Below are 55,492 nucleotides of genomic sequence, written 5' to 3'. Positions count from 1 at the left end.
TGGGGAGTACGGCGATTACCCGGGCCAGTAATTCGAGTACGGCCGGCGGATATGTGCGGGGTGTGTCGTACCGGTTCACGGTACCGGCCGGTCCGCCGAATGTGCCCTACACCATGACCTATGCGTATGCGATGGTGCTGGAGAACGGTACGCATAATTCCAACGACCAACCCCTTTTTGAGGCCACCCTGACCATCGGGGACAGCGTGGTGCAGTGTGCTTCGCCGCGCTATTTCCTGCCGACCTTCAACGATGCGACGCCACAGAATCAGCGGGCCACGCTGGATTCCGCGCTTGCCAAGAGCCAGGGGTTCAAATGGAGCTCCAGGGCCTCGCCCAATGCCAATCCGAACGGGCAGGGCGCCGGAGCGGGGCAACATCTTTATGATGTATGGTACAAGGACTGGACGGAGGTGACCTTCGATCTCGGGAAATTCCGCGGGCAGCAGGTCGTGCTGACGTTCGAGACGGACAACTGCGTGCCGGGCGGACACTTTGCTTATTCGTATATCGCTCTTCGCAATACCTGCGGCGGGTTGCAGATCAGCGGTCCCCAGTCGGCCTGTATCGGCAATACGCTGACCTATTCGATCCCGGCCCTGACGGGGGCGAATTATAGCTGGCAGGTACCCAGCGGTTGGACGATCATGGCGGGTTCCGACAGCAACCTCCTCAAGGTGCAGGTGGTAGACAACCCCACTCACACGGGCACGATCTCCGTGTCGGAGCAGAACAGCTGCGCATTGCTCAATACGAGCCTCAATGTCACCATGGTGCCCCCGACGATCGCGGGAACGGTGAATAAGGATGCGGAGATATGTTCGGGGGACAACGCGAGCCTGGTGCTGACCGGCAACCGGGGCAGCGTCCTGAACTGGCTCTCGACCACGGATGGAAGGAACTACACGACGATCAGCGATACGACGCCGACCTACAACGCCGTCAGCCTGACCTCTACCACGAGCTTTGTGGCGGTGGTGCAGAATGGGGAGTCGTGTACGATCGATACGGCGGCGGCGGCGAAGATCCTCGTCGATCCGCAAACGGTAGGCGGCGCGCTTAGCCCCAGTAATTTCCAGTTCTGTCTGAACCAGGATAAGGATGCGTTGCTGAGGCTGACGGGACAGGTGGGGGTGCCGGTGAACTGGCGGTCCTCGCCGGATGGAACGAACTGGACGGATTTTGCCCCGCCTGATACGGACAGCGCGTATGAGATACCTTCCAGCCTGAATCAAAATACCTTTTACCAGGTGATCGTGCAGAGCGGCGTATGTCCACCCAAGATCAGCGGGCCGGCGGCGATAGATATTGTGCCGGTCGCTTTTCCGCAAGCGACGATCGACCCGGCGGATACCCTCATCTGTTATAACACCAAGGCCACGCTGAATGCGAAGATCACCATGGGAACGAACTATAGCTGGACCAATGCCAATACGCTCAGCGGCCAGGGGGATGGAACGGTCCCTTCGCTGCCGACGAGTCTGCAGGCGACGGCCAGTCCCCTGTCGACCACCAACTATGTCCTGAATGTGGAGAATGCGGGATGTCCCAATCCGCGGAAGGATACTTTCCATGTTCGGGTGTATATGCCTATTCTCGTCAATCCGGGGAAGGATACTTCGGTGGTGATCAATCAGCCGTTGCAGCTGAATGCGTCGTCCAACGATACGGCGGCGCTTGGGGATGATTTCACCTGGACGCCGTCGATCGGGCTCGACAACCCCGATATTGCCAATCCAATCGGAATCTATACCGCCGAAACCGATTCGGTGCGTTACCTGGTGACGGCCACTTCCAAGGCGTATGGTTGCCAGGGAACGGCGGAGGTGCTGGTGAAGGTGTTCAAGACGGGGCCGGATATCTTTGTGCCGAATGCCTTTACTCCGGGGGGGCCGACGAACAATATCTTCCGGCCGATCGCCGTGGGCATCTCGCGGCTACAGTACTTCCGGGTGTATAACCGGTGGGGGCAGCTGGTGTTCAGTACCTCGCAGATCGGGCAAGGATGGGATGGCCGGTTGAATGGCCAGCCCTTGCCGTCGGGGGGCTATGTGTGGGTGGTTCAGGGGATCAGCTACAGCAACCATGTGGTTTTCCATAAGGGGGTAATGGTGCTGGTGCGCTGATGATCGTCCTTCGGACTGGACGCGGTCTGCGTCTCAAAATTCGGTATCTTTTGGGCCACAACTCCCCTGCATGAGAAACATTTATTTTGGCCTGTCCCTGCTTGCTTTTCTTCCGCGGATCAGTTATGGCGCCGATACGGCCGGGATGCGCCGGGAGATACTGACCGTGTTTGCACAACAGCCGCAGGCGCGGTTTGCGGTTGCCTTTCGCGATCTGTCCACCGGCGTTTCTTTTTTCATCAACGAACACGAAAGCTTTCATGCGGCCAGCACGATGAAGACCCCGGTGCTTATCGAGGCTTTTAAGCTCGCCGCGGAGCACCAGCTATCGCTCGATGAGCCGGTGTTGATCCATCTTGATTTTGTCAGCATTGCCGACAGCAGCCGGTATATCCTCGATTCGGCCAGCGACAGCGAGAAGGGGCTTTATGGACTTGCGGGACAGAAGCTGCCGATGAGGCAGTTGCTTTATAAGATGATCACGGAGAGCAGTAACCTGGCTACCAACCTTGTCATCGAGCGGGTCGGGGCGCCGCGGGTCATGGCCACGATGCGGGAGATGGGGGCCAAAGACATCCGGGTGTTGCGTGGCGTAGAGGATAACAGGGCCTTTGAAAAGGGAATGAACAATACGACGACGGCGTATGACCTGATGCTGTTGTTCGATGCGCTTGGTTCAGGGCGGGTGGTGGATTCCGCGTCCTGTTCGGCGATGATCGCGATCCTGAAGGATCAGCATTTCAAGGAATCCATTGGCGGGCGATTGCCGATGGATGTGGTGGTGGCCAGTAAGAGTGGATGGATCACGGGGGTGTGTCATGATTCGGGGATCGTCTTTTTGCCGGATGGGCGGAAATATGTGGTGGTGTTGTTGTCGAAGGGGGTTGAGGACGAGGTTGTGGCGAATGATGTGCTGGCGAGTGTGTCGAGGATCATCTATGATCATGTGATGGGTTCCGGCGGGGCTGCGGGCCGGGGGGCTGGTCTTTCGGCGGGGGGAGCGCGGGGTGCCGGCATATCGGCGGGGTCCTGGCGGGGGCCTGATCTGTCGGCGGCGATCCCTGTGGTGAACAGGATGTACCGGGCCTTTGCGGATCGGAATCATTTTCCGGGGATGGTGTATGGTATTGTGGCCGGAGGCGAACTGGTGTACAGCAATGCGGTGGGCTTTTGTAACGTAGAGAAAAAGATCCCGGCCGGGGCTGCTTCCGACTTCCGGATCGCATCGATGAGCAAGAGCTTTACGACGGTGGCGATACTCCAACTGCGGGACGCGGGAAAGTTGCGGTTGGATGATCCGGCTTCGATGTATATCCCCGAGCTGAAAGGACAACATGGACCGGCATCGGATGCGCCGGAGATGACTATACGGAATCTCTTGACACATTCCGCCGGGTTTCCTGAAGACAATCCCTGGGGGGATCGCCAGCTGGAGGCTACGGACGAGCAACTGATGGCGCTGGTGCGGGAGGGTATCTCTTTCTCGAACAGCCCTTCGATGTATTATGAATACAGCAATCTTGGGTTTACTTTGTTGGGGCATATCGTCACCAAATTGAGCGGCATGCCTTATGAGCAATATATCACCGACCATGTGTTGAAGCCGTTGGGTATGTCGCACACGTACTGGGAGTATACGGCGGCGCCGGCGGACAAGCTGGCGCATGGGTACCGGTGGTTGAACGGGCAGTGGGTGGAGCAGCCGATGCTGCATGACGGCGCCTATGGTGCGATGGGCGGGCTGATCACGACGATGGACGACTTCGGGCGGTACGCCGCCTGGCAACTGGCCGCCTGGCCTTCGAGGAGCGGCGGCGATGAAAGCGTTTTGAAGCGGAGCTCCAGGCGGGAGATGCAGCAGCCCTGGATGTTCAACAACCTGAACTCCTCGTACAGCTATAATGGATCGGATGTCTGCCCGGTGGTGTCGATGTATGGTTATGGCCTGCGTTGGTCGAAAGACTGCAAGGGACAAACGATGGTGGGTCATACGGGCGGGTTGCCGGGTTTTGGAAGCAACTGGATGATCCTGCCGGATTATGGAGTTGGGGTGATCTGCTTTGCGAATTTGACCTATGCTTCGACGGCGACCATCAATGCCCGGGTTTTGGATACGCTTGTCACGTTGGCGCATCTGAAGCCGCGCGAGGTTCCGGCATCGGCTATCCTTGTGCAGCGGCAGAAGGAGCTGGCTGCCTTGTTGCCGGACTTTACCCGTGCGCGGGAGAGCGGCATCTTTGCGGTGAATTTCTGGCAGGATTATTTTGTGGATTCGCTGCGGAAGGATGCGGAGGGTTTATATGCGCGGGTCGGGAAGATCACCCGGGTGGGTGAGATGCATGCGGAGAACGGGTTGCGGGGATGGTTTTTGCTGGAGGGCGAGAAGGGGAATCTCGAGGTGCGGTTCACGCTGACGCCGGAGCATTCGCCGAAGGTGCAGGAGTATCATCTCAGGCTTAGCGGGCGATGAATTGGTGTGTCGCCGGGGTGGCTAATTTTGATGCAATATCTTTTCGGCGTTGGACTGGTAGAGTTTATGCAATACTTCCTTTGGCAAGTCCAGGCCATACAGGGCCCAGTGATAGTTGTCGAGTGCCGAACCCGGTGTAGTCGAATCCGCAAAAGAAGAGAAACCGGCCGGGATAGCGGCTGTAGCGGTCGACGATGGAATCGAAGCGCGTCCCGGCAGAGTAGGTGAGGATCACGGTGCGTGCGATGCCTGCCGAATCCATCGTCTTTACCCATTGATCGATCTCTGCGTCAGACTTCGCGTAGGGATGGCTGTGGAAATCGGTCACCGGCCAGGCGGCATGGGGCTGGCGCCTCACGCAATCATGGAGGCGGCCAGGACAAGCAGGTGTTTCATAGGCTCTAAGATAAACAAAATGAAATTTTGTAGATTCGCTGTGGATGAATTTTAGAAAGACGAGAATAGCGCCCACGCCCAGTGGGTTTCTGCATATCGGCAATGTGCTTTCGTTTTCGTTGACGGCATCGATGGCCAGGGATACCGGTGCGTCCGTTCTGTTGCGGGTGGATGACCTGGACCGGGACCGGGTGGAACCGGCTTTCCTGGAAGATATCTTCGAGACGTTGCGGTTTCTTGACATCCCCTGGGATGAGGGTCCCGTGGATACCGGCGACTTTGAGCAAAACTGGTCGCAGGTGCGCAGGATGGAGCTGTATACCCGGGCATTGGGGGTGTTGCGAGCCAGTGGGATGGTGTATGCCTGTTCGTGTAGCCGGGCGCAGCTGGCGAATGCGAGTGGAGATGGGGGATATCCGGGGACCTGCAGGGAGAAGGGACTTTCACTGGACGGACCGGACGTGAATTGGCGTTTACGGACCGAAGGACGTGATCTGCCGGTGGAGATGCGGGACTTTGTGGTGCGGAAGAAGAACGGGTTCCCGGCGTACCAATTGACATCGGTGATGGATGACATTCATTTTGGGGTAGACCTTATCGCCAGGGGAGAGGATCTGCTCCCTTCGACGCTGGCGCAGCTGTACCTCGCGGATGTGCTGCTGGTGGCGGGAATGACGGAGGCGGCAGCGTTCAAGACGACGGCCTTCTTTCATCATGCCTTGCTGGCAGAGAACGGAGAAAAATTATCCAAGTCGGCGGGTTCGACGTCGATACAATACCTACGACGGCAGGGGGCTTCGCCTACCGATATCTTCTCGCTTATTGCGCGGTCTGTGGAATGGGAGGAGCCGGTTCCGGACTGGTACCAGCTAGCGACACTACTTTTTGCCCGGGGGTATGGACCTGTCCAATGATATCCTTGTACAATTCGGGGCGGCGGGCGTGGCGATGGCGCCGGGGCCCGCGACGCCGGCCGTTGCTTTTGCGATGAGATGGTGGATGATCGACCTGTTATGTGGACTATGCGGTGAGGGCCGATCTTTTCGATCTGAGGTTGTCCAGGCTCCAGCGGTAGCCGGGTTGCGCTGCGAGCAGGAGGCTGGCGGCGCTGACGGTGAAGACGGAATAGCCGAGGGGAGAGGTGATGCCGTTGGCGAGCGACATACAGATAGCGAAGCTGAGAGCGAGGCCGAAGCTGGCGTAGGCGGCCGATCGGGTGAAGAGGCCGAGGATCAGCAGGATGCCGCAGGATATTTCGGCGATGGTGGCGATGACGGCAAAGATCTCGGCGAGGCCATAGGGTAGAAAGAACATCAGCTGATGGGCGTATTTGGTGAAATGGGCCCAGTCGCCCCAGCTGATATAGGGTTTGCCGAAGGGGCCCCAGGCGCCGATGCGGTCAAGACCGAACCAGGTGAATGCGGAGCCGATGGAGAGGCGGAGGTAGAGTTGGGCGATGGAGGGGAGCATGGGTTATTTTGTTTATGCGAATTTCGCGGATTTTGGGATGGGTTTTATGGGCCAGATGGGAGAAAGGGGGTAGGCCAGAATCTGTCTTCTGTTTGGGTAGTTTTTTGATCGTATTATTATTCAAAAGAGATCTTATTTGTTGGTTCGCGATCTCGTTTAGTTGCTGCAGCCTTTTGGGTTGCGGTGTTCCCTTTCGAGTTTAAGTCGCTCCCAGATTCAAAAAAGCAAGGAAGCTAGTATTTGTAACACAGGAAGACCGATTCGGTGGGTTGGGTGGCGAAGATGCGGAATTTGGCGAGGTCTTCGGGGGTGAGGACGCGGACGGTGAAGCCGGCGGCTTTGAGGCGGCGGAGATAGTCGTCGAAAGCGTAGATGCGGACGTGGTCGCGCTGGCCGAAGAGTGCGGCCTGGCGTTTGGGGTCGTTGATGGCGGGTTCTTCGAGGGTGTTGCGCAGGGTTTGGGAGTAGGGGACCTGGAGGATGGCGACGCCGTTTGGCGTGAGGACCCGATGCATCTCGCGCATTGCCTGTTGATCGTCGGGGATGTGTTCGAGGATATGGTTGGCGATGAGGAGATCGAAGCTGTTGTCGTCGAAGGGGAGGCGGGTGGCGTCGGCGTAGCGGATGTGGGGATCGATGGAGGTGTAAAAGCGTGGGGCGGTGTCGACGGTGGTGATGTTGGCGCCGGCTGCGGGCGGGGCTTTTGCTGCGGTGTTGCTTAGCCAGCGAAAGAGGTTCTTTTCGGGTGAGAAATGGAGGATTTTTTGGGTGCCGGGCTTTGCTTCGACGCGCTTTACTGCGACATACCTTTCGATGACGGCTTTTATGAGGCGCTCGCGGTTTTTGCTTCCGCATTGCGGGCAGTAGACGTTATCGCCGAAGCCGGCGATGACGTGGTTGTTGTTGAGCGCCGGGGCGATGTCGGGGCCCGGATGATCGGGGACGAATTTTTGGTAGATGGCGCCGCAGAAATTACAGGTGAAACCTGTGCCTTTGTAGCGGCGATAAGTGAGCTTATAATATTGATTTGTGAGGCGGGTGCGGATGGAGCGGTAACGGCTTTGGAGGGGGTGATAGATATTTAATTTTTGTAAAAGCGATTTGACGCGCGGGTTCATGCGCTCAAGGTACGGATTTTTGGGGCTCGGCTCGCGGGGCGGGGTCAGAGGCCGTACTGTTTGCGCACTTCTGCGGGTACGCCTTCCCAATGGTGTGACGCGAGGGTAAGGCACCTATGCTTTGCTGCCGGCGGCTTCTACGAGCTGCTTTGTGGCGGTGGTGCCGGCGTAGTCGTCGAGGTATTTGCTGTCTTTCGTATACATTTTAAAGAGGCCGCCTTCATATTCGATGCTGACCCAGCCGGAGAAACCGGAGTCTTTTATTATTTTGAACATGCGGTTGAAGTCGGTCTCCTGGTCGGTGCCGTCGGGGTTGAAGAGATGGGTTTTGGCGTGGACGCCTTTTGCATAGGGCATGAGTTCGGTGATGCCTTTGTAGCGATCGTATTCTTCGAGGCATTTTGTCTTCATGTACCCGGCGATGTCCATGGTCTCGGGTTTTGTGCGGTTGACGCAGAAGTTACCGAAGTCGGCGAGGGTGCCGCAGTGGGGGCTGTTGACCTGTTTCATGACGCCGGCCAGCCAGGCGGCGTTGCAGGAGATGCCGACATGGTTCTCGACGATGACGTCGACGTTGCTTTTACGGCCATACTCGATGAGGCGGCCGAGGCTGTCAACGGCGGCGGTAGCAACGTCTTCGGGCTTACCCTCGCCTTCGACGTTGACGCGGATCATGGGGCATCCGAGGGTCGAGGCGGCGTCGATCCATTTATAATGGTTTTCGATGGCTTTTGAGCGGATGGTGTTATTGAGATCGCCGAGGACGCCTTCGCCGTCGACCATGATGCGGAGGTTGTAACAACCGGCATCGGCGGAGCGTTTCTTTAATTCGTTGAGGAAGGTTTGGTCATTTGCTTTGTCGGCGAAGAACATGGAGCAATAGTCGAGGCCGGGGATGCCGAGCTCTTTTGATTTTGCGGGGAAGTCGAGGGGTTTGAGCTGTTGGGTCCAAAACTGGCTGGCGAAGGAGAATTGGGAGACGGCGAGTTTGAAGAAGAGGGGTGTGGGGGTGTTAGTGCGTGGTTTGTTTGCGGCGGCCTGCAAGAATTGGGGCAGGGAAGAGGAGAGGGTGAGGCCGGCGGCGCCGAGAGCGGCCCGGCGCAGGAAGTTTCGTCTATTCTTTTTCATATTGTAAAGTTTACGAAATGAAGATAGGGGAAAGGTTTTATTATTTAGTAAAATCGACTAAATAAAATTAATTTTGAGCAATGGACAGGGAGCAGGAAATAAAGGAGTTCGTCTTACATGGATACAAACATTATATACCCCATGTGTCGATCGACTGTGCGATCTTCGGTTATCATGAGCGGCAATTGAAAGTATTGCTGATGAAACACAAGGTACTGAATGGGTGGTGTCTGCCGGGTGGATATATCAAGCGGACGGAGAACCTGGTGGAGGCGGCTAACCGGAATGTGAAGGAGCGGACGGGGATCGACGGGCTGTTCCTGCAGCAGTTCAAGACGTTTGGCGATCCGAACCGGGTGAAGTTGGATGAGTTTGACGAGGAGAAGTGGTTTGCTGCGACGGGGATTCGGGTCGCGCGGGACAATTGGCTGCTCGACCAGACGATCTCGGTCGGTTTTTATGCGATAACGGATTTTTCATCCACGGTCCCGCAACCGGACATCCTTGCCGATGCGTGTGCGTGGTTTGATATCCATGAGATCCCGCCGCTGGAGTTCGATCATGACGAGATGGTGAAGGAGGCGTTGCATACGATGCGGGTGCAGCTGTATCATTACCCGATCGGGTACAATATGCTGCCCCCGACCTTCACGCTGGCGGAGATCCATTCCTTGTACGAAACGCTGCTTGGGAAGAAGCTGGACATCAGCAATTTTCCGAAGAAGCTGATCGGGCTTGGGTTGTTGAAGAAAACGAGCGAGAAGCGGAGCATCGGGGCGCACCGGTCGCCTTATCTTTATATGTTCGATAAGGCGTGTTATGATAATGCGTTGAGGGAGGGGTTGGTGTTGAGTTAACGGGTTACTGCATAGGTTATATGTGTGGTCAGGACTAGTTGTTACGTTGAGACATAAGCGATTATCTTTTCCGGACGTCCGGCCTTTTGGCCGGCGTCTTTTTTTTGTTATTTCCGGTTAAAAAAATATGGCGAAGCTAAAGGGAAGGCCGCCGAAGGAGCGAAAGCAGGAGAAGTTTGTCGGGTTCTTTGTAACGAAGGTGCAATATTTCGTGATCCAGCAGAAGGCGGCGAAGGCGGGGGTAAATATTTCCGACTATATGCGGCAGGCGGCGGTGAATGCCCAGGTAAAGATGAAATGGACGGAGGAGGAACGGGGGATGGTAAAGCAATTGATCGGGATGGCTGGGGATATTCATCGGATGGTGGAGGTAGCGGAACGGGAGGGGGCGACACAAGCGGCGTTGCTGTTTGTGTCGCACAGGGGAGTAATGGATTCCATTATCAATACGTTATGTCATGATCGCTAAGACTTTTATTACGGCCAAGGGGTTTGGAGAGACCTGTTCGTATCTCTGCGAGGACCTTACGCGAGCGCAGGTGCTGGCGGCGGAGGGGGTTCGCGCGCATGACGTGAAGCTTATGGCGGCCGATTTCCAATGGCAGCATGCGTTGATGCCGGAGAAAGAGAAGCCGGTCTATCATTCCGTGCTGAGTTTTCCGATGGGAGAAAAAGTGGATGACAAGCGGTTAGTGGAGCTGGGAAGGCGATACCTCGAGAAGATCGGGATGGAGAATACGCAATATGCGCTTGTAAAGCATACCGATACGGAACATTTGCATGTTCACGTTCTTGCCAACCGGGTTGATAACGACGGGCAGCCGACGGGAAAGGGGTTGATCATCGAGCGGGGGATCAAGGCGGCGCGTGAACTAACTGATGAATATGGATTGACGCCCGACGGAGGGAAACGGCTTGACCGGACCCACCGGGAGGCATTGCACGAGCCGGATGCCAAGCGGTACCGGATCTATGAGGCGATCCGGGAGGTGTTGCCGCGGTGCCGGGAGTTGGAAGACCTGGAGAAGGAACTAATGCAAAAGGGTATTGCAGTGCGTTACCGGTATGCGGAGAGTGGGGAGAGACAGGGCATCAGTTTTAGAACAGAAAATTGCAGCTTCAAGGGGAGCCGGGTGGATAAAGAGTATTCGCTTAAAGGGCTCGAGCGGACGTTGGATCTGCAGGAGGCATTGCGACAGCAGCCGGAGCTGTTTGAAGGAAGAGCGCTTGATGAGCGGTTGCGGCTGATGCGAGATCCTTCTTTGCGAGCGAAGGAGGAGGAACGGGTGGTGGAAATGAAGCGGCAGGAAGAATTGCGACAGGAGCGGGCGTTCCAGCTGCGGTCGGGCGCATTGGAAGACGAAGAACGGCACCTGACCCAGCGGATGAGTAGAGGATTAAGATTGTAAATTCAAATATTTTATTTTATGGCAGAAGAATTGTTGAAGGTATTGATCGACAAGGTCGTGGATAACGGTAAGGCGATACACGAAACACAGGATCAGATCCGCCAGCTTCCGGGGCAGGAAGAACTGACGGCGGGATGGGGACAGCGGATGGACAAATTGGAGGAGCAGGTGGGATCGATGGATAAGGGGCTGACTGTGCAGGTGTCCGAGGTTCAGAAAGAAGTTGGAAAGATGAGACGTGATGTCGCGGGCTTGTGGGAGCAGGTAGGGACGCCGGCGTCGGGACTGGTTATCGGTCTTGCCGAGATGAGACGGCAAATGAGGGAGTTTACGGAATTTTTTAACCAGCCGAAGCGAAAGGAGGTTCATTATCGTCATCATCTCGGCCGGGCGTTCTGGGTGTTAATTGCGGTTGTGTTGATTGCGGTTTCGGAGGCGGGGGCACTGGTCTATTCCGCGCACCGGGAGGCGGATTATGAAGAGCATGATTGGGTTTGGCGGGCGGCGAGGTTGTCCGAGGACTCGGTTGTCACGAAGGTGCTGGATACGTTACAGCGAAACTGGCAGCGGGATGCGGATGGGTTCCGCAAGGATGTGGTGGCCGAGGAGGAGCGGCGGGTGGAGCTTATGGAGCGGGTGATCCAGGAGCGGGAGACGAATAACCGGATCCGTGAGTTGCAAGGCCAGAAGAAAAAGGTGGGTTTCCGGGGCGGTGGGAACTAAAGGAGGGGCTGTCGTTCGATCTGGACGATCTTTTTATCGACGATCCCGGCGAGTTTTCGGAAGCCCGCATTGCGGGTGATGGTGGCGAGGGTCTCGAGGGTGTTGAGCAGATTTTTTCGTTCGGCTTCAGTATGGAAGGCGTAGAGGTCCTTACTGCGGTAGTTCTGCAGTGTTTCGAGCCAGGTGTCGATGCCTTTGCCGGTGAGGGCCATGAGAAATCTGGCAAAGGATTCGGTCTTGGCGGGTTTGTCCAGGGGAAGTTTGTCGATGCTGCCTTCACGGGCGAGGAGGTCGAGCAGGATGAGCACCTGTCTTTTCGCGAAGACGCCTTTCTCTTTTCCGGAAAGGTCTTTTGCCACCTGTTCTTTGATGATTATTTCTTTGAGCTGGGTTTGTTTTTCGACGATCGGGTGGATGTTGAGCTCGTTGTGGGCGTGGGTGAAGGAGTTGTGTTGTTCGAGGTTGACGGTGACGTTGGCTTTTGGGCTTTTGGTGGCGGGGGACGCCGTAATGAAATCCGGGTCGTTGATCTGTTGAAGAGCTTTTTTGAATGCTTTTTCGAAGTCGATGTCGGCGTTGGTTAGGAATTCGACGAGGACGTCTGAGCGTTGATAGATGATGATCTTGTTGATCCAATACATTTCCATTTGGGGATCGGGATAAAACATGGATGGTAGGCGGGAAATGAGCAGATACCAATAGTACTTTATTCCATACGAGGAACGGTACTGGAGGATGTATCCCTGGACGGGGGGGAGGGCGGAGGGGGAGTTGCCGCGACGGCGTTTATAGATCTGGTATAGGCGATAGTGACCCAGGAGACGGTGTTTGGCGTCGGACGTGTACCAACCGATCCATTCGAGGATGCGGCAGGCAAAAAGTCCGGTCCGGGAGTTGTGGTAATCGAGGCCTTTGTACTTGATCGTCGGGTTGTCGGTAGGGTGGAAGAGACGGAGGTCCATCGGGATAAGGTTTGCTTCTAAGATAAGCATTTTTATCGGGTCCTGAATGATCGAAGTGTCTGATCGATCAGCGGGCTGATGGTGTGGAATTGACGGATCAATTGCATTGCCTCTTTTTCGAGAGTTGCGGGGTCGAGCTTCGTCCAGCCCTGCAAGAGAGTCAAGGGGCCGTAGTCGAGGCTGAGGTTGGGCCATTCGTGGGCATGGGGCTGGAATTTTGTCCTGAACTGCATGGCGAAATCGCGGCTGGCGATGTGGTGGGTTTTGAATTGACGGAGCTTGAGTGCGTGGATATTGTAGAGGAGCCGGTTTTGTTGAACGGGTTTATCGGCGACCCAAACGGAGAAGAATATGCGGCCGGGCGAGGTGAGCGGATTTTGGGGATCGCTTGCCCATTCCGGTTTATAGACTTTGAGGGCGATGGAGCCGAGGACGGTGCCGGCGAAATAGAGGAGGCCGGGGTCGTGGGGAGGCTGTTCGCGGGGTTGCTGACCGCGGTATTTGGCGATGGCGGACTCGAAGGCGCTAAGATAAAAATGAGTATCCATGGCGGGCTTTTGGGAAGATAGGACATTGTCACGCGAATCGGTAAATTTGTGAAAAATATATTTTATGGAATACAGAAGACTGGGGCATTCGGGGATCCGGGTGCCGGTATTAAGCTTTGGGACGGGTACGTTTGGTGGGGGTAATGAATTTTTCAAGGCCTGGGGTAGTACGGACGTAAAGGAGGCCACGCGGCTGGTGGATGTTTGCCTGGAGGCGGGGGTGAATCTTTTCGACACGGCGAATGTGTACAGTGGCGGGGCCGCGGAGGAGATACTGGGGAAGGCGATCAAGGGGCGGCACAACCAGGTGCTGGTCTCGTCGAAGGCCACCTTTCCAATGGGAGATGGAGTGAACAATTATGGATCGTCGCGGCTTTTCCTGCTTCAGGCCTGCGAGGACAGTCTGAAGCGGCTGGGGGTAGACCATATCGATATCTATCATATGCACGGCTTTGACGCGAACACGCCCATGGAAGAAGTGTTGAGAGCGTTGGAGACGTTGGTGCAGAGCGGGAAGGTGCGATATATTGCCTGTTCGAACTTCTCGGGCTGGCACCTGATGAAATCCCTATCGATCTCGGAGCGGTACGGCTGGTCGAAATATGTGGCCCATCAGGCCTATTATTCCCTCCTTCACCGGGACTTTGAATGGGAACTGATGCCGCTGGCGATCGACCAGGATGTGGCGACCATCGTCTGGAGCCCGCTGTCGAGCGGCAAGCTGAGCGGGAAATACCGCCGGGGCAAGCCGATGCCGGCCGATGCGCGGGTGGCGCAGGGAGGGAACCCGGTGCTGGGGGTGGATGCTGATGACGAGCGGTTATACCGGATCGTGGACATATTGGACGAATTAAGCCAGGAGACGGGTAAGAGTGTTGCGCAGGTGGCGTTGAACTGGCTGTTGCAGCGGCCCACCGTTGCCAATATCATCATCGGCGCCCGTAACGAAGAGCAGTTGAAGCAGAACCTTGGGGCTGTGGGTTGGAATCTTACTATTGATCAGGTGAAGCGACTCGATACGGTGAGTGAGGTATTGCCGGCATATCCTTACTGGCATCAGCGGCAGTTTCCCATGCTGAATACGGCACCGGAGTTGTATCCGCGTTGGTAGGTTGTTTTATAAGCCGAATTGTCCTGGATGGTGATGGCCGTGTTGGCAGGAGGGAAAGCCCGGCAAGTTGCCATGGGGGGTTACATTTTTTGCGGACGTTGTTTGTTGTTGATTACCGGTTAGATAAACGGCTATCGCTTTAGCATTCGTTCTTCGATGATCCGCATCAGCGGCTCGCGGTAATTGCGGCTTACCGGGAGGTATTGATCCTGGATGAGGACCTGGTTGCCTTCCATGGCCGTTATTTTTGAGAAGTTGATGAGATAGGACTGGTGGACCTTGATAAAGCTTGTTGCGGGCAGCTGGCTTTCGATGCTTTTTAGTGTCAGGTAGGCCAGGAGCTGGCGGCCGGGGAGATGGATGCGGACATAGTTCCCGAGGCTTTCGATGTAGTTGATGTCCTTTAGCTCCAGTTTTTCGATGCGCTTTTCGCAACGGACGAAAATAAAATCTGTGTGGCGGTGTTGTTTCAGCTCGGCAAAATCGCGGGCCTTTTGAAGGGCTTTGAGGAAGCGGTCGAAGGCGACGGGCTTGAGCAGGTAGTCGATGATGTCCAGTTCATATCCTTCGAGTGCATATTTCGGAAAGGCGGTACAGAGGATGACCATCGGTTTGGCCTTCAGGCTTTTCAGCCAATCGAGGCCGGAGACCTTGGGCATTTCGATGTCGAGAAGGATCAGATGGACCGGGGCTGTTTCGAGGTAGAGCTCTGCGCGGGCCGTGTTCTCGAACTGGCCGGCGACGGTGACGAAGGGTAGCTGACCGGCAAATTCATACAGCACCTTACGGGCTACAGGTTCGTCATCGACGATGATGCAGTTGAGCTTTTTCATAAATGGAGGGTTAGCGTGACGGAATAGATGCCCTCTTGCCGGCTGATGTCCAGGGTGTGGCGTCCGGGGTAGAGCAGCTCGAGGCGGCGGCGAACGTTGGCCAGGCCGATGCCCGACTGTCCGGGTGCGGTATCATAGGAATTGGTGCAGGTGAAGATGAGTTTGCCGGCGGTCTCGCTCAGGGTGATCCGGACGTTGTTCGTCTGCCGGTCATCGCGGCTAGTATATTTAAATGCGTTCTCTACGAAAGCTACGAAGAGCAGTGGGGCGATGGCAAGGTTGCCATTGCTGACGGCCGTCTGGAGCTGGATCGAGAGATTAGCGTCACTGCGTGCCCGTTGCAAGGCCACGTAATTTTGGAGATAGGCTACTTCCTGCTGGAGTTCGACCTGGTCTGTTTCGGCTTCATAGAGATTATACCTTAAAAGATCGGAGAACTGCACCACCATATTGCGGGCCTGGCTGTTCCGGAGGTCGATGGTGCCATAGATGGTATTGAGGCCGTTGAATAAGAAATGCGGGTTGAGCTGGGCGCGAAGATATTTCAGTTCGGTCTGGAGCTGGGTGATCTGGATGTTCCGAACCTGTTCGCGTTGTTCGGCCCAGCGCTGGGCATAGTACAGCATCGAGGAAATGACGATGAACCAGAGTGAGTAAAAGACGTTCCATTTAAAATAATCTTCGATGTTCATGGGGTCGTTAGGCCAGACGACGGCGTCGAAATGGAGCTGACTTCGGCTGCGCGCCAGCGTGTTCAGGGTCATGAGAAGCAGGATGCCGATGGCGTAGGGCAGGTACTTCTTTCGTTCGAGGAACCGGGGGATAAGCAGGAGGGTGTTGCCATATACCAGGACGATCATCAGCAGGAAGGAGATGAGGAAGGGGTTGAAGATGAACAGCCAGCCGCGTTTACGGATGTAACCCTGCATGTCGATGAGCATGAGCAGGGCATACATTACCCAGACGAGCAGGTGGAAAAGATAGCGGCGCTGGAAAATGTACGATATCACCCCCTTGATACTGGTCATCCTTTTTTTTCAAAGCTAAGGTTTTCGGCCGCATATTTTATTGCCTGCGGGCGGCCGGCTTGGGTTGCTTACGGGTGTTTGTTGCTGGATTTGGGGTCTTTTCTGCACGATATCACGAAATACGTGCCGGATGGCCCGGTTCATCAGGGGATGATCAAATAACTTTTTTTGCCTGATGGGCCTTTGGTATATTCAGACTATGAGCGCCCTAACTCGAATTCGTAGCATCGACCTCCTCCGGGGGGCGGTGATGGTCCTGATGGCCATCGACCATGTCAGGGTCTATTCCGGCATCCCTGCCGGAGGTCCTGATCCCGCTGTCTTTTTTACCCGGTGGGTGACCCATTTTTGTGTATCCGGATTTGTTTTTTTTGCGGGGACCTCGGCTTACCTGTATGGACAGAAGCTGGGGGATCGGGGGGCTCTTTCGCGGTTCTTGTTGGCGCGGGGGCTTTGGCTCGTGATATTGGAGCTGACCGTTCTACGCATCTTTTGGGCCTTCAATCTCCGTCTTACTGAGTTTATGCTGGCCGGTGTGATCTGGATGCTGGGCTGGTGTATGGTGCTGCTGGCTGTGATTATCCGGTTGCCCTTTCGTGCGATCTGGGTGGCAGGATTGGTGGTGATGGCGGTGCATCCTGTATTCGGGCTCGTTCCGGCCGGCTGGACCTGGTGGAACTTTCTTTACCCGGTGAGCGAGGATGCGCCTTTGGGGATCAATGTGCTGTATGTGCTCGTCCCATGGATCGGGGTGATGATGGCGGGTTATGGTTTTGGGGCTTTGCTACGGATGGAGCCCGGGCGGCGGGACAGGCTTTGTTGGTGGATCGGCGGCGTGGCGATCGGGTTGTTCTTTGTTATCGGCACCATCGTGGCTTCTTTGCATCGGGATGGGGGACAGCCGTACTTCGTGCGGCTGCTGGGCCAGCAAAAATATCCGCCTTCCCAACTGTACCTGTTGATGACCCTTGGGCCATTGATCGTGCTGACGCCTTATGCGGAACGGGCCCGGGGATGGTTTGCGGAGGTCTTGTCCGTGTTCGGACGGGCGCCATTGTTCTATTATATCCTGCATATTCTTGTGATCCATTCGGCGGCACTGCTGGTGAATTTTATCCGGGTGGGAGATTCCTTACAGGGTCACTATCGGACGGCGCCTTTTTGTGGACTGCCCGAGGGGCTTCGCTGGCATTTGCCGTTGTTGTATGGGGTGTTCTTTGTTGTGGAGGTGCTGTTGTATTTCGCCTGCCGGTGGTATGGACGGTATAAGGCCGGGCATCCGGAAAAGAGATGGTTGAGATATCTTTGATCGTCTTTAATAAATACCGGGTTATGAATAGTGCTGAGATTACTGATGCTTCGTTCCGGGCGGCGGTCGAAGCCATTGATTGCGGGGATGTTGTTGTGTTGCGAGAATTGCTGGAGGCTGATGCTTCGCTGGTGGTTCGGCGGCTGGACCGGCCGGCGGAGGGGTATTTTGCGCGGCCTTACCTGCTATGGTTCGTGGCGGAAAATCCTATTCGTCATGAGAAGCTTCCGGCGAATATTGTAGAGGTGGCGGAGGTGATCCTTTTGGCGTTGCGGGCCGGCGGAGATCCCGGCTATTCTTTTATTGTCGACAATACTATGGGGCTGGTCTGTACCGGGCGTATTCCAAAGGAGTGCGGGGTACAGATCCCGTTGATGGAGCTGTTGGTGCGTTATGGCGCCGCGGTGAAGGGGAGTGTGCTGGGGGCGATCGGGCAGCGTAATTTCGAGGCGGCGCGATGGTTGCTGGCGCATGGTTCTTCTTATGATCCTGGGACGGCGGTGGGGTTGGATGATGTTGAAGGGGCTGCGCGGCTTGCGGGTGAGGCGACGGCTTCGCAGCTGTATGTGGCGTTGGTAGTGGCGGCATTCTTTGGGAAGGCGGAGATGATCCGGTTGTTGCTGGGGGCGGGTGTGGATGTGAATGGGAGTGGGACTTCGGAAGATTTTGGGGGCTTTCATTCGCATGCGAGTGCGTTGCACCAGGCGGTGCATTCCGGGTCGATCGAGGCGGTGAGGTTGTTGGTGGAGGCGGGGGCTGATCGCTTTGCGAAGGATAGTGTGTATGGCGGGACGCCGATAGGGTGGGCGAGGTATATGCGGGAGGAGGCGGTTGGGGTGGAGGAGAAGGGCAGGTTTGGGGAGATCGAGGGGTTCCTGGGGCAAGAAGTTGGTTGAATGGGATGCGGAATCGTTCGGAAGGGGTTAACTGATTTATATGTCAACTGGATAATAAATTAAACAAAGTTCGCCGCGGTGCCGATACTGAGCTATATTCCGGTCAATGAGAAAAATTCTTATCGTCGGCGCTTCATCGGGCATTGGTCAGGCCCTCGCCGGACAGTTAGACGAGGAAGGTGTGGCCGTCATTTCGCTTTCACGTACGAGTCCGGCTGTAAACGTCGCGCAGCATATCGCTTATGACATCCGTTCGGTGAACGAACCTCCGCCCTTCGAAGAAGCGCTGGACGGATTGGTTTACTGCCCGGGATCCATCTTGCTTAAGCCATTCCGACATTTGAAAATCGGCGACTACAGGGAAGACCTCGAGATCAATTTTCTCGGTGCGGTAAGGATATTGCAGCGTTTTCAGTCCGCCCTGGCCAGGAGTGGCAACGCTTCCGTCGTTCTATTCAGTAGTGTGGCGGTTGGTGTGGGGATGCCTTATCACAGTTCAATCGCGGCCTCAAAAGGCGCGGTGGAGGGATTCGTGAAAGCGATGGCAGCCGAATGGGCTCCGGCCATCCGCGTGAACGCTATTGCGCCATCGCTTGTTAAAACGCGGTTGTCGGCAAGGCTCATCGACACGGAAGCTAAGCTTTTGTTGGCGGGGCAGCGTCATCCGCTACGCAGGGTTGGAGAACCTGAAGACATAGCGGCGATGGCAGCCTTCCTTTTGTCGGACAAGGCATCCTGGATCACCGGGCGGGTGATTGGGGTCGATGGCGGTATTGGATCGATCAGGCAGTGAAGCCGGCGGGCGGGCGCTGGGGGCTTTGGCTGTTAAAGATAGAATCCGGCCCGAAGCGCTACGCGGCGGTAGATAATTTGCTCTGCTTGTTGTCCGGGAGGGGTCATGCTGGTCGATTGGTATCGATAGCCGATGCTAAGCAAGAAGCCTGCGGTATTGTTAAACGGGATGCGGAGGCCGAGGCCGGTGGCATATAAGAAGCCCCCTTTGAAGACCGATCCATCGGGTGGACGTTGGGTGATGTTCTTACCAAGGCCCAGGTCAACAAAATAGAACAAAGAGAAAGGCTTCCTTTGAAGAAGATCTCCCCTTACCGTCCCGAATAGGGGAATAACCGTCTGCGTTGCATAGAGATCGGCTCCCGCGCCCAGGCCCGGAGACGCTGCCGGATGGAAACGGAAGCACATTACGGTTTGAAACGAGAACGCTGCCGTCGTCACTCCGTCGACGGTGGTCTTGCCTGCGATGAGAGGGCCGAGCTCAGTAAAATTCGTCCACCGACGCTTATTTTGGTCGCGGATTAACCAGGGCGGCGCGGTTTGCGTGCTATCCACTTCGCGGCGGGGAAAAACAAAGACGGAGCCATCATGGGTTTGGATACTCAGGCTGGAATCGCTTCGGGCCAGGATCCGGCCGCGGATAACCCAGTGGTTGTGCAAGAACACCACGTCTTCCCGGGTGACCGGCTGGGCTTGGCCCGAAAGCCAACTGGCGGCAAGCAAAAGAATGATCCAGCTTTTTCTGGCCATAACCGGCTTCACTAATTGTCTGCCCATTTTTTGAAATCTGCGACCCGCTCCCTGCTGACAATGATATCATCCCATCGCACAGGGGGCTTTAAAAACAGCCGCAGACGGTGATTGACGAAGGGTCGGACGGACTCTATTGCTTTAGCGTGCACGATGATGCTCCGGTTTATGCGGAAAAAAGCGGTAGGATCAAGCATTGTTTCCAAGTCTTCGAGGGTGTGGTCTACGAGATAGCGGGTATTGTCGGCGGCTATCAGTTGAACGATGCGGTTTTCGGCGTGAAAAAGGGCAGTATCGGTGGCTGGTACGAACGCAAACTTCTGGCCGATGCGACCCAGGAAGCGGGACTTATACGGACGTCGCATTGTGGGGACTGCCGTTACGGACGCTTTGGTCGCGGCAGGCGGCAGAAAAATGCCCGTTGCGGTGCTCCGGTTTTCCACCGGCGACTGTGAGATTGAATTGGCCTGCAACAACCGCATCTTGCCGATGGATCTCGTCAGGGCTTCCAACGTTATGGGTTTCAGCAGGTAGTCGATACTGAGAACCTTAAAGGCATCCATGGCGTAATCGTCATATGCTGTCGTGAAAATGATCGGAATGTCGATGCGAACCTGTTGGAAAATTTCAAATGCTGAACCATCGGCCAGGTGGATGTCCATCAGAACAAGGTCGACGGGTTCTGCCTGTTCCTGGAAAAACCGCAGACAGGCTCCTACGCTTTCCAGGGTGGCGACGATCCGGGTGGCCGGATCCACCTGTTTGAGCAAAAGAGCGATGCGCTCGGCGGCAAGTTTCTCGTCTTCAATAATAAGGACGTTCATGACACGGGTCTGATGAGGGGTAATGATACTGAAAAGACCTCATTTGTCTTTTTTATGTTTATATGTTGGCGGCTAATCAGCGTGTAACGTTGATCAATGTTGTTCAATCCGGTCCGGGTTGACCCTTCCAGCGGCGTTTTTGTCCGCAGGCGGTTTTCTACCAGCAGGCGATCATCGCCTTCTGTCCGAACGGTGATCCTGAGGGGGAATTCCCTGGATACGACATTGTGTTTGATGGCGTTTTCGATAAGCATCTGCAATGCGACCGGTACGATGAGATAGTCCCGGAGGTCAGGATGGATATCGAGTTGGATATCAATGCCGTCCGGAAACCGCTGGTGGAGCAGAAAAAGGTAATGATCGAGGAATGCGAGTTCTTCGGCAAGCGGCACGAGGTCGCGGCGCTGGCTGTTCAGAACATGGCGGTATACGATACTGAATTCCTCGATGAATTTATTGGCTTCGGGGCGTTCCTGCAGTACAAGAGCGGAAAGAACGTTGAGGTTGTTGAAAAGGAAATGAGGATTCACCTGGCTTTGGATCGCCTGAAGTTGCGCCTGGGCGTTGGCCCGCCGGAGGGCTTCCGTTTCGGACTCTTTTTCTCCCAGCCGGCGCGAAACAAAATAGATGGAATGCACTACATGGAGGAAGAGATTGATCCTTGTGCCAAGGGTAACCATCAACTTTGTCAGAATTGGAAGTCTTGCTGCTGCCGCAGGAAAGGCCCACCGGACGGTACCGTAGGCCAGCAGGGCCGAGATCAACCCGGAATAAACGACACTGATGCCGAATCCGATCGCCAGCGGATATGCCGTCGCCCAAGGGCCGTTTCGGGGATGGCGCCTGCGACGCTCCATTCTGCCGACGCCTTGTTCAATCCACCGGTTGCCTTCCCAAACGGCGAGGATCAGGAAGAGGAAAATGCAGGCGAGGAAACCCGGGGACCCGGGGATCGGATAATACTTTGGCGCCTCCGTAAAGGCTACATTCCAATACGTGTAGCCCGCGAGAAGAAGAATAAAGCCATATCGGTATCGGGTTTTGAACATATTCAATCGGAAACAGGGATCGGCCTGGGGCGACCCGGCCGATCCTTTTGCAAGCGGTATCAGGGTAATAAGACCTGGTCGATAACATGGACCACCCCGTTAGTCGCCATAATATTAGTCGCGATGATATTGGATGCAGTACTATTGGTCATACCCTTCACCTTTGCCCCTGCACTGAGAGAAATGGTCAGGCTCTCGCCGTTTGCCGTCATGACTTTTGCGCCATCGGTAAGATCGGAAGAAAATGCCCGGCCGGGAATCACATGATAGGTAAGTATTTTCGTCAGAGTGGCAGGATCGGCGGCGTTGATATCATTGATGGTTGCAAAACCCGCAGCCCGGAAGGCGGCATTTGTCGGCGCGAAAACGGTAAAGATGCCACCGCCGGACAAAATGGCGGCCACGTTGGTACTCCCCTGGCTGGCGCGGGTGACAGCTGCTACAAGATAGGAAAAATTGGTGTCGGCCTGGGCGGTTTGCACGAGGTTGCCGGCCGGCGGGATGAGAACTTTTGCAAGGACATGAATAACCCCGTTGCTGGCTGCGACGTCCGCCTTTACCACCTTAATGCCGTTGACAAATACCCCGTTGGTATTGTTGGTCACGAAGACCGAGTCGCCGCTTGCAGTGACGACCTTGGCATTGGGACCCGAGGGGACCTGGGCCGCGGGCACTTTGGATGGCAGGACATGATACAATAGAATGGTCTTTAATGTAGCCGCAGGGATGGATGCCAGTGCCGACGCGGTTAATCCCGAAGCAGCAAAAGCCGCGTTATTCGGGGCAAACACGGTAAACGGACCGGGACCGGAGAGTGTGGTGGTGAGTCCCGCCGACCCCAGGCCGCCCGCCAGAAGCGAAAAGCTGGTATCGGTAGTCACCGTCTGCGTAATGGTAGCCGGTGAAGGCGTCGGGTTGTCATGGTTTTTTTTACAGGCCGTTTGAGTAAGGAAGAGCGTTGCCGCGATGACCGGCAGTGCCAGTGAAAAAGCAGTTCGCTGCTGCCAAATGCTGTTCAATTTCATAATGAATTGTTTTATATCATGACAACAAAATATTGCACCTGATTCCTGCCGACCCGCATGAATCGTCATATTACGGTAGTGAATCGTCAAATTATCCGGTTGCTATAGTAAGCAGGCCTGCGTGCAGGCCGATGCTGACGTTTTTTTTGCGAAACTGCAGAAATGTCTTAACAAACGGGCGCACGGTTGTACCTTGCCGGTAAATTGGGAACTTTGCCATAGCGGTTTCCCCGGACAATATACCGATGGATACACTGGACACCTTTTCAATGATGGATATCGAGAGGCTCACGGGCATCAAAGCTCACACGCTGCGCGCCTGGGAAAAGCGATATGGTGTGCCGTGGCCAAAGCGTTCCGCAAAAAACATCCGCTATTTCGACAATGAGGACCTGAAGCTGCTGCTGACCATCCGGATGTTGAATAAGTTCGGATGGCGAATTCAAGCGATCGCGAAAATGTCTGCCGAAGACCGGGAATTTCATTTACTAAAGGCAATCGCGGTGAACGGCGGGGATGCGCACATCAATGAGACCCTACTTTCCAGCCTTTTACATGCCGATGAGCGAAAATTCGCGAATGTATATCATTCCCTTGTTACGCGACTTGGAACTGAACAGGCCTTTATACAAGCGCTACTGCCTTTTTTTGAGCGTGTGGGTGTTCTTTGGCAAACCGGCACTATCGAGCCGGCCCAGGAACATTTCTTTTTCAACCTTGTCCGGCAAAAACTCCTTGCCGCGGTCGATGGACTGGGGCTGGTCAACAGGGTGGAGAAGGGAACCGTTTTGCTTTTCCTTCCGGAGCATGAGCTGCATGAGTTGGGTCTTTTGTTCTATAACTATGCGTTACGCGCCCGGGGTTATCGAACGATCTATCTGGGACAGTCGGTGCCGTTGAAGGGCCTTGAGCGAATGATCCGGATGACATCTCCTGAAATGATCATTACCGGGATCACCCATCAGGCAAATCCTATTCCTTTTGATGCTTTCTATAAGGACCTGAAGAAAATAGCAGGTCGTGCGAAAATTTATTACACGGGCCTATTTATCGCACAGGTGAAACCGAAGTATAAGGGAATACTCGGCACAGAGGATCTCATTAAATGGCTTCAATCGCAGCCGGTTTTACTTCAGGTTCCGGCATAGCGGTTTAGGTTCCGGAAGCGAGAACGGCCGTCAAGGCTTCCACTGTCTTCAGGAACTGTACTTTCTTCCCCGTGAACGAGCGGAGTATGGATGTGCCTGATCCGGCTGCGTAGATATTCTTTCCTGAAAATGATTCTTCAAATTGCTGCAGATGAGGCAAGGCGTGTTTCGGCAATTCCTGGTAAACACTGAAGAAAAGAATGTTGTCCGGCCGGATGTCGCGCACTGCCGTGGGAAGTGCCGACCAGGGAACGTTTGCGCCGAGATAGATCACCTCCTTCCCTGACAGACGGATAAGATTATGGGCTACCAATAGACCCAGTTCGTGAAATTCGTTCTCGGGCAGGAACAACAGCCATTTTTCCGAGTTGGGCCTTGCGGACGGGATGGCTTCCACTGCAGCGCACAATTTCTGCCGAATGATGTTGCTTACGAAGTGTTCCTGGGGGGGTGAGGCCTTATCGCATTTCCAGAGCATGCCTACCCGTTCCAGCATTGGAAGAAGAACGAACTGATAGGCGTTCTTTAACCGGTAGCGCCCAACACAGTGGTCATAGATGTTTTCAAAACGGGTGATATCATAGCTCATACCGGCTGCGATCAACTGGGAGATAAAATAACGTTCCGTCTGGGTGTTGCTTCTATATGCGGATTCCAGCAATACTTCCAGCCGGTCGTCAGGAAGGGGCGCCACTTCTGATGCCCGGTAGCCGGCATTTACCAGGCTGACCATCGTCAGCAATCTTTTCATCTGGTTGCTGTCGTAATAGCGGGTGTTGCCCAGCGACCGACTGGGGGAAAGCGCTTTGTACCTTGTCTCCCATGCGCGGATGGTATGCGGCTTGATGCCCGAAAATCTTCCCAGTTGGGAAATAGAAAAGAGGGCCATTTTGTCTAATTATTATCTAAAAATAGTTAAACAAAATGACCTGTGCAAATAAAAAACCCGGCCGGTCGGCCAGGCCGTTGTTTAGCCCGCATAAATATAATCAGTGGTAATCTTCTACAAAAGAAGGGTGGGACAGGTCAGGGAGTATTTTTGTCTAACATTTAAATCGTTTATGTTAGACACTATTCCACCCTTGTACAATGAAATCCATGATACTCCGGTTCGACCCGATGCCTTTGAAATGGACGATGAGACCAAGATCCTGCTCATTGCCAATCATTTTGAAGAGATTATGCAGATTCTTGGCCTGGATTTGGCGGATGACAGCCTGAAGGACACTCCCAACCGGGTTGCCAAAATGTATGTCAAGGAGTATTTCAGCGGGCTTAACCCGGCCAACAAGCCGGAGATATCGCTTTTCGAGAACCGGTACAAGTACAATAAAATGCTGGTTGAGAAGAATATTACCGTCTACAGCAGCTGTGAGCATCACTTTGTTCCGATCGTAGGTAAGGCGCATGTGGGCTATATCAGTACCGGAAAGATCATCGGGCTTTCCAAATTGAACCGGCTCGTCCAATTTTGCGCCCGGCGGCCCCAGGTGCAGGAACGGCTTACCATTCAGATCTCGGCTATGTTGAGGGAGGCCCTTGGCACAGAGGATGTGGCGGTAGTGATCGATGCGGTGCATCATTGCGTCGCGTCCCGTGGGGTGGGAGATACCAGCAGCAGCACGATCACGGCCGAATATACCGGACGATTCCTGAATAGCGGTATCCGGGAAGAGTTTCTACGGTATGCAGGCGTGGCGTGATTGATTTTGATGGATCGGACTTTCCGTTTCATTATTTCATCTTCAACGGGGCTATCAACAGACTTTTCAGAACCGTCGATCCACCAGGCGCTTCACAAAGACTCTGACGGCAGGATCTTTTTCCATCGCCCAGCTTCGCAGCAGTTCGCTGTCCGTCGGTTCATAGACGTCCTTTCGCGATTCGTCGGCGGGTAATTCCCTGATGGGTATCAGTATGAGAAATTCGGGTTCTATGTACTCGTAGTGCCTGTCCGTGGTGATTCCCTTCACCTGCACGAACCGGAATCCGCTATCGATGAGATTTTGCAGGACATGCAAGGTTAAAGGGATGTCGGCACCAAGGCTATCGCCAATCGCTTTACGCATTTCAAATAAATGGTTGGTCTTTTATAGTACGCGCTTTGACTGTTCTTTGTTCGCTTAAGGGTCGCGATTGTGAACGAACTGTTATTTGCCGGTTGTCAACCGTCGCAGGCGCCGCCGAACGGACGAACAAACAGACTATAGGGCCGGTTATACGTTGGAAATACATTTTTTATTTATGTTCAAATTAAAATCGATGAGGATGAAAATGCTTAAACGAATCGCAGCAGTTGTTGTTTCCAGTCTTTTCTTTACAAGTGTGTCCGCCCAAATGACGGGGGACATTGTCGACGTCGCGGCAGGATCGAAGGATCACTCGACGCTGGTCGCAGCAGTTAAAGCCGCCGGATTGGTTGAGACCTTAAAGGGAAAGGGGCCTTTCACTGTTTTTGCCCCCACCAACAGTGCCTTCTCGAAATTACCTGCCGGAACGGTGGATAATTTGCTGAGGCCTGAGAATAAGAGTCAATTGTCGGCGATACTTACCTATCACGTGGTGTCCGGAAAACTGGACGCGAAGGCGGTTCTTGCCGCGATAAAAAAAGGCGGGGGGAAAGCTTCCCTCACCACGGTATCCGGTGGCACATTGACGGCCATGCTCGAGAATGGGAAGGTGGTCCTTGTCGACGCCAAGGGGGGCAAGTCGACGGTAACGGCTGCTGATGTTAAGGCAAGCAACGGTGTCATTCACGTTATCGACACCGTATTGATGCCCTGACGGTGGAAATGGGAATGGTTTGCTTACAGGCGCCTCCACTATTGGCGGCGCCTTTTTTTGCTTTCCGGCTATTTCAAAATGCTATACACATTTATCGCATGTCCTTCGGGGTCCGCCACCGTGATAGCCTGTCAGGGATGCAATCGAACTCCAACCACGGTGAACATCCCGGAAGCCTGAAGGTATATTGGCTTTTCGAGCAGTCCCACCAGGAATGGATTCGGCAATGCAATGAGTGCCTCACCTTGCCTGAGATAAAAATCAGTCCCGAACGTGAATACCAACTCGACATAACTGTCCGGTAACACTTCAAATACGGGATTTTCGTCCGGCAGGCGCCGGGTAATTGCCCAGAAACACTTGATGCTGTCGGACATTGCGGGATGGGGCGCTGATTCCATATGCATAGACAATCACTTGTTTTTTTCGGGAGGTTGTCCGTTATGGTCTGCGCCGGTAGTTGACGCTTCGTGGATGCCTACCGACCGCCAGGGAGTCAATATCTTTCGACACATTGCCTTCCCAGTCCGCCAGTTTTTCCCTATCTATCGCATATGCAATTGAATCAGCGATAGAGAATTCGCCCGGTTTGTGTAAGGATACCTTATAAACCGCCCGGTAGCCGATCGGCGTGATCGAATCGGCTGTTCGAAGTGCTGCATTGAGCGAATCGAGAACATGGTGGAGATAAGCGAGTTCGTCGTGAAGGGTCGTTATTCTGTCAAGGTCGTCTTTAAGCGGTATTTTTTGCGTTGCGACGGCTTTACTCATACTGTCTGATTCGCGGGTGAGTCGACGCATGGTCCGCAGAAAGGGATAGCGTTGGTGGATCAGGCCGCTTTGCTGCGTTAAAGTATCGATCCCTACCAATTCGAAAGAGTCGAGAATAAGGGTTGAATCCCGGGATAATAATTGCCGGGCGAACGACGACCGGACGTCCGGGAGAATGATCCTTTTTGTGGGATTCTTATCCTTGCAGCCGAGGGCGAGGCCAAAAAGAAGAAATCCAAAAAGAAGACAGGCGTTTTTGGGGGCTAATTCAGGGTCTCGCATGGTTGAACAGCTAATTATAACCTTCCTTCTGCTAAGGTATCGCTCAACCCAAACAAATGGCGGGTATGTTAAAATTTGGCGGGCAATTCGGGTCAGTAAGTGAAACAAGCTTTTAGTTGTATTTATGAGTCAGGAAAAGGCGAGGGCTTCCAATACACCACGTTATTTATTCTTTGGCTGTCGGTAATGGTTAGCCCGGATATTGAGGGCGGCTGCCCTCACCGTCTCGGCAATTCGCCGGGCCCTTGTCGCTGGTTGTTTTGCGTTGTGGATCCATTCGAGGATATTTTTTTTCGAAGACCTTGAGTTTCTTCCGGCCTGCTAAACCTACGGAATTGCCGGGAATTTGACAATACCTCAGCGGGTATTATCCGGATCGACCTTCACTTGTTTAAATTTTTTGGCGGAATGCGGTGTGAAAGTTGAACATTGCCCTGAAGAAGACTGCACCCATTAGTACTATTTTTGCATATGCAGACAAATATGAAACGGATATTGCCTTTTGCCAACCTGATGGCGCTGATCGCCACGATCGCAATAAATTACCTTTCCAACAGCGGGCTGTTGCAAACGGAAACGATAGCGGCCGTTTCAGCGCGTTACCCGACGCTGATCACCCCTGCGCCCTATGCTTTTGCCATCTGGGGTCTCATCTATATCGGGCTTGCCTGTTTTGTCGTTTACCAGCTGAAGAGAAAGCCGGAAACAGAAATTATCGTCGGCCAGGTGGGCTGGTGGTTTGTCCTGTCCTGTATTGCCAATTGCTGCTGGGTCCTGGCCTGGATCCATGGGTGGACCGGCCTTTCGGTTCTGCTGATGCTCGTGCTGTTAAGCAGCCTGCTGAGAATTATGGTTAGTACGGATATGGAGATGCCGGATGCGTCGTTGAAGACCATTGCCTTCGTCTGGTGGCCCTTTTGTTTGTACATCGGTTGGATAACCATGGCCATTGCGGTCAATATTGCGGCGTGGCTGGTAAGTGCCGGATGGGGCGGTTGGGGTATCGGGCCTGAAGCATGGGCAATGCTCGTATCGGTCATTGCCGGAGGAATCTATCTGTTGCTGACCTGGCGCCGGAATATGCGGGAGGCGGCCCTTGCCGGGACCTGGGCGCTCATCGCTGTCGGGATTGCCGATCGGGCCAAGGCGCCCGAGGTATCCACGATTGCCTACCTGGTGGCCGGGGTGTTGTTCATCAGCACTCTTGTTCATGCCTTTAGAAACCGGGACACCTCGCCGTTCAGGAAACGGCATGGATAAGACGATCCCTTCCCTGATCTGAAAATCGGGTCAGGCGCTCCGGATGGCTTGCTTGTTAGATTTATTTTAAAAGTGGGCGTTAAATTTAAACAGGCGTATCTTGCCAGGATTCTCCTTTTTATATTGTAGACCGGTCGACAGGGTTTTTGTTTATAGCGAGTCTAACGAATCGGTTGACCGTAACGCTTCCACATAGGCGGTCTTTCCCAAGGCAGGATGTGTGCTTATTATGAGTAGAGTCTGCGTTGTATTTCCTCACCAATTGTTTAGAGATCACCCGTTCGCCGGAAAAGGGATGCCCGTGGTGTTGGTGGAAGAATGGCTTTTTTTCAAACAGTTCCCGTTTCATCGAAAAAAGTTGGTGCTGCATCGGGCGTCCATGAAGGCGTACGAGACATGGCTGATGGAGAAAGGCACGCAGGTTAGATATGTTGAAGCAAGTGCTTTGGAAAGCGATTGCCGGGTACTAGTGGCGGCCCTGGCAGAGGCCGGAACAACCGAAATATGTATCGCCGAGTTGGCCGATGACTGGCTTCGGAGAAGATTGGTTGGCGCTTGTATGCAATATGGTATTCTGGTGAAGAAGGGGCGAAGCCCCAATTTTCTGAATACGGTGGAAGAAACGGAGGGCCTATTTCGCGGGGAAAGGAAATATTTTCAGGCAGATTTTTATATCCGGCAGCGCAAAAGCCGAAAACTATTGCTTGATGGGCTGGGACGTCCTCTTGGCGGCAAGTGGAGTTTTGATTCGGACAACCGGAAGAAATTGCCGAACAATGAAGAGATTTTCGGGCTCGAATTGCCCGGGGAGAACAGGTTTGTCGCCGAGGCCAGACAATATGTCGATTCGATTTTTCCGAACAGCTTTGGCAGCGACAAAGCGGACAATCTTTTTGTGACGACGTTTGAGGAAGCCGACGCATGGCTGGATCGATTTATTTCGACGCGATTGGGCAAGTTCGGGGTTTATGAGGACGCGATGGTGGTCGGGGAACCGGTGTTATATCATTCGGTATTGTCGCCGATGCTGAATATCGGTCTGCTTGATCCAGGGACGATCGTCAAGAAAGTAATCCATGCAGCGCAGGGCGGATGCGTGCCGTTGAATTCAGTCGAGGGATTTATCCGGCAGGTCGTAGGGTGGCGAGAGTTCGTTCACGTCGTGTATGAGCGTGAAGGCGGGTTTCAACGAACGCGTAATTTCTGGGGCTTTTCGCGAAGGATCCCGGCCGGTTTTTGGACGGGCAAAACAGGAATCGATCCGGTGGACATCGTCATTCGGAGGGTATTGGAATTTGGATATTGCCATCATATCGAGCGGTTGATGGTCCTGGGCAATTTCATGTTGCTTTGCGAATTCGATCCCGATGAGGTTTATCGATGGTTCATGCAGTTATTTATAGATGCATACGACTGGGTCATGGTTCCGAACGTTTATGGCATGTCGCAGTATGCCGACGGCGGGCTAATGACGACCAAGCCGTACATCAGCAGCAGCAATTACCTGTTGAAGATGGGAAGTTTTGAAAAAGGTCCCTGGCAACCAATATGGGATGGGCTTTTTTGGCGTTTTATGAGCGTTCACCGGGATTTCCTGGGCAGGAACCCCCGGATGGGTATGCTCATCCGGACTTTTGACCGCATGTCGCCGGAGAAGCGGCAAGCTCATTTAGCCGTGGCAGAGGAATTTCTACGGGGTTTGGATGGGACGGGAGCGGCTTAGACCCCGTTTGAAGCCGCGAGCCATTCGAACCAGTTGGCGTAGCGGAATTCATAGTGCAGGATATCCTGCAGGTATTTACTGGTGACGATCTTCCACAATTGTCTTTCCATGATAAAGTCCGGTGGTGGGATGCCTGCTGCACCCGCAACCGAGGTGTAAAAGGCGGCTTTCGCGGGATGGTGCGGCGCGACGGCGTTCACGGTGAGGTTTACGTACGGCCCTTCTATAAGTCTTGTGGAAATGCCGATGCAATCCTCCAGGTGTATAAGATTGACGGGAGCGAGCCCGTTTGGGATGTTGTCACGGCCCTTGAAGAAGCCGGCGGGTGAACGGCCGGGCCCTATCAGGCCGCCGAATCGAATGATGAGGGAATTGAGTGCGGTTTGACTTCGGAGCATAGCTTCTGCCTCGAGGACTAACCTTCCTGATCCCCTGGAAGGATTCGTCGCCGAGAGTTCATCCACAGTGTGGCTATCCTCGTCGTATACGCTTGTTGAACTGGTGTAAAGGATTCTGGGTATGCCGGCGGACCTGGCGATCTGTACCAGGTTTTGGATGTTATCGATGTATCCATCCCCGGATTTTGGGGGAAGGGTAATTACCAGGGTCTCACAATCAAAAAATGAGAAAACAGGAGAGTCCCGACCTGGAAGCATCCGGACATCCAATAAGAATGGAGTTGCTCCTACGGCCTGGATGGCGGGAATCCTGGCGGCGGTGGTAGTTGCGCCGTTCACCCGGTGGCCCCTGCTTACGAGCCGCTTAGCCAGTGGCAGGCCAAACCAGCCACAACCCAGAATGCTGATGTTCATATGAGAGGTTGTGAATTGGCTGGATGCATCATTTGCTTGGAGGATTGATTCGGCAAAGGTAAGCAGTAATTAGCCGGTAGAGTTCAAGAAACCGGGTCCGGCGCTTCTCATGCCGCCGGACCCGGTATTGAGCAAGACTACGGCAGAAGGACCTGGTCGATGAGGTGGACCACGCCGTTTGTCGAGACGATATTGGTTGCGGTGATGTTGCTGGGTGTTGTATTGCCCATGCCTTTCACTTGTGCATTCTTGCCCAGGAGGATACGAACGGTCTCTCCATTAAGAGTCGCCGGGGTACTCTGATCCACAAGGTCGGATGAAAAGACACGTGCGGGGATGACGTGATAGGTAAGGATCTTTGTGAGGGTGTTCGGGTCGGCCGCGTTAATGGCGGCTGCATTGGGAAAGCCGGCATTGATAAAGGCTTGGTTTGTCGGCGCAAACACCGTAAATGGGCCTGCTCCGGAAAGTACCGCGGCAACATTGGTGGCGCCCTGGCTGGCCCGGAGAACGGCGGCGACCAGCAGACTGAGATTCGGATTGCCGAGTGCGGTCTGCACAATGTTGCCTGTGGGCGGCATCAATACGGAGGCTACCTCATGGATGACGCCGTTGGTGCAGGAGATATCGGCTTTTGTTACCGCAATTCCGTTGATGAATACCTTGCCTGCGGGTGTGCGTGTGGCGTAGATAACTTGTCCGTTGAGGGTCGGGACGGGGGTATTGGCGGCCTGCGGAATCTGGGCGGCCAATGTTTGAGAGGCCAGGACATGGTAGAGCAGTACGGCTTTAAGGACCGAATCGGGAAGTTTGGAAAGGTCGGAAGGAGAGTTGAGACCGGCAGCTTGAAAGGCCTGGTTGTCCGGTGCGAACAAAGTGAAGCTCTCTTTGGATTCTCTGTTCAGGGTCTCTTTCAGGCCTTCCTGGTTGATGGCGTAGACAAGGATCGAATAATTGGGGTTCGAAGCGAGGGTGGCATAAATAGTGCCCCTTTTGCCGGGCGAGGATTTACGACATCCTGCCAGAGAGAGGATGGTAAACGCGGCAAGAAAGCCGGAAATGGCAAGTGCAATTCGCGAGTAAGTTTTGATCCGTTTCATATAAAATTGTTTTGATCTTTATAACAAAAAAAGCCACCGGATTCCACGGCTGGGGGCCGAGTTGTTCTTTCCTGGTGGCGAGTCGTCGTTTTGCGGAAGTGAGCCTTGTTGTTCAAGTTTTCTTAGCGGTGGCGCTCTGTTGCTTGCACAGTTTTTTATATGCCGATGTAAGGAGTTTATTTTGATTGAAAAAGGCGAGTATGAAGGTTTGCATAATCACCGGCGTGACCCGGGAGCGGGGTCTGGGATATGCCATAACAAGGCTCATGTTCCAACGGGGGTATATTGTTTATATTGGCGGCCGTAATGGCGACAGTGCCGCGGAACTGGCTGCCCGCCTGGATAAAAGCGGTAAAAAAGTGCGGCCTTCGGCGTTGGATATCACGGATGATGGTAGCGTTTCCCAATTTTATTCGAAGGTAATGGAGGAAGAAGGGGTCGTGGACGCATTGATCAATAATGCCGGGGGTGGATTTGATGCCGGCCAGGATCCGTTGGCGGTGAATTTTTCCGAGGCAAGAAGCACCTTTGAGACGAACCTGTTTGGCGCGTGGCGAATGATCCGGCGGGCTGTGCCGTTGCTGATGAACAGCCAGGCACCGTGCGTAGTTAATGTCAGCAGCGGGGCGGGAACCTTCGGCGATCCTGTTTTTGGAATGGCTCATCATCCCCAGCAGGTGCCGGCCTATGCGTTGTCGAAATTGGCACTGAACGGCCTCACGGTAAAGCTGGCCGGGCAGTTGGGAGCATACGGGATAATGGTGAACGCTGTGGACCCGGGATTAGTGGCGACCTATCCGGGGATGGAGAAAATAGGCGCCGCCGATCCGAAGGACGCCGCGGTGGGTGTGGTTTGGGCTGCCACTCTTCCAAAGGGTGGGCCAAATGGCCAGTTGTTTCGTAATGGAAAGGTGACTGGATGGTAAACAAAATTATACGGTGGGTTCTATCCGCTCCGTCCCAGAGAACGAAAAAGGATTTTTCAGAGGCTTCCATCGATGTTTTGATGATCGTTAAAAGATGACAAAAGATGCGAAAGAGAGTGAATATCTGTTGGTTCCGACGGGATTTGCGGCTTAGGGACAATGCAGCATTGTACTATGCTTTGCGAGAGGGGCATCCCGTGGTGGCTTTGTTCATATTCGACAGGACTATTTTAGATAAACTGCGGGATAAAGCCGACCGGCGGGTCGAGTTTATATTTCATGCAGTGATGGAAATGTACGACGGGCTTGCCGCCATGGGGAGCCCCATGGAAGTATTGTATGGAGAGCCGATGGAGGTATTTGGCAGATTGATGCGGAAGTATGAGATAATGGGCATATTTGCGAATGGCGACTATGAGCCCGATGCCATCGCGCGGGACAGCGCTATTGAAGCGATTGCGAAGGAGGCGGGTGTGCGGTTTTCGTTATATAAGGACCAGGTGATGTTCGAGAAGACTGAGATAGTGAAGGATGACGGACACGCCTATAGCGTATTTACGCCCTATTGTAAGCGATGGCGGTCGATGTTGTCGGATTTCTATTTAAAATCCTATCCGACAGCCTCCTATTTTTCAAATTTCCTTCAGGATGAGCTCATTGCGCCTCCGACCCTGGAGGAACTGGGATTTAAGAAAACAAATTCCGAGTTCCCGCCGATCAACCGCAGCCGGGACATGTTTCGGCAATACGGGGATAAACGGGATTATCCCGCGGTCGGAGGCACAAGCAGGCTGGGCGTTCACCTTCGTTTTGGCACCATCAGTATCCGGGAGCTTGCCCGGTACGTCATGGAGATCAGCGACAAGTTTTTGAACGAGCTGATATGGCGGGAGTTCTACCAGATGATCTTGTGGAATTTTCCGGAGGTGGGTCAGGGACGGGCGTTCAAGAAAGAATATGAGAATATCGTCTGGCGAAATAATGAGGAGGAATTCGACCGGTGGTGTAAAGGACAGACAGGGTACCCGATCGTAGATGCGGGAATGAGGGAATTGAATGAAACCGGTTATATGCACAACCGGGTACGGATGATCACGGCTTCTTTTCTTACCAAGCATTTGTTGATCGACTGGCGATGGGGAGAAGCGTATTTTGCCGGGAAATTATTGGATTTCGATCTGGCTAGCAATAATGGAGGATGGCAATGGGCGGCAGGCTGCGGCTGCGACGCCGCGCCTTATTTCCGGATTTTCAATCCGTATCTGCAGACAAAGAAGTTCGACCCTCAACTTGACTATGTCCGGGAATGGGTGCCGGAGTGGGCGGATCTCGATTACCCGGCGCCCATGGTAGATCATGAATGGGCAAGGAAGCGGTGCCTTGAGGCGTACAGTGGTGCGCTGCGCGTTCTCCGGCAAAATGGGTAAGCCGGCGCGCTTTTGTAATACTTTATAAATATGCCTATATTGCCCGGCAGCTGCCCCTTCTGCGAGGGCAGCATCGCCATCATGCGGGCCTTCAGGCTTGCGGCAGGGAGGATCAGCGGATGTCAGACAGCATTAAATTTGCGGGACGATGAACCAAAAAATACTTTAAAGAGGACGTAATGATCAAAAAGACCTTATGTGGAATGCTATTTCTGTTTTTGTCAGCAGGGTTATGCCTTGCCCAGAAAGATGCGCCGAAGCCCTATGGACCGGTACCGTCTGAGAACCAGCTGCGATGGCAGCAAATGGAATATTATGCCTTTCTTCATTTTTCCATCAATACGTTTACCGACCAGGAATGGGGATCGGGGGCGGAGGATCCAAAGATCTTCAATCCTGACAGCCTCGATTGCCGGCAATGGGCGAGGGTATGCAAGGAGGCCGGGATGAAGGGGATCATCCTGACGGCAAAACACCATTCGGGATTTTGTCTGTGGCCGTCGAAGTATACCGGGTTCTCGGTAAAGAATTGTCCCTGGAAGAACGGGAAGGGAGATATCGTGCGGGAACTGGCCGATGCATGCAGGGAATACGGGTTAAAGCTGGGCATCTATCTGTCACCGTGGGACCGAAACTACGCGGGCTACGGCAAGCCGGAGTACATTACGTATTTCCGGAACCAGCTGAAGGAGCTGCTGACCAACTATGGCGATATTTTCGAGGTTTGGTTCGACGGGGCTAACGGCGGGTCGGGATATTATGGCGGCGCCAACGAGACGCGTAAGATCGACCGCCGAACCTATTACGACTGGAAGAATACCTATAAGCTGATCCGGCAGTGGCAGCCTGACATCGTCATCTGGAATGATAATGGCGACAGAGGCGATCTCCGCTGGGTAGGAACGGAAGCGGGTTTTGTCGGCGAGACGAACTGGAGCCTGCTGAACGGCACCGGTGACGTGTCGCACGATATGCTGGCGCACGGACTGGAGAACGGCGATTCGTGGGTTCCCGGCGAAGTGAATACTTCGATACGCCCCGGTTGGTTTTATCACCAATATGAGGACAGCAGGGTGAAGACGCTGCCGGAGCTATTGGATACCTATTATCACTCGTTCGGTCGGAATGGCACGCTGCTGCTGAATTTCCCGATCGACCGTCACGGGCTTATCCATCCCAATGACGAGCGGGCCGCGGTGCAGTTGGCGGACGCGGTGAAGGAGATCTTCGCCGTCAACCTGGCTGAAGCGGCAAGAGTTGCGGCTTCAAATATACGCGGGAAGGATGCAACCTCTTTTGGTCCGCAAAAAGCCATAGACGGTAAGGGCGATACTTACTGGGCCACTGATGATGGTGTCACCAGCGCATCGATGACACTGGACTTTGGTACGCCGACGCGCTTTAACCGTTGGATGGCGCAGGAGTATATCCGGTTGGGTCAGCGGGTGAAAGCATTTACCGTTGAGGCTCTGGTGGACGGCCAATGGAGGGAACTGGCGAAAGGAACGACGATCGGCTACCGGCGGATCCTTCGGTTTCCGACGGTTACAGCGACGCAACTCCGATTTACGATCAAGGATGCAAAGGCCTGCCCGGTGATTTCCAATGTGGGCGTCTATGAAGCGCCTGTTGTGCTGGCGGCGCCTGCGATAATGAGAAGCCAGTCGGGCGAGATGCGCATCAGGGTTGCGGACAGCGGCGCCGTAATCCGGTATACCCTGGACGGTAGTGAGCCCGGGAGTGGATCGACGGTGTTTGCCGGGCCATTCATGACGAAGGGAAAGGTGATCGTCAAAGCGGTGGCGTACGATCCGCTGTCGGGCAAGAGCAGTCCGGTGGCGGTCGGGGAGTTCGATATTTCGCACAGGAACTGGAAGTTGGTGGGTGAGGATGATCCGCATGCGACTGCAGTTATCGACGGCGACCCACATTCGGCCTGGCATCAGGATAAGGGGAAGAAGATGCCGCTGGATCTCACGATCGACCTGGGAGACGAAGTCGTGCTTTCGGGTTTTCGGTATCTGCCCGACCAGGGCCGCCATTCGGGCATCATCGGCGGGTACCAACTGTTTGTTTCGTCGGACAACGAGGATTGGAGGATGGTGGACGAGGGTGAGTTTTCCAACATCAACAATAACCCGTTATGGCAGATAAGGCGTTTTGCTCCAGTGAAGGCTCGTTATATGAGGCTTAGGGCCCTGAAGAATACGCAGGGGAATGACGATGCAGGGTATGCGGAGCTGGACGTTGTTACGGAAGGTATTTCCGGTGGTGTCCGGCCGTCCTGACGATTTTTGTATGGAACAACCGCGTTTTTTAACAACATTAACAAATGCGTGCCCGACCGTCAGCAACTTTTTTGCGTTTACGGCGGCATGACTTTTTCTAAAGCCTTGTTTTGCTGCCTGACCTGCATCTTCCCCCCTGCAGCCGGCCTTTTCGCCCAATGTTCCTTTCCCCTTATCCTCCGGACCACAAAGGACTATTGCGTAGGCTCCTCGCTGCTGCTCAGCAGCGACCATGCCCTGCAAAAGATCGTTTGGTATCGCGACGGCGTTGCCGTGGATTCCATCTTCGCCGCCGAGTCGCTCGATAAGACCGGCGCCGTCGTTACAGACAATATCTACCCCAGCGCCATTTGTCTGGACAACGCCGACAATTTGTATGTTAGCGACTACCCTAATTCCGCGGTAAAAAAATATGTGCCCGGTTCCACCACCGGGACGATCGTAGCCGGTGGTCACGGAAAGGGCAATGGTCCCGATCAATTCAACACCGGCGCCTCCATCCGTGTGGATGACCAGGGCAATCTCTATATCTTCGACCCCAGTGGGGGCCGTATCATAAAATGGTTGCCTGGAGCACCTACCGGCGTTACTCTCCTCAAAACCAACGTGGAGAACGCCAACTTTGAGGGCGCCCATGCCCTGCTGATCGATTGCGCCGGTAATATCTTCCTCGGCGACAATTACCGCCGCTTGGTACAGGAATGGAAAGGCGGCACCGGCGCTCCTGAGACCCTGTTTCACTTACAGCCGTTGGCATATATCGATAACGAAGCCTTCGCCATCAACATCGAAGAAGACGGAGCCGGAAATTTACTGGTATTGGACGGATCATTCAATGCGCTCTCGCGCTACCCACCCGGCGATACTACCGGCCTATTGATCGCAGGAACCAACAAGGATCTCTATGGCACGGACGGGAAACTGGCGCCCTACGACTTTTGGCTCAACCGGGATGATACCGCCTATATCTGTTATTTGTCGGCTCACAACGTGGTGCAACTTGCCCCTGGCGGCGGGTCCGGGACCGTCTTGTTCTCAGGGTCATCAGGAGGCCTCGGACTACCGGCCTGCATAGCAAGGGATATAAAGGGCAACTTTTTCGTCGGCGACCAGGGAAATTCAAATGTTCGGGAATATAAACTGACCTCCTTTATCGACACCAGCTTCACTCCCGTCGCCCCCGGCCGGTACTACGCCGTCGTGAAAGACATGCTTGGCAATACCCGGACCAGTGATACCATCTTTGTCAATACTCCGAATGCCGGCCTCCCCTCCATTGGTATTACCGCAACGGCCACCAGCGCCCCGGTCTGCGTTCCGATCGCTTTTACCGCCACCGTCGCCAACGAAGGCGCCACCGCTTCTTATCAGTGGGAGGTCAGCGGGGTAAAAGTGGGTGACGGCAGTCTTCAATATTCTAACAACCTCTTCGCCAATGGCGACAAGGTCTACTGTATCCTAACGGAGCAAAACGGCTGCCTGGCCGACACCGTGAGCGATACGTCCAATGTCATCACCCTGGCGATAGACCCGCAGGGAACGGCTTCAGTCGCGATCGCAGCGGACCCACCGATCGTCTGCGGGAAACACCCCATCGTCTTTACGGCAACGGTAACGAACGGTTCCAATCAGCCCGTCTTCCAATGGCTGGTCAACGGCGCGCCTCTTGCCGGCGACGATGGCGCCATCTTCAGCAGCGACGGACTAAAAGGCGGTGATATCGTCTACTGCCGCATCACCAATGACGATATCTGCGGGCTGGCCAAGTCCAACAGCGTGCCGGTGATCGTCGGCACGGCGCCAGTAATCCCGCCGGGACAGCTGTTCACCATTCCTTATGGGAAAACCCTCCAGCTCGATCCGGTTATCAACGGCGAGGCGGCGACCTGGCTTTGGACCCCTTCCCTGGGACTTTCCGATCCGAAGGTTGCCGATCCTATCGCTTCGCCGCTGTCGACGACGAAGTATCTGCTCAAGGCTATCTCGCCGCAAGGCTGCAGCGACAGCGGCACAATCGTCGTGGACGTCTTCACGCCTGCCAGCCTGCCCACCGCCTTTACGCCCAACGGCGACGGCCGCAACGATATCTTTTACATGCTCGGTGCACCGACAGGAAGCCGCATCGTCGACTTCGCTGTCTATGACCGATGGGGTCAGGCAGTATTCCGGGTCCATGACGCCATGCCCGGCGATCCCACGGCTGGGTGGAATGGTTACATCCATGGCCAGGCGGCGCCGATCGGGACCTACCCGTACCAGTTGATCCTGGAAACCCCCGATCGACAGAGACATAACTATAGTGGAACGGTTGTCCTTATCCGCTAAAAAATAGCGTATCTTGGAAAAGAACAATGTTTTCGTTTTTCGCGACAAAATGTTGGCTTTCGCGACAAAAATCGCGACATTTTCCTGTTTTCGCGACAATTTTATTTGACCTTTATTTAATAATTTGCTGATATTCAGTATAAGACGGCACCAGTATGATCTTCTTACAATATTGCTATTCCGCTCAGCGAAGGGTGCTGATAAGTACAGGTATTGCCATTCCGCCAAGCTATTGGAATGTCAGGACTTCGAGTATTTTGCAACAACTTCCTACCGAATACGGCAATGTCGACACCCTGGAAACGGCCTCAAATGCCTGGGAAGAAAATTCCGTAGGTAGTCGAAATAGATAGGTTCAGTCCGTTCCCCCTCGCAGACAATGAGAAAATATTTCCTTTCTTCAAGCGTCGCAACCGGCTTCACCGCAGCCACCGCATTGCTTTGCAGATCGGCCAGCATTTCTTTGAAAGTCTCCTTTTTTGCCTTAGCCATGTGCTATCAATGTTTCCAAGCTGTCAATAAATGGGATCGCGCCGTATTTCCCTTCGAGGTAGTTCTTATCGTATGGGCTTTCTTTTCTCGGCTTGTATTCTACGAGGGAGGTCATTTCGGAGGCGCCGTAGCGATTTTTCTCAACGAAGTAGATCTGGTCTCTCCTCAATAAACCCCGATCGAGCAAGGCGGTATCGTGGCTTGCCGCCAATAGCTGCGCTTTCGATTTCGTTTTTGAGGAGTTGAATAATTTTATGATGGATTTAGTGAGCAGCGTATGCAATCGGGCATCGAATCCATCGATGACAACGATCCTATCTTCTGCAATGGCTTTGATAAATACGCCGATCAAGTTGAAGTATTTTTTGGTTCCTTCGGATTCCTGGTCCTCCAATAGGAACCGGGCGCTTCCTATGACTTCTCCTTTCTCATTGAATTTTTGATGCAGAGTGAATACTGCCGGCCACTCATCTGTAATCAAGGTGTTCCTTAACTCGCGGGGTAAATCTTTTGAACCTCTATAAAGAGGAACGTTAGTCAGCTCTATGCCTTGAATGCCCAGGTCCGCTTTTTGGATAAAGCTCTTTACTTCGTCGGCATGATTTTTATCCTTCAGCAAATCAAGGGTCACATTCTTATAAAGCTCATCCGACATACCGTGGATGGTATAGATCCGGCTGAACCATTCGTTGATCTGTTCGGCTTTTTTTACGTTCCATTGCGAGGCTACTGAGAGGAAGAGTGCATTTTTCCTGGTTCTTTTTTCCAGGCCTTCCGCATTGAGAAAGCGTTTGCCGGTAATTTCGAATTGGTCTCCGATCCGGAGAAAGACAGGGTATTCTTTGGTCGCCTTCGATTCCAACAGCCATTCTTTATGCACCTTTTCTTTGTCGACTTCGAAACCATAACGGTACTTATACTCATCCAAGATAAAGGATGCCTCGAAAAAGGAAGGCATATTTTCGGTAGCCTTGCTTAATTCAAAACTTTCCACATCGATCTGCTCATTTCCTTGCTTCTCTGTTGCCGAATTATTGACTAGCCATTTGAAGAATACAAAGGCGTCCAGGATCTTGGATTTGCCGCTGGCGTTGGGGCCGTAAAGTAATATTGATTTCAAAAGCGGCAGGCTTTCGTCGTCGTGAACATTGGTATCGGTATGCTCGCTGATTGCGGCGGCATTGAAATTCAGTATAATAGGGTCTTTTATAGACTTATAGTTGCCTATCTTGAAATAAATTAGCATTTTATGCAGGTTTTACGCATAAATATACAAAAAAAGTACATTTAGAATCCAAATTATCGCAGGAATGCGGGAAATCCGCGCGATGCTGAGTTCTAGGGTTTCGATACCTACTGATTTCGTATCTATTTAGGGACTTGGGAGGTCTTTATTCGGCTATAAGATATATTTTGATACCGACTTAAGGGCCATCGTGATGCCGATCAATGGCTTGATTTTGAAAGGATTTCTTCTTATTAATTCCCTCATTTTCAGTATTTTTGCATGGAAACCTAAAAATAGCCCACTCGGAAACCTAAAAATAGTCCGGCAGGCGCAAATTCTCGCCTATGGCAACTCCGGGTGAAAAGGTGGCTGACGCCCTAGAGGAATTACATGGCTTGCAGGAGAAGGGGCTGGTCGCGATAAGATCCACCGAAATCAACCGGATCAACCGGGAATTGCTGGTGAAGACCGGCTACCTAAAGCAAGTAACGAAGGGCTGGTATACTCCAAGCCGGCCGGATGAGCGACCTGGCGATAGCACGTCCTGGTATAGCAGCTATTGGGAATTCTGTGGCCGGTTCCTCGATGAAAAGTATGGCAGGGATTGGATTGTTGCCCCGGAACTGTCGATGCAACTGCATGCCGGGAATTGGTCAGTGCCAAAGCAATTGCGGGTTCGGTCATCAAAGGGATCGAATTACAATATGCCGATGCTGCACGATACTTCCCTGTTTGTTCTGAAGACATCGTTTCCGCCGGCAGAGGTGGTAGAAGCTATCCGGGGGATACGGTGCTATACTTTACCCGGTTCGCTAATCTTTTGCTCGCCTAATACGTTCTCCCAAAATCCCGTTGACGCCTGGACGGCTCTTGCGATGATCCGGGATGCATCGGAGGTGTTGCATGTGTTGTTAGCAAAGGGACATACTACGTATGCCGGAAGGCTGGCCGGCGCATTCCGAAATATTGGCCGGGACCGTATCGCCCAACAGATCATGTATACCATGTCGGCAGCAGGGTATAATGTAAGGGAGGAAGATCCTTTCGATACCAAATTAAATCTCAATTTGCCGGCCGGGGAGCGGTCGCCTTATGTCAATCGGCTCCGTTTGATGTGGCATCAAATGCGGGAACTCGTTATTGCTCATTTTCCCCCCGCGCCGGGACTACCTGCGGATAAGGAAGCGTATCTCCAGTCGATGGACAATCTTTATGTAAATGATGCCTACCATTCCTTGTCCATCGAGCGATACCGGGTTAGCCGGGAGCTGATCGAGCGCGCACCAAGCGGGGATTGGGATCATCATAAATATGAGGAAGACAAAAAAGAGCGAAACGCCATGGCGGCCAGAGGTTATTGGCAGGCTTTTCAACAGGTAAAGGAGAGTGTCCGGAAGATATTGTCCGGCGAAAATGCGGGGCGTGTTGCGGATGAGGATCACGGGAATTGGTATCGGCAGCTATTCGAGCCGAGCGTTATTGCGGGCATTTTGAATCCGGAAGACCTGGCTGGTTACCGTACGCATCAGGTGTATATCGGCGGGTCAAAGCATGTTCCCATTAATGTGGATGGGTTGCAGGATGTCATGCCGGTGTTATTTGAACTCCTGGAATCGGAGCCGGAAGCTGCGGTCCGGGCGGTACTTGGGCACTTTGCCTTTGTTTTCATCCATCCTTATATGGACGGGAATGGCCGCATGGGGCGGTTTTTGATGAATGCTATGCTTGCTTCGGGCGGTTATCCCTGGACGATCATTCCTGTAGAACGGCGGGATGAGTATATGCAGGCGCTGGAAAAGGCGAGCGTGGGGCAGGATATTGAGCCATTTGCTAGGTTTTTAGCGTATCTAACCAGTAAAGGAATGAAGGGAACGCTGACTGCAAAGAAATAAGATTATTCATCTGCCTCTGATTGGGAGGCAAAAGCCTGTTGTATTAAGTCCATTACATCATTCTTCCGCGTCACTTTGGCATAACGCTGCGTTGTTTTGATCGACCGATGCCCCAGCATTTTGCTGGCGGTTCGATGGGCACATCATTCTCCAGGGTGACTGTAGTGGCGAATGTGTGTCGGGCCGTATGAGTGGTCAGCTCCTTATCGATCGCGCAAATAGCGGCAATTTCTTTCAAGTACCCGTTGAAGCGTTGGTTGCTGCGGATCGGCAGCAGTTTTCCGTGAGCCGAACAAAAGGGATGGTCTCGATACCTGTTTATAATCTCCAAGGGTATTGGCAGTAGCGGTACACATTCCGTTTGATCCGTCTTCTGCCGGTCTTTCGTGATCCATTTCTGCCCATCGATCCCAACGAAAATGTTCTCCGGCCCCAGGCCGAAGGCATCTTCATACGCGAAGCCCGTATAGCACATGAAGACATAACAATCCCGGGCTTCGGCCAGCCGTGCGATGGAAATTTCTTTGTTGACCAGGGCATTCAACTTTTCCATCTCCAATCGCATCGGGTCTTTTTCTTCGAATGACAGACGGTAACCGGAGGTGGGATCGGTGGCGAGCCAGCCCATCTCCACCGCCATTTTGAGAACCGTCTTGGTTTGGCGGAGGTATTTCATCACCGTATTGTTCTGCAAATGCTCCTCCGTGAAAAGATAATGCTCGAAGTCGTGAATGAAGGAACGTTTTATATCTTCCAGGTAGAGGTCGGATACTTTGTACTGATGCTTTAGGAAAGCTTTGATCTTATCAAAGGTGTAGCTGTATTTGTCGAGTGTGGCAGGCGCCTTGTGGCCGGACTTCATTTTCTCGGTGACTCTATTAACATAGACCTCGAACGCCGTACATAGGGTATGGCGATCTCGTCGTAGGCCCAGGTATTCGTTCTTTAGCAACTCGGCCGTCACGGTTTTGCCTAACGCGATCAGCCGGCTTTCGTGCATACGGAGGGAACCCTTGATGGTCTCGAGGTGGGCATTGATCGACTTAGCTTCCTCGGAATTCCCTTTCATCCGCTGGGCTTTGGAATCCCATAGAGCAGGGGAAACATCGCGATTAGCGGGAATCTCGGCGCGTTCGCCGTTGACTGTGACACGAATGGAGAGGGGCGCTTTGCCGTTTTTCAGGCGGTACCGGAGAATCCAGACCAGGATCGAAAAGCTGTGCTTCGTAACCATACAATTCAATTCTTTTGTTAACCGAATGATGTTTGTTTGAAGCTCTTTTCCCCTGAAGAATTCGATTTGCCCAAACCGCTGAAACCTTTGCCGGTGGCTTGTTTCAGCTCTATTCGGTTAGCAAAAATACCTGCGACCGGTTGCTAACCGAATTGCGACCGAATGAATGGACATGATTGATTGCGATTGGACATGCCCGAAAAGCGAAAACCCGCGTCAGCATTGTATCTGAAGCGGGTTTAAACGACTTTGTCTGAGTGACTTGCGGACCGGACGGTTAATGTAGCATCTTTTTTCCCTTTCGTTCCTTTGCGTTAGTTTACGCTACATTACGATTAAGGTTCTGATTTTAAGCATTTTGTAACTCCTTTTCGGATGCCTGTACGCTATCTTTGGCCTTGTTGATAGGAATTATTGTAGAACATTTTAAACTAACAAAAGCTCCTTCAAATGAGACAGCCCGTAAAACTCATCGTCAAGAAAGGTAAACTTCGCGGAGATGGAACACGCCTTATTTCTGTTCAGTACTGTCATAGTGTCAACAAGCGAGTTGTTTGCAGTACAGGCCTGGCCATCCCTCCCCAATACTGGAATAGAAAAACATGCAGGATTTCATCGAGTCTGCCTCCCCAGTTTGGCGACATAGAGCAGATGGAAGCTTATTTAAGCGACAAACTGCGCAAGGCTGAAGATATGGTAACTGCTGCTAAAAAGAATGGGATTGACCCGATGAATCTCTTAAAAGTGAATTTTCCATTGGCCGATAATTGGAAAATTGAGCATATGAAAGAGAAAAAGCGGGATCTGGATGTCTATAACAATATCGACGATTACATCGAAGAGAAGAAAAAAGAAGTCTCCCAAGTCACCCTCAACGTAATCCGGATGATGAAAGAACACCTAAAAGTATATGAAAAATATACGGCTACAAAAATCACCTTTGACAGCTTCGATTTTAATTTTTATCAGGGTTTTGTGGGCTTCCTCACTCATGAGTACATCCTTACTCGAAAGAAGGCCATCGTGAAGGGTTTGCGCATCAATAGCATTGGCAAGACGATTAAATGGCTAAAGACGTTTTTGAAAAACCGGATGGCAAAAAATATTATTCCTTACCGAGATCTTTCACCATTTCGTGGAATGGAGGAGGATGTGGATGCTATCTATTTGAATTGGAAGGAAATTTCGTCGATGTACAAACTTGATTTGACCCATAACCAAATGCTCGAAAGGGTCAGGGATACCTTTGTCCTCGGTTGTTTGACCGGTTTCCGATTTAGCGATTATTCTACGGTTAAACCGGAAGAATTTCGGGACGGAATGTTATTCGTCACGCAGGCGAAAACTGGTGGAAGGGTAGTAGTTCCTCTCCGCCCAGAAGCAAAGGCTATTTTGGAAAAATATATGATGCGGATGCCTCAGCTGAATAATGTCGAGTTTAATCTTTATATTAAGGAAGTGGCCCGGCTGGCAGGATTGAATGAAAAGATCAAAATTTCGTTCAAAAGGGCAAATAAATTAATGGAGGATATCCGGGCTAAGCATGATTGGGTCATGTCTCATACTTGCCGGCGGTCCTTTTGCACTAATGAGTTTCTGGACGGGACGCCGATTACCCTAATCATGGCGATTAGTGGTCACAAAACGGAGAAGGCTTTTAGAAAGTATATTAAGGCTGATAATCTCGAAAAGGCACAGATGATTAGGAAGCTGTGGGCAGGCAGGTCGCCACTTTCCCAGTCTGCGTAAAAAAATCGAATCTCACTAGGAATTGACTCCGCTAGGATTTGGTGGTAACGGAGGGAACCTAATGTTTACACCGTGAAAACACCTTTTTTTGAGAGTTTTTAATGAATCCTGATCCAGCCTATGTATTTTGCCCAAAAAAGATGCTGGTACAAGGCGCAATAACTTCATTGGAGCAATTCCTACAAATCGTAGATGCTATTCGGCTGCGTCGAGTACCGCTTGGATTCATGGGATTACCCATGCGGTGGGAATTTTATCGTGGGCAGGCAGACGCCTGCTGGGCGGTCACGCCTGGTATCACTCGCGAGCTACCCGATGTTCAAGCGGTTCGGAATGCAGATGCAGCTGTTATGAGCCATTTCCGCCAGCGGATGACAGAGATGGATCGCCTTGATCGACTCCATTTTTGGCAGCCGCCGAGAGGTTTTCAAGACGATTGGTCTTTGTATTTTCAAGCACAGCACTATCGTATACCGACGAGGCTACTCGACTGGTCGGGTAAACCGGAGGTAGCGCTTTTCTTTGCAGTAGAACAACCACAATATGACGAGAGCGATGGAGCATTCTACGTCTACTACAATCCTCCCAGTCATCTAAAAATTGATGGAGGTGCGCAATACCAAGACTTTGCTGCCGTCCCGCCGACGGATGTAACGGGAACTTGGTTCCTGAACCCGGCTTTCGATGCGAATCGCGATCGCGAGGGCACCCTGGCGGAAGGGCGCCGACTCACCCAATATGGAAAATTTACCCTACAGCCCTACGATCGTTGTTTGCAAGGGTTGGATAAGCAAGCTGACATCATCCTGCCGTATAATGAAACGATGGATTCGGACATCCCGGTTATGGAGAAATGGATAATTCCCGCACCTGTAAAGGCACAGTTAAGACTTGACCTAGCGGCCCGCGAGTGGTATGGTGAAGCGCTGTACCTCTACGAGGATCCCTTCATCAATGAAATCCAGGCAGAGTGTTTGGCTTTGCGAAATAGCTTTTGCTAACATTCTGTATTGCCTCTGCGATGCTTTTCTATATGCGAATAGAACCCTGCCCTCTATCCGGCTTGCCATACTATTACTTGGTCTCCAACTTCTTTTCTGCCGCGTGGCCGATCCGGCGCGCTACTTCTCCCGGCGAATAAGTATCCGTGGCAATAAGGATCAGGATGAGACCACTGAAGGCGACGATAGTGGTCAATGCCCAATTGCGATAATTAAAGTGCACCAGTACAGCGAGAAGGCTGGGAAGCAGAAATAACCCAAGGACCGCGACCTTTTGCCATTCGGGGGAGAAGATATTTGTCCATACGCAGGAAGCGTCGATGAAAAAGGCTGCCAGAAAGATCCATAGCCAGACGACATGAATTTTTTTCCGGTCATCAATTTTCAGGTAATGGGCAAGGCTGCAGCCACTTTTCTGAAAAAGCTTCCGCACATCGGCTTCACTCCCTTCGATATCTTTAATTTTTATCCGGCCCATGTGGCGATGGATTGTAATGCTTCACTTTTTACTTTGGGTCAGCTGTTTTATTTTTTCTTGTGTCTGCTGGTATTCTGCAAAAAGGCGGCTGGACTCTTCGAACAGACTGACGGACGAGGGAAAGGGATTGATCAATTGTTGCTCGGACGGGACGTAGGTGGAGAATTTAAGATCGTGACCCATCTTCGTAATATGGTTGTTTGAAACCAAGAGACAATGTTCATCCGGAGTAAGGGTTCCCTCTCGGTAGCGGATGAGATACCGGTGGATGGCAGCCTCGTCCAACACAACTTGATTTATCGATTTCTGCACTAAGTGGCTGGCGTCCAGCATAAACACTTTATCAGTGGCTCTCTTTTTATTGAATACTAAAATGTTGGTGGAAACTCCTGTCTGCGGAAATACGCCAGAGGGTAAGGTAATGACGGCGTCCAGGAGGTTGTTTTGTATCACCCGGCAACGGAATTCAAGAAGGGCGCCCTGACCGGAAAGGAAGATGCCCGGCAGAAGGATGGCAGCAGATCCTGTCGGGGACAACCGGTTTAGGCTATGGCATACCAACGCAAGGTCAATGCGATTGGATGAACCGGCGAGATGAGACCAGGGACCGGGTTCCGTGGAGACCGCCTGAGAATTTTCCCGCCGGCCGTAAGGGGGATTCATGAGGATGAGGTCGAATCGCGCTTCATCTGATAGTTTATAATGGTCGAGGCCTTTCTCGATGCGAAGCTCTGCGGTGGTGGAGAGGAGCAATAGCCGGAGCTTTGCCAGTTTCCAAGGTAGTCCAGCCGCGGCAAAGCCTCTGATGTGGGAGAGGCCCCGCAAATGTTGAGCGGCCGCTGAAAGAAAGGATCCGGACCAAGCATATGGATCATACAAGCTCGAGCCGGGACTGCTGCTTAACAGATCGACCATTAGCCCGACCAATTCTTGGGGCGCGTAATTCTCGAAGATGATCCGATCGTCGGAAAGGGAGAGCTCAAGGCCGTCCATAACGGAGACCATGAGAGCTTTCAAAGTTATATTTTCCGATTGTTGAGTGGCAAAAAGATCGGTCCATGAAACGCAAATAAGATTCCAGGCTGATTGCGGGATGCCCTGGATCAGATCGGGTTCGACGGCAATTAGTTCGGCAAGTGTGGCTTGGTTGGCTGCCTCCCAGGCCTGTAGCGACCGGCTGGCCCTTTCTTTATGGTCAGGTTCACCGATGTGCCGCATGACCCGATCAAAATCGTAAGCTGCGCCTGGCGAGACGACGTCGATATTGTAATTCCACCCTGTCTTGGCTGTTTGGGTTGAGAAGACCTTCCAAGCGACAAGGGATAGGGTGAGATCATAAAATCGGCTCTTGTCAAAAGTGGATGACAGGAATGCCAGGCGGGTTGCGTGGATGAGCTGTTCAATTTTTTGTTTCATGCGCTTCTGCGATGATTTGTTCCCATATATAGCTGTTACAGAATTTTCTTTTGCATTCGGCCAATAATTGGAGCAGTGCCTGTTCGTGTATGGATTCCTTTAGTACCGCATCGATGTGCCGCTGTTGAGCAAGAGGCAGGATTGGAATTGCCAGCTCGTTGATTACTGACTTAGTGATGGATGGAATGGTGCTTCCAGAAGAGCGCTGTGCGAAATATGCTCTTGCGGGCGGCTGGTTCAAATACCAGTTGAGATAGGAAGGTAGGATCAACGGTTTGGGTGACAGGACGAAAAATGAAGCCGTGGCAATGGCCCTTGCCGGTTCCCCCTTATACAGGAAGGTCCCAAGTTTGGTCCCCTTGTTTGCGATGAGAATCTCACCGGGCTTCAGCAAGTGATTTTGCAGCGCCGGAATCCCGGAGCTCACTACCCGGACAGGCTGAATCAGCCTTCCTTCCTCAAGATCTCGGGGCTGAATGACCCTAAGATCTCCTTCCGGGGATTGCTGCGGTGAGTTTTTAAAAGTTTGACCGGTTCGTATTTCGGCACACTCCTTTATTAATATATACATTTCTCCATTGTGCATACAGAAAACAAAGGTAGTAATAATAATTGCTTTTCGAGCTATCCGTTACCTAAATAGTCCCGGTTAGTTATTCTGGCGTATAATGCCGTAGTTTTTGCGGGGTTAGCAAATCAGAAAGATTCCCTAAGTTTGTAACCTATAAGTTGAAAGGATGGATTTTTTTGCTATTTTTGTGGAGTATGGTTCGCTGTATTCAGTATGCTACCCGGAAGACAAGATATCTGGGAGACCGGTGGATATTTTTCAGGTCCTTTTCGACAAATGGGCTGATCCGCAATATTTGTTGGAATTTTTTAAGGCCAATGCCGCAGATCTGGCAAATCCATTTTGGAAAGGAATAACGATCGACCAAGCGATCAAGCAAGTCCTCAGGGAGCGCGAATGGTTTGAAGATCAGTTATATGCGATCGAAACGAAGCAGCCAGGGTATGAGGGGATGTCCTTCAGAGATCTTTTTAAACCGCTTCACAACAATATTTATTCTCTGGACTGGAGTGGGGAGCAATTTAGAAAGGCGAGACCGGAGATGGTAGATTCGATGTTGAGAGTTTATGCGATCGAGTTGGAGGACGGCAGCTTTGTGATCACAGGGGGCGTCATTAAACTTACGAGAACAATGTCGGGGGCGACCTTTGATAAGGAGATTGCTAATCTGAAGCGGGTGAAGGCATTTCTGGAAAGCGAGGGCATCTTTTCCAAAGAAGGTTTGGAAGCGATCTAAAAACAATAAATATGAGCAAACAACGGTCAAGGATGCAGGAACTTGCCAAGGGTAACGAGAGTGGCTGGCACGAGGATGCGATATTCAGACGGACGAACAAATGGCTTTCCTATTCTTCGGAGATCGCGCTTCGGATTCTTGCTGCGATAGAAGATAAGAAGGATTTCAGTCAGTCTCGGCTCGCGGAATTATTGAATGTATCTCCGCAACAGGTGAGCAAGATTGTGAAGGGCAAAGAAAATCTGACATTGGAAACTATCTACAATATCTCCAAGGCCCTGGATGTTTCATTGATTTCATTTCCGGAATACAAATACAGCCAACCATTGATGGGTGCACCCTTTCAGGTCAACCAGGCTAAGGTGATTTCTTTTCCTCCCTTTGTCAAGGCAGAGGGGGTGGAAAGCCCTTATCCTATGGGGAAAGCACAATAATTCAACAATTAAAAGTGATGACAGATCAAGCTACCATTCCGACAATAGGTATCAAACGCATAAAAGAAATCTCTTTTCAAATCCGTGAGGATCTGTTGCTTGATTCTTCAAGAACAATATTGATTGAAATTGGGCAGAATCTTAGCTTTGCGATAGACGAAGGACTTGTGAGTTTTGCACTTAGATTTTACTATCATTTCGCAGAAGAGCGTGAACCTATCCTGGTTGATTTTACCGTACAGAACGTATTTGAGATCCCAAATTTACAGCGGTTTATTTTTGAGAGGGGAGAGCTTAAACTGCCACCGGTGACTATTTCAAATATTGTAGGCCTGTCGATCTCCCATGGTCGGGCACTCCTTGCGAAACAACTATCGGGAACGGTGTTGCAGGAGAATTTACCCTATATCGTCGATCCGGCGAATGTCGCCCGACATTTTTTCCCTCGAATGTTCGACGTACAAACCGCACAAAAGGCGGATGCAACGCCGGCTTCTTGAGCCACCTTTCTCGAGTTTGGTCTTACACATTCTTCTGTTCCCACCAATTCTGCCATGCATCCATATACCAAGGTCGACTATCATCCTGGCTCGTAAAATAGGGAAATGTGCGGCTGGAAGTATTTCGCACCGAAGGCATTCCGACGGCGGGAGCTTGGTTGTCAAATTATGGCCGGCGCGACGGGTTTTGCTACTTTTGTGAGGGCCTTCCTGCGCGACGTGAGAACGGAGCTGTACATGAGGGCCAAGGAAAGGACCGCGGGGTGGGGCCTTGGACAGCTTTCGCGGATGCTCAGAAAACGGACGGTTTAATCGCTGGGCAAGGTATATTGGTGCCTGCGACCTTAGCTTCGGAGGATGGGGAAAGCGTCACGATGCCGAAGGAATAGCTGGAGTTCGATATCGCGGACGGGTTGTTTATGCTTTTTGGCATAGTGTCGGAGAATTGAAAGGTATTGGTCCCAATCGTCGAGGTTGAAATTGACACCATTCGGATTGTGGTCCATGAGGTGGAAGTCGTACAGCAGTTGCCAGACCCGGGTATCAATGACGCCATAGCGTTTCCTATTCAGGAACATGAGGATAGCGGAGGCGGTTGGGATATTCACTCCTTTGAGGGCCGTGAGTACATGGAGCTTAAGGCGCGGATTTCGGATGGCGAGGCAGTGAACAAAAGCCTCAGTAATATCTTTATTGGTATTCTCCAGCGCCCAATGGGCAGAGCGAACGGACTTCCAGCGGCAGAATTCGCGAAGCTGTGTTTTGGTCATTTTTTGTTTGCGGCGGCATTCGGCGGCGAGTTCGAAAAGGGTCAGCGAGTGGGGTTCTTCGACGATGTGCTCGTGGGTGATGAGTTTGTCGAGGATGAGGAAGCCGTAGTTTCGGCGGGGTCTTTTGGGATCGTTCATTTGGCGATGTGATCTGTTTTGAGGGAGAATTTGTTTTTAGAATCTTGATTTTTATGAATGAGATGATTTTCGTGATTGTTTCTCTAGACGGTGCTAGTTATAGTAGTCCGGGTGTTTGTACTGAGGTGCATAGGCGGGAGGGGTATCAGTGCTATTGAGCGGCGATCCCGGGCAGACCCTTGCGGTGTTCTTGGTACCATTTTTTGATGTAATAATATGCGATCCAGCCGACGTCTTCGGCGACGTCGTCGTCGTGGTCGGTGTGACAGTAGCCTATATTGTGCATGTATTCATGACAGAGATGAACGCCGTAGCCGTAGGGGAAGGGGAAGTCTTCGCCCATATCACAGTCGATGTTTAAGTAGTAAGAGGTGATTAGATCGGTATTCGGACAGGTTGCGCCTAGGCCGTAACAATGGTTTTTGCGGGGACGGCGACCCATTGTTTTGAGGTTGAGGGTGAGGGCGACTTCGGGGCGCTTGAAGAGGTCGTTGAGGATGGTTGTGCCGGGGATTCGTTCGGGACGGTCGGGGCCTTTGCCGCATCCGTCGCAGTGGTTGGGGTATTGGAAGTTGAGTTTAGCGAGGGTGTCCTGGAATTCCTTTGAGCTAAATAGATAGCTGGCGACTTGCAGGGCAAGGTCGGCGGTGGCGTCGGTGACTTCGGCGACCTCGGTGTTGAGTTTGGCGCGTTTTAGGGCGATGTGGCGGGGAGTTTGGGCGATCGCGGTGGTTGAAAGGATGGCCAATGTTGTTATAAGGACAAACGTAGGTTTCATGAATTATTTGTTATTTGATCATTTATCATATTGTCATGCAAATTGGAAGGCGCGAATGGAGACAAAAATGACGCACGCAAAGCCGGTGGCGAAGAGAAGGGCGGATGAGATGAGCAGGAGTCTACTTATCCGATGATCGTCTTGTTGTTCTTTCCTTGTCTGACCTAAAAAAGCCTTTTCTATAGTTTTTTCCGCTTCGGTCCAATTGGGGCTACCAATGCGTTTGAGGCTGCGTACGATTAGCACCTGGTGGTATAGACAGGCGGTGGAGAAGAAGCGATGCGCTAATACGAGTGCTGCAGCGAGTACGAGGCTTACTGCTGCAGCGCCGATCGGGAGTTTGTTTTCGCGTAGGAGTGTATGGCAACTGCGATGATTGCTGGTCAGGACTTCCCTGATGAGAAAGACATGGCCGGCGATGCCTAAAAGGGAGATGCGGAGGATCTCGTTGGCGAATGCCTGATATCGGTCAGCTATGTCAAAATCCTGTTTCCATACCGTGTCGGGGACGTCCATATCGGCGAGTTGCCTGGCGGGCTTCCGGAGGCGGACTGTTTTTAAGAAGTTCATTTTGGGGAGGGGTTATTTCGTGATATTCAAGATACGATGTGTCGGTATTTCAGGCAACCGTGAAAACACCTGAAATGAGCTGCATGTAGGTGTTTTTATGTAATGTTTGGGCGTGACGTTGGAGATGTTCGTAACTTTCGAATTCGTAGTATTTGTTTAAATTCAAAACCACCAATAGATGCAAGATACCGTTGTTTGTCCCGCATGTGAGATGGAAAATGCCTATTTCGATGGCGTTGTCTTTGTCTGTCCGGATTGCGACCATAAATGGTCGCTTGATTCGGACGAGAATCCCATTGTTGGGGAAGCAGGGAAGTATTCTGAATTTGACGAGTTGGCGGAATTGAAGGTTCCGTTCTTCTTGTTGGAGCATGGGAAACTGTACGATTGCAAGATCAGGCATACCCAGGGAGTAGAAGAGTCTAGTATAATTCCTTTGGCCTTCAAAAATGGCCGGAATCTGCAATTTATCATGGGCGATGCGCGCAAGCTGAATCAGCAAAACCCGCGGTTCGTCCAAGAGATAATTCGAATGGATTATGAGTACATTCTTTACGATGGGGTCCGGGCGGACTATCCGGATGAATATTCGGCACTGACCTACGAGTGTGCTACCCGGGAGGATGGGGTGCTGATAGACACCCAGAACTTTGAGCATTTTGATTTCAGGAGAACGGACGTGTTGTAGAGGAACCTTTTTTTATCCGACTAATCGTTGATAATTAATTTGTTGTGAATATGTATCAACGATGGAGAAAACCTTAGACGCTTATTTCAAGAGGGTTTGGAGCTCATCCTTTCCGATCCAAGGCCGTTTTTTGTGTATCATTCGGTGGCAATTGGAGCAAAGAAGTATTATGTCCTCCGGCTTGGTTTTATGATTTGGCTGCAATTCGCTCACTGGTACACTGTGATGCCCCTCGACGAAATCGGCTCCGATATTGCCATATTTTTCTTCAAAATCAAATTGACAGGCCTGGCAAAAAAGCTTACCATGGATCGCTTTGAACCTCGCCTTGGCTATCTTGACTACGGTGGGATTTCGTTCTCGCATTTTGTGCAGTCGCTCGACAACTTTTCCCTCCGGAAACTCTCCGTCCAAGTCTTGATTACCTATAAAATCAGTCCTAAGCGGCAACGTCCAGTATTTTCTGGGTGCGCCATAGGCGCCGGCCTTACCTGGAGAAATGCCCAAACTGTGGCAATAGCTGAGATAAAGTCGCTCTAGGCGTTCGTTGGGGACTGGGTCGGGCTCTAAAAGTTTGTTGATCGCCTTGTTAGTTTCTCGGCCATCTTTGTCTTTAGACGAAGTGTGTTTTTTCAGGGAATTACCTTGATAACCAACAAACCTGCTTGGTGCAAAACGCATTTCTTTCCCGACAGTATAAGCCACAAAGCAAATACCCTTTTGTATAAGCCTACGAGTTACCTCCATTTCGGATGGCGTCCCTTCAATTAAGTATTTTTCGACTACTTCAATATTTTGAACAAGTTCGTTGAGGTTGGCAATAAGCTTCATTTTAGAATGCTCAGTTTTTATATACTAAACCTTTGGGAATTAAAACTCCGTCTTCGTATTCAACTTCAAAATCAGGGCGATAAATAATGTTTTTGAACTCTTTCCTAGTTTTCGTCTCCATTGACTCAAATACTAATTCAATAACTTCATCGATGTATTTCTTGGCGAGCTCCACGTGTAAGCTCCCCCTAAAACTGGGCCACCCTCAATTAGAGTTTTCTGGTTTTTCAAATATTTTATCCACTAACCGGCTCTCTTCAATTTTGGAAGGATTTCCGTTCGCCGTTTGTGGATAAAGCTTCAGTGCTTCGGCCTG

54 protein-coding genes and 1 pseudogene (1 of these 55 cut by a window edge) are annotated in these 55,492 nt (G+C 52.4%); 27 read left to right on the top strand and 28 right to left on the bottom strand.

Going from position 1 to position 55,492, the window contains the following annotated elements:
• Positions 1-2,126, top strand: partial view of a gliding motility-associated C-terminal domain-containing protein gene (locus tag VHE34_RS06690; RefSeq protein WP_325585970.1) — the 3' portion only. Its footprint begins 346 nt before the window's first position; 2,126 of the gene's 2,472 nt are visible here — the last part of the coding sequence; its start codon lies off the left edge, out of view; the stop codon is at positions 2,124-2,126.
• 70 nt (positions 2,127-2,196) lie between these two features.
• Entirely contained in the window at positions 2,197-4,596 is a 2,400-nt protein-coding gene (locus tag VHE34_RS06685) for a serine hydrolase (RefSeq protein WP_325585968.1), read from the top strand.
• A 64-nt stretch (positions 4,597-4,660) separates the two neighbouring features.
• On the opposite strand, the gene VHE34_RS06680 is transcribed toward VHE34_RS06685, so the two are convergent.
• A complete protein-coding gene (locus tag VHE34_RS06680) occupies positions 4,661-4,954 on the bottom strand; it encodes a hypothetical protein (RefSeq protein ID WP_325585966.1) in 294 nt (97 codons plus the stop codon).
• Positions 4,955-5,036: 82 nt separating this feature from the next.
• Here VHE34_RS06680 and VHE34_RS06675 point away from each other — a divergent pair, with 82 nt between their 5' ends.
• Positions 5,037-5,906: a glutamate--tRNA ligase family protein gene (locus VHE34_RS06675; RefSeq protein WP_325585964.1), complete on the top strand. Its 870-nt coding sequence runs from the start codon at positions 5,037-5,039 to the stop codon at positions 5,904-5,906.
• Positions 5,907-6,012: 106 nt separating this feature from the next.
• Here the strand turns inward: VHE34_RS06675 and VHE34_RS06670 are convergent, their stop codons facing one another.
• The 3 genes from VHE34_RS06670 to VHE34_RS06660 all read right to left on the bottom strand — a co-directional run bounded on the left by VHE34_RS06670 (position 6,013) and on the right by VHE34_RS06660 (position 8,708).
• The gene (locus VHE34_RS06670; protein WP_325585962.1) at positions 6,013-6,462 is read right to left on the bottom strand and encodes a DoxX family protein; all 450 of its coding nucleotides are present in this window, start codon (positions 6,460-6,462) and stop codon (positions 6,013-6,015) included.
• 233 nt (positions 6,463-6,695) lie between these two features.
• The gene (locus VHE34_RS06665) at positions 6,696-7,580 is read right to left on the bottom strand and encodes a methyltransferase domain-containing protein (RefSeq protein ID WP_325585960.1); all 885 of its coding nucleotides are present in this window, start codon (positions 7,578-7,580) and stop codon (positions 6,696-6,698) included.
• 114 nt (positions 7,581-7,694) lie between these two features.
• Positions 7,695-8,708, bottom strand: a complete 1,014-nt coding sequence (locus VHE34_RS06660; RefSeq protein WP_325585956.1) for a sugar phosphate isomerase/epimerase family protein — start codon at positions 8,706-8,708, stop codon at positions 7,695-7,697.
• An 80-nt stretch (positions 8,709-8,788) separates the two neighbouring features.
• Between VHE34_RS06660 and VHE34_RS06655 the strand changes: the two genes are divergently transcribed.
• From VHE34_RS06655 to VHE34_RS06640, 4 genes are all read left to right on the top strand, one after another.
• On the top strand, positions 8,789-9,565 hold the full coding sequence (locus VHE34_RS06655) for an NUDIX hydrolase (protein ID WP_325585954.1): 777 nt from the start codon (positions 8,789-8,791) through the stop codon (positions 9,563-9,565).
• A gap of 127 nt (positions 9,566-9,692) precedes the next feature.
• Positions 9,693-10,034: a plasmid mobilization protein gene (locus VHE34_RS06650; RefSeq protein ID WP_325585952.1), complete on the top strand. Its 342-nt coding sequence runs from the start codon at positions 9,693-9,695 to the stop codon at positions 10,032-10,034.
• Positions 10,024-10,974, top strand: a complete 951-nt coding sequence (locus tag VHE34_RS06645; RefSeq protein WP_325585950.1) for a relaxase/mobilization nuclease domain-containing protein — start codon at positions 10,024-10,026, stop codon at positions 10,972-10,974. The genes VHE34_RS06650 and VHE34_RS06645 overlap by 11 nt, the downstream gene beginning before the upstream one ends.
• An 18-nt stretch (positions 10,975-10,992) precedes the next feature.
• Entirely contained in the window at positions 10,993-11,697 is a 705-nt protein-coding gene (locus tag VHE34_RS06640; RefSeq protein ID WP_325585948.1) for a hypothetical protein, read from the top strand.
• Here the strand turns inward: VHE34_RS06640 and VHE34_RS06635 are convergent.
• Positions 11,694-12,659: a hypothetical protein gene (locus VHE34_RS06635; RefSeq protein WP_325585946.1), complete on the bottom strand. Its 966-nt coding sequence runs from the start codon at positions 12,657-12,659 to the stop codon at positions 11,694-11,696. The genes VHE34_RS06640 and VHE34_RS06635 overlap by 4 nt on opposite strands.
• A 32-nt stretch (positions 12,660-12,691) precedes the next feature.
• Positions 12,692-13,207, bottom strand: a complete 516-nt coding sequence (locus VHE34_RS06630) for a hypothetical protein (protein ID WP_325585944.1) — start codon at positions 13,205-13,207, stop codon at positions 12,692-12,694.
• Positions 13,208-13,271: 64 nt separating this feature from the next.
• Between VHE34_RS06630 and VHE34_RS06625 the strand changes: the two genes are divergently transcribed.
• Entirely contained in the window at positions 13,272-14,318 is a 1,047-nt protein-coding gene (locus VHE34_RS06625) for an aldo/keto reductase (protein WP_325585942.1), read from the top strand.
• Positions 14,319-14,449: 131 nt separating this feature from the next.
• Here the strand turns inward: VHE34_RS06625 and VHE34_RS06620 are convergent, their stop codons facing one another.
• The gene (locus VHE34_RS06620; RefSeq protein WP_325585939.1) at positions 14,450-15,151 is read right to left on the bottom strand and encodes a LytTR family DNA-binding domain-containing protein; all 702 of its coding nucleotides are present in this window, start codon (positions 15,149-15,151) and stop codon (positions 14,450-14,452) included.
• Entirely contained in the window at positions 15,148-16,179 is a 1,032-nt protein-coding gene (locus VHE34_RS06615) for a sensor histidine kinase (RefSeq protein WP_325585937.1), read from the bottom strand. The genes VHE34_RS06620 and VHE34_RS06615 overlap by 4 nt, the downstream gene beginning before the upstream one ends.
• 199 nt (positions 16,180-16,378) lie before the next feature.
• Here VHE34_RS06615 and VHE34_RS06610 point away from each other — a divergent pair, with 199 nt between their 5' ends.
• The 3 genes from VHE34_RS06610 (at position 16,379) to VHE34_RS06600 (ending at position 19,177) form a co-directional block, all read left to right on the top strand.
• Entirely contained in the window at positions 16,379-17,488 is a 1,110-nt protein-coding gene (locus tag VHE34_RS06610; RefSeq protein WP_325585935.1) for a DUF1624 domain-containing protein, read from the top strand.
• Between the two features lie 23 nt (positions 17,489-17,511).
• On the top strand, positions 17,512-18,384 hold the full coding sequence (locus tag VHE34_RS06605) for an ankyrin repeat domain-containing protein (protein ID WP_325585933.1): 873 nt from the start codon (positions 17,512-17,514) through the stop codon (positions 18,382-18,384).
• 106 nt (positions 18,385-18,490) lie between these two features.
• The gene (locus VHE34_RS06600; protein ID WP_325585931.1) at positions 18,491-19,177 is read left to right on the top strand and encodes an SDR family oxidoreductase; all 687 of its coding nucleotides are present in this window, start codon (positions 18,491-18,493) and stop codon (positions 19,175-19,177) included.
• A gap of 32 nt (positions 19,178-19,209) precedes the next feature.
• Here VHE34_RS06600 and VHE34_RS06595 read toward each other — a convergent pair whose 3' ends face one another.
• Genes VHE34_RS06595 through VHE34_RS06580 form a run of 4 tightly spaced genes read right to left on the bottom strand, consistent with a single transcriptional unit; the run spans position 19,210 to position 22,824 of the window.
• Positions 19,210-19,926, bottom strand: a complete 717-nt coding sequence (locus VHE34_RS06595; RefSeq protein ID WP_325585929.1) for a hypothetical protein — start codon at positions 19,924-19,926, stop codon at positions 19,210-19,212.
• Positions 19,927-19,937: 11 nt separating this feature from the next.
• The gene (locus tag VHE34_RS06590) at positions 19,938-20,750 is read right to left on the bottom strand and encodes a LytTR family DNA-binding domain-containing protein (RefSeq protein ID WP_325585927.1); all 813 of its coding nucleotides are present in this window, start codon (positions 20,748-20,750) and stop codon (positions 19,938-19,940) included.
• Positions 20,747-21,799: a sensor histidine kinase gene (locus VHE34_RS06585; RefSeq protein WP_325585925.1), complete on the bottom strand. Its 1,053-nt coding sequence runs from the start codon at positions 21,797-21,799 to the stop codon at positions 20,747-20,749. The genes VHE34_RS06590 and VHE34_RS06585 overlap by 4 nt, the downstream gene beginning before the upstream one ends.
• 59 nt (positions 21,800-21,858) lie before the next feature.
• Complete coding sequence (locus tag VHE34_RS06580; RefSeq protein WP_325585923.1) at positions 21,859-22,824, bottom strand: fasciclin domain-containing protein; 966 nt, start codon at positions 22,822-22,824, stop codon at positions 21,859-21,861.
• A 245-nt stretch (positions 22,825-23,069) separates the two neighbouring features.
• Between VHE34_RS06580 and VHE34_RS06575 the strand changes: the two genes are divergently transcribed.
• The gene (locus VHE34_RS06575) at positions 23,070-23,972 is read left to right on the top strand and encodes a MerR family transcriptional regulator (protein ID WP_325585921.1); all 903 of its coding nucleotides are present in this window, start codon (positions 23,070-23,072) and stop codon (positions 23,970-23,972) included.
• Positions 23,973-23,976: 4 nt separating this feature from the next.
• On the opposite strand, the gene VHE34_RS06570 is transcribed toward VHE34_RS06575, so the two are convergent.
• Positions 23,977-24,861, bottom strand: a complete 885-nt coding sequence (locus VHE34_RS06570; RefSeq protein WP_325585920.1) for a MerR family transcriptional regulator — start codon at positions 24,859-24,861, stop codon at positions 23,977-23,979.
• Between the two features lie 172 nt (positions 24,862-25,033).
• Between VHE34_RS06570 and folE the strand changes: the two genes are divergently transcribed.
• Positions 25,034-25,675 carry a GTP cyclohydrolase I FolE gene (folE, locus tag VHE34_RS06565; protein WP_325585918.1) on the top strand — a complete coding sequence of 214 codons (642 nt, stop codon included), beginning with the start codon at positions 25,034-25,036 and terminating at the stop codon, positions 25,673-25,675.
• Positions 25,676-25,741: 66 nt separating this feature from the next.
• Here folE and VHE34_RS06560 read toward each other — a convergent pair whose 3' ends face one another.
• Positions 25,742-26,041, bottom strand: a complete 300-nt coding sequence (locus tag VHE34_RS06560; protein ID WP_325585915.1) for a hypothetical protein — start codon at positions 26,039-26,041, stop codon at positions 25,742-25,744.
• Positions 26,042-26,246: 205 nt separating this feature from the next.
• On the opposite strand from VHE34_RS06560, the gene VHE34_RS06555 reads away from it, so the two are divergent.
• A complete protein-coding gene (locus tag VHE34_RS06555; protein WP_325585913.1) occupies positions 26,247-26,756 on the top strand; it encodes a fasciclin domain-containing protein in 510 nt (169 codons plus the stop codon).
• Positions 26,757-26,887: 131 nt separating this feature from the next.
• Here the strand turns inward: VHE34_RS06555 and VHE34_RS06550 are convergent, their stop codons facing one another.
• The 3 genes and pseudogenes from VHE34_RS06550 to VHE34_RS31105 form a co-directional block, all read right to left on the bottom strand.
• Positions 26,888-27,163: a DUF6597 domain-containing transcriptional factor gene (locus VHE34_RS06550; protein WP_325585911.1), complete on the bottom strand. Its 276-nt coding sequence runs from the start codon at positions 27,161-27,163 to the stop codon at positions 26,888-26,890.
• A 34-nt stretch (positions 27,164-27,197) separates the two neighbouring features.
• Positions 27,198-27,809 (bottom strand): hypothetical protein, encoded by a 612-nt coding sequence (locus VHE34_RS06545; protein WP_325585909.1) that lies wholly within the window; start codon positions 27,807-27,809, stop codon positions 27,198-27,200.
• Between the two features lie 162 nt (positions 27,810-27,971).
• Positions 27,972-28,103 (bottom strand): annotated as a pseudogene (locus VHE34_RS31105) (YdeI/OmpD-associated family protein); the annotation flags it as partial.
• Positions 28,104-28,292: 189 nt separating this feature from the next.
• Here VHE34_RS31105 and VHE34_RS06540 point away from each other — a divergent pair.
• Together VHE34_RS06540 and VHE34_RS06535 are read left to right on the top strand one after the other, a co-directional pair.
• Positions 28,293-29,069: a hypothetical protein gene (locus tag VHE34_RS06540; protein ID WP_325585907.1), complete on the top strand. Its 777-nt coding sequence runs from the start codon at positions 28,293-28,295 to the stop codon at positions 29,067-29,069.
• Between the two features lie 229 nt (positions 29,070-29,298).
• Complete coding sequence (locus VHE34_RS06535) at positions 29,299-30,792, top strand: cryptochrome/photolyase family protein (RefSeq protein ID WP_325585905.1); 1,494 nt, start codon at positions 29,299-29,301, stop codon at positions 30,790-30,792.
• Here VHE34_RS06535 and VHE34_RS06530 read toward each other — a convergent pair.
• Positions 30,789-31,604 (bottom strand): NAD(P)H-binding protein, encoded by an 816-nt coding sequence (locus tag VHE34_RS06530; protein WP_325585903.1) that lies wholly within the window; start codon positions 31,602-31,604, stop codon positions 30,789-30,791. The genes VHE34_RS06535 and VHE34_RS06530 overlap by 4 nt on opposite strands.
• A 137-nt stretch (positions 31,605-31,741) precedes the next feature.
• Positions 31,742-32,704, bottom strand: coding sequence for a fasciclin domain-containing protein (locus VHE34_RS06525; RefSeq protein WP_325585901.1), 963 nt, complete (start codon positions 32,702-32,704; stop codon positions 31,742-31,744).
• A gap of 200 nt (positions 32,705-32,904) precedes the next feature.
• Between VHE34_RS06525 and VHE34_RS06520 the strand changes: the two genes are divergently transcribed.
• From VHE34_RS06520 to VHE34_RS06505, 4 genes are all read left to right on the top strand, one after another.
• On the top strand, positions 32,905-33,630 hold the full coding sequence (locus VHE34_RS06520; protein ID WP_325585899.1) for an SDR family NAD(P)-dependent oxidoreductase: 726 nt from the start codon (positions 32,905-32,907) through the stop codon (positions 33,628-33,630).
• 104 nt (positions 33,631-33,734) lie between these two features.
• Positions 33,735-35,057 (top strand): deoxyribodipyrimidine photo-lyase, encoded by a 1,323-nt coding sequence (locus tag VHE34_RS06515; RefSeq protein WP_325585897.1) that lies wholly within the window; start codon positions 33,735-33,737, stop codon positions 35,055-35,057.
• Positions 35,058-35,260: 203 nt separating this feature from the next.
• Positions 35,261-37,345: an alpha-L-fucosidase gene (locus VHE34_RS06510; RefSeq protein WP_325585895.1), complete on the top strand. Its 2,085-nt coding sequence runs from the start codon at positions 35,261-35,263 to the stop codon at positions 37,343-37,345.
• An 87-nt stretch (positions 37,346-37,432) separates the two neighbouring features.
• Positions 37,433-39,670: a gliding motility-associated C-terminal domain-containing protein gene (locus VHE34_RS06505; protein WP_325585893.1), complete on the top strand. Its 2,238-nt coding sequence runs from the start codon at positions 37,433-37,435 to the stop codon at positions 39,668-39,670.
• Positions 39,671-40,154: 484 nt separating this feature from the next.
• Here VHE34_RS06505 and VHE34_RS06500 read toward each other — a convergent pair whose 3' ends face one another.
• Complete coding sequence (locus VHE34_RS06500) at positions 40,155-41,408, bottom strand: ATP-binding protein (RefSeq protein WP_325585891.1); 1,254 nt, start codon at positions 41,406-41,408, stop codon at positions 40,155-40,157.
• Between the two features lie 326 nt (positions 41,409-41,734).
• On the opposite strand from VHE34_RS06500, the gene VHE34_RS06495 reads away from it, so the two are divergent.
• Positions 41,735-43,282, top strand: coding sequence for a Fic family protein (locus VHE34_RS06495; RefSeq protein WP_325585889.1), 1,548 nt, complete (start codon positions 41,735-41,737; stop codon positions 43,280-43,282).
• Between the two features lie 70 nt (positions 43,283-43,352).
• Here the strand turns inward: VHE34_RS06495 and VHE34_RS06490 are convergent, their stop codons facing one another.
• Positions 43,353-44,516, bottom strand: a complete 1,164-nt coding sequence (locus tag VHE34_RS06490; RefSeq protein WP_325585887.1) for a site-specific integrase — start codon at positions 44,514-44,516, stop codon at positions 43,353-43,355.
• Between the two features lie 450 nt (positions 44,517-44,966).
• Here VHE34_RS06490 and VHE34_RS06485 point away from each other — a divergent pair, with 450 nt between their 5' ends.
• Together VHE34_RS06485 and VHE34_RS06480 are read left to right on the top strand one after the other, a co-directional pair.
• Positions 44,967-46,265 (top strand): site-specific integrase, encoded by a 1,299-nt coding sequence (locus tag VHE34_RS06485; RefSeq protein ID WP_325585885.1) that lies wholly within the window; start codon positions 44,967-44,969, stop codon positions 46,263-46,265.
• A 140-nt stretch (positions 46,266-46,405) separates the two neighbouring features.
• Positions 46,406-47,266: an FRG domain-containing protein gene (locus VHE34_RS06480; RefSeq protein WP_325585883.1), complete on the top strand. Its 861-nt coding sequence runs from the start codon at positions 46,406-46,408 to the stop codon at positions 47,264-47,266.
• Positions 47,267-47,339: 73 nt separating this feature from the next.
• On the opposite strand, the gene VHE34_RS06475 is transcribed toward VHE34_RS06480, so the two are convergent.
• Genes VHE34_RS06475 through VHE34_RS06465 form a run of 3 tightly spaced genes read right to left on the bottom strand, consistent with a single transcriptional unit; the run spans position 47,340 to position 49,746 of the window.
• Positions 47,340-47,744, bottom strand: coding sequence for a hypothetical protein (locus tag VHE34_RS06475; protein ID WP_325585881.1), 405 nt, complete (start codon positions 47,742-47,744; stop codon positions 47,340-47,342).
• A gap of 21 nt (positions 47,745-47,765) precedes the next feature.
• Positions 47,766-49,160: an HsdM family class I SAM-dependent methyltransferase gene (locus tag VHE34_RS06470; protein ID WP_325585878.1), complete on the bottom strand. Its 1,395-nt coding sequence runs from the start codon at positions 49,158-49,160 to the stop codon at positions 47,766-47,768.
• On the bottom strand, positions 49,144-49,746 hold the full coding sequence (locus tag VHE34_RS06465) for a restriction endonuclease subunit S (RefSeq protein WP_325585876.1): 603 nt from the start codon (positions 49,744-49,746) through the stop codon (positions 49,144-49,146). Before VHE34_RS06465 ends, VHE34_RS06470 begins: the two co-directional genes overlap by 17 nt.
• Positions 49,747-49,897: 151 nt before the next feature.
• On the opposite strand from VHE34_RS06465, the gene VHE34_RS06460 reads away from it, so the two are divergent.
• Genes VHE34_RS06460 through VHE34_RS06450 form a run of 3 tightly spaced genes read left to right on the top strand, consistent with a single transcriptional unit; the run spans position 49,898 to position 51,401 of the window.
• The gene (locus VHE34_RS06460; RefSeq protein ID WP_325585874.1) at positions 49,898-50,467 is read left to right on the top strand and encodes a hypothetical protein; all 570 of its coding nucleotides are present in this window, start codon (positions 49,898-49,900) and stop codon (positions 50,465-50,467) included.
• 11 nt (positions 50,468-50,478) lie between these two features.
• A complete protein-coding gene (locus tag VHE34_RS06455) occupies positions 50,479-50,901 on the top strand; it encodes a helix-turn-helix transcriptional regulator (RefSeq protein WP_325585872.1) in 423 nt (140 codons plus the stop codon).
• 17 nt (positions 50,902-50,918) lie between these two features.
• Positions 50,919-51,401 carry a hypothetical protein gene (locus VHE34_RS06450; protein ID WP_325585870.1) on the top strand — a complete coding sequence of 161 codons (483 nt, stop codon included), beginning with the start codon at positions 50,919-50,921 and terminating at the stop codon, positions 51,399-51,401.
• A gap of 344 nt (positions 51,402-51,745) precedes the next feature.
• On the opposite strand, the gene VHE34_RS06445 is transcribed toward VHE34_RS06450, so the two are convergent.
• From VHE34_RS06445 to VHE34_RS06435, 3 genes are all read right to left on the bottom strand, one after another.
• The gene (locus VHE34_RS06445) at positions 51,746-52,309 is read right to left on the bottom strand and encodes a hypothetical protein (RefSeq protein WP_325585868.1); all 564 of its coding nucleotides are present in this window, start codon (positions 52,307-52,309) and stop codon (positions 51,746-51,748) included.
• 151 nt (positions 52,310-52,460) lie between these two features.
• Positions 52,461-53,087, bottom strand: a complete 627-nt coding sequence (locus VHE34_RS06440) for a hypothetical protein (protein ID WP_325585866.1) — start codon at positions 53,085-53,087, stop codon at positions 52,461-52,463.
• A gap of 33 nt (positions 53,088-53,120) precedes the next feature.
• Positions 53,121-53,657, bottom strand: a complete 537-nt coding sequence (locus VHE34_RS06435; protein ID WP_325585864.1) for a hypothetical protein — start codon at positions 53,655-53,657, stop codon at positions 53,121-53,123.
• Between the two features lie 178 nt (positions 53,658-53,835).
• Between VHE34_RS06435 and VHE34_RS06430 the strand changes: the two genes are divergently transcribed.
• Positions 53,836-54,345, top strand: coding sequence for a hypothetical protein (locus VHE34_RS06430; protein ID WP_325585861.1), 510 nt, complete (start codon positions 53,836-53,838; stop codon positions 54,343-54,345).
• Between the two features lie 81 nt (positions 54,346-54,426).
• Here VHE34_RS06430 and VHE34_RS06425 read toward each other — a convergent pair whose 3' ends face one another.
• Positions 54,427-55,176: an HNH endonuclease gene (locus VHE34_RS06425; protein ID WP_325585859.1), complete on the bottom strand. Its 750-nt coding sequence runs from the start codon at positions 55,174-55,176 to the stop codon at positions 54,427-54,429.
• Between the last annotated feature and the right edge of the window lie 316 nt (positions 55,177-55,492).

The sequence above is a fragment of the Puia sp. genome (assembly GCF_035546395.1).
Taxonomy (GTDB): Bacteria; Bacteroidota; Bacteroidia; order Chitinophagales; family Chitinophagaceae; genus Puia.
This window is presented reverse-complemented; position numbering and strand designations above follow the sequence as displayed.

What these genes read in the sequence shown, in the direction of transcription:
- VHE34_RS06570 (WP_325585920.1), bottom strand. Translation starts at nt 24,861, where the DNA reads ATGGCCCTCTTTTCTATTTCCCAACTGGGAAGATTTTCGGGCATCAAG.
- VHE34_RS06470 (WP_325585878.1), bottom strand. Translation starts at nt 49,160, where the DNA reads ATGAAACAAAAAATTGAACAGCTCATCCACGCAACCCGCCTGGCATTC.
- VHE34_RS06440 (WP_325585866.1), bottom strand. Translation starts at nt 53,087, where the DNA reads ATGAAACCTACGTTTGTCCTTATAACAACATTGGCCATCCTTTCAACC.
- VHE34_RS06450 (WP_325585870.1), top strand. Translation starts at nt 50,919, where the DNA reads ATGACAGATCAAGCTACCATTCCGACAATAGGTATCAAACGCATAAAA.
- VHE34_RS06580 (WP_325585923.1), bottom strand. Translation starts at nt 22,824, where the DNA reads ATGAAATTGAACAGCATTTGGCAGCAGCGAACTGCTTTTTCACTGGCA.
- VHE34_RS06545 (WP_325585909.1), bottom strand. Translation starts at nt 27,809, where the DNA reads ATGCGAGACCCTGAATTAGCCCCCAAAAACGCCTGTCTTCTTTTTGGA.
- VHE34_RS06425 (WP_325585859.1), bottom strand. Translation starts at nt 55,176, where the DNA reads ATGAAGCTTATTGCCAACCTCAACGAACTTGTTCAAAATATTGAAGTA.
- VHE34_RS06685 (WP_325585968.1), top strand. Translation starts at nt 2,197, where the DNA reads ATGAGAAACATTTATTTTGGCCTGTCCCTGCTTGCTTTTCTTCCGCGG.
- VHE34_RS06495 (WP_325585889.1), top strand. Translation starts at nt 41,735, where the DNA reads ATGGCAACTCCGGGTGAAAAGGTGGCTGACGCCCTAGAGGAATTACAT.
- VHE34_RS06575 (WP_325585921.1), top strand. Translation starts at nt 23,070, where the DNA reads ATGGATACACTGGACACCTTTTCAATGATGGATATCGAGAGGCTCACG.
- VHE34_RS06665 (WP_325585960.1), bottom strand. Translation starts at nt 7,580, where the DNA reads ATGAACCCGCGCGTCAAATCGCTTTTACAAAAATTAAATATCTATCAC.
- VHE34_RS06445 (WP_325585868.1), bottom strand. Translation starts at nt 52,309, where the DNA reads ATGAACGATCCCAAAAGACCCCGCCGAAACTACGGCTTCCTCATCCTC.
- VHE34_RS06480 (WP_325585883.1), top strand. Translation starts at nt 46,406, where the DNA reads ATGCTGGTACAAGGCGCAATAACTTCATTGGAGCAATTCCTACAAATC.
- VHE34_RS06625 (WP_325585942.1), top strand. Translation starts at nt 13,272, where the DNA reads ATGGAATACAGAAGACTGGGGCATTCGGGGATCCGGGTGCCGGTATTA.
- VHE34_RS06455 (WP_325585872.1), top strand. Translation starts at nt 50,479, where the DNA reads ATGAGCAAACAACGGTCAAGGATGCAGGAACTTGCCAAGGGTAACGAG.
- VHE34_RS06430 (WP_325585861.1), top strand. Translation starts at nt 53,836, where the DNA reads ATGCAAGATACCGTTGTTTGTCCCGCATGTGAGATGGAAAATGCCTAT.
- VHE34_RS06560 (WP_325585915.1), bottom strand. Translation starts at nt 26,041, where the DNA reads ATGCGTAAAGCGATTGGCGATAGCCTTGGTGCCGACATCCCTTTAACC.
- VHE34_RS06640 (WP_325585948.1), top strand. Translation starts at nt 10,993, where the DNA reads ATGGCAGAAGAATTGTTGAAGGTATTGATCGACAAGGTCGTGGATAAC.
- VHE34_RS06670 (WP_325585962.1), bottom strand. Translation starts at nt 6,462, where the DNA reads ATGCTCCCCTCCATCGCCCAACTCTACCTCCGCCTCTCCATCGGCTCC.
- VHE34_RS06485 (WP_325585885.1), top strand. Translation starts at nt 44,967, where the DNA reads ATGAGACAGCCCGTAAAACTCATCGTCAAGAAAGGTAAACTTCGCGGA.
- VHE34_RS06645 (WP_325585950.1), top strand. Translation starts at nt 10,024, where the DNA reads ATGATCGCTAAGACTTTTATTACGGCCAAGGGGTTTGGAGAGACCTGT.
- VHE34_RS06555 (WP_325585913.1), top strand. Translation starts at nt 26,247, where the DNA reads ATGCTTAAACGAATCGCAGCAGTTGTTGTTTCCAGTCTTTTCTTTACA.
- VHE34_RS06620 (WP_325585939.1), bottom strand. Translation starts at nt 15,151, where the DNA reads ATGAAAAAGCTCAACTGCATCATCGTCGATGACGAACCTGTAGCCCGT.
- VHE34_RS06600 (WP_325585931.1), top strand. Translation starts at nt 18,491, where the DNA reads ATGAGAAAAATTCTTATCGTCGGCGCTTCATCGGGCATTGGTCAGGCC.
- VHE34_RS06505 (WP_325585893.1), top strand. Translation starts at nt 37,433, where the DNA reads ATGACTTTTTCTAAAGCCTTGTTTTGCTGCCTGACCTGCATCTTCCCC.
- VHE34_RS06630 (WP_325585944.1), bottom strand. Translation starts at nt 13,207, where the DNA reads ATGGATACTCATTTTTATCTTAGCGCCTTCGAGTCCGCCATCGCCAAA.
- VHE34_RS06530 (WP_325585903.1), bottom strand. Translation starts at nt 31,604, where the DNA reads ATGAACATCAGCATTCTGGGTTGTGGCTGGTTTGGCCTGCCACTGGCT.
- VHE34_RS06615 (WP_325585937.1), bottom strand. Translation starts at nt 16,179, where the DNA reads ATGACCAGTATCAAGGGGGTGATATCGTACATTTTCCAGCGCCGCTAT.
- VHE34_RS06520 (WP_325585899.1), top strand. Translation starts at nt 32,905, where the DNA reads ATGAAGGTTTGCATAATCACCGGCGTGACCCGGGAGCGGGGTCTGGGA.
- VHE34_RS06595 (WP_325585929.1), bottom strand. Translation starts at nt 19,926, where the DNA reads ATGGCCAGAAAAAGCTGGATCATTCTTTTGCTTGCCGCCAGTTGGCTT.
- VHE34_RS06475 (WP_325585881.1), bottom strand. Translation starts at nt 47,744, where the DNA reads ATGGGCCGGATAAAAATTAAAGATATCGAAGGGAGTGAAGCCGATGTG.
- VHE34_RS06550 (WP_325585911.1), bottom strand. Translation starts at nt 27,163, where the DNA reads ATGCATATGGAATCAGCGCCCCATCCCGCAATGTCCGACAGCATCAAG.
- VHE34_RS06585 (WP_325585925.1), bottom strand. Translation starts at nt 21,799, where the DNA reads ATGTTCAAAACCCGATACCGATATGGCTTTATTCTTCTTCTCGCGGGC.
- VHE34_RS06525 (WP_325585901.1), bottom strand. Translation starts at nt 32,704, where the DNA reads ATGAAACGGATCAAAACTTACTCGCGAATTGCACTTGCCATTTCCGGC.
- VHE34_RS06515 (WP_325585897.1), top strand. Translation starts at nt 33,735, where the DNA reads ATGCGAAAGAGAGTGAATATCTGTTGGTTCCGACGGGATTTGCGGCTT.
- VHE34_RS06590 (WP_325585927.1), bottom strand. Translation starts at nt 20,750, where the DNA reads ATGAACGTCCTTATTATTGAAGACGAGAAACTTGCCGCCGAGCGCATC.
- VHE34_RS06635 (WP_325585946.1), bottom strand. Translation starts at nt 12,659, where the DNA reads ATGGACCTCCGTCTCTTCCACCCTACCGACAACCCGACGATCAAGTAC.
- VHE34_RS06605 (WP_325585933.1), top strand. Translation starts at nt 17,512, where the DNA reads ATGAATAGTGCTGAGATTACTGATGCTTCGTTCCGGGCGGCGGTCGAA.
- VHE34_RS06610 (WP_325585935.1), top strand. Translation starts at nt 16,379, where the DNA reads ATGAGCGCCCTAACTCGAATTCGTAGCATCGACCTCCTCCGGGGGGCG.
- VHE34_RS06675 (WP_325585964.1), top strand. Translation starts at nt 5,037, where the DNA reads ATGAATTTTAGAAAGACGAGAATAGCGCCCACGCCCAGTGGGTTTCTG.
- VHE34_RS06490 (WP_325585887.1), bottom strand. Translation starts at nt 44,516, where the DNA reads ATGGTTACGAAGCACAGCTTTTCGATCCTGGTCTGGATTCTCCGGTAC.
- VHE34_RS06655 (WP_325585954.1), top strand. Translation starts at nt 8,789, where the DNA reads ATGGACAGGGAGCAGGAAATAAAGGAGTTCGTCTTACATGGATACAAA.
- VHE34_RS06510 (WP_325585895.1), top strand. Translation starts at nt 35,261, where the DNA reads ATGCTATTTCTGTTTTTGTCAGCAGGGTTATGCCTTGCCCAGAAAGAT.
- VHE34_RS06535 (WP_325585905.1), top strand. Translation starts at nt 29,299, where the DNA reads ATGAGTAGAGTCTGCGTTGTATTTCCTCACCAATTGTTTAGAGATCAC.
- VHE34_RS06650 (WP_325585952.1), top strand. Translation starts at nt 9,693, where the DNA reads ATGGCGAAGCTAAAGGGAAGGCCGCCGAAGGAGCGAAAGCAGGAGAAG.
- VHE34_RS06465 (WP_325585876.1), bottom strand. Translation starts at nt 49,746, where the DNA reads ATGCACAATGGAGAAATGTATATATTAATAAAGGAGTGTGCCGAAATA.
- VHE34_RS06540 (WP_325585907.1), top strand. Translation starts at nt 28,293, where the DNA reads ATGAAACGGATATTGCCTTTTGCCAACCTGATGGCGCTGATCGCCACG.
- folE (WP_325585918.1), top strand. Translation starts at nt 25,034, where the DNA reads ATGTTAGACACTATTCCACCCTTGTACAATGAAATCCATGATACTCCG.
- VHE34_RS06660 (WP_325585956.1), bottom strand. Translation starts at nt 8,708, where the DNA reads ATGAAAAAGAATAGACGAAACTTCCTGCGCCGGGCCGCTCTCGGCGCC.
- VHE34_RS06435 (WP_325585864.1), bottom strand. Translation starts at nt 53,657, where the DNA reads ATGAACTTCTTAAAAACAGTCCGCCTCCGGAAGCCCGCCAGGCAACTC.
- VHE34_RS06460 (WP_325585874.1), top strand. Translation starts at nt 49,898, where the DNA reads ATGGATTTTTTTGCTATTTTTGTGGAGTATGGTTCGCTGTATTCAGTA.
- VHE34_RS06500 (WP_325585891.1), bottom strand. Translation starts at nt 41,408, where the DNA reads ATGCTAATTTATTTCAAGATAGGCAACTATAAGTCTATAAAAGACCCT.